This is a genomic window from Streptomyces sp. MspMP-M5, assembly GCF_000373585.1.
GTDB lineage: Bacteria > Actinomycetota > Actinomycetes > Streptomycetales > Streptomycetaceae > Streptomyces.
Genome location: NZ_KB891878.1, coordinates 56,452 through 114,122 on the forward strand (window position 1 = coordinate 56,452; position 57,671 = coordinate 114,122).

Sequence of the window (57,671 nt, forward strand, 5' to 3'; positions counted from 1 at the left end):
CACCTGCGGGAGACGGGACTTGGCCCCGGCCCGGACGAGGGTGGCGACGAGGATCGAAACGATGAGTCCGGCTTCCAGCCCTTCTCTCAAGCCGATCAAGAAGCTCGGAAACGCGTCGTCCCACATAGTCGTCCTCTCCGGCCCGCGCACCCGCGCCGGTATGCCTTACCTCAGTTAGCGAAGGCATACCTTAGTCAGCCGGCCGGAAGATGTCTACATTGCTGTAGTCACATCGTCACGGGGCGATAACGACCCCTGGTACGGACCCCGCACCCCCCCTGGGCCGGACAAACAAAAAGGCCCGGGAGAACCCGGGCCGGGACAACACAGTCCCCGGGAGTCCACATCGCCACCATCTACCTCAGTCGTCGCCGAGGCTCCGGTTCGCGGGGCTTCCGGGGGCCTAGCCAGAGCCATGCTAAGGGTCTCCTGTCAACAAACGTCTTTGCTGACGGTGCGGCTCTCCGGTTGTCTGGTTACACACCAGTTTCCTCCCGTTTTATCCAGAGTCAAGGGGTATGCGGAGAGAGCGCCGAAAGAGGACGGCAAGCCGTCGGCGGGCGGCGGCGCAAGAAGCCGGAAGCGAGCCGTCGCCGCAGGTCGGGGGCGTGGTGCTGCACATCAAGAGCGCGTAAAGATTGCCGGGATGCGGCAATGTGCGGCGGCCCGACCGCATGTGACGATCGTCCTCGTTCGAGCGGAATGAGCGAGTGCGGGAGGGCTGCGCATGGCCTGGTTTCTTGGTCTCGGCATCGGCGGGATCGCCGTTCTCGTACTGTCGCTGATCTTCGACGGAGTGCTGGAGGGGCTGTTCGGCGGGGTGCTGGACGGGCTCTTCGACGGACTGTTGTCCCTGCCGGTCATCGCCGGGTTCCTGTCGATGTTCGGGTTCGCCGGCGCGATCGTGTGGGGCGGCACCGGGCTCGGCCTCGGGCCGGCCGTCGTCGCCGGGCTGGCCGCGGGCGCCGCGGCCGGGGGCGCCACCTGGCGTTTCAGCCGGGCGCTGATGCGCGACCGGAGCGCCCCGGCACCGCGCCGCGAAGACCTGGTGGGCACCGCCGGATCGGTGGTCACCGCGATCCCCGCCGACGGTTACGGCGAGGTGCTGCTGCGGCAGGCCGGGCACCCCGTGAAGCTGGCGGCCAGGAGCGCGGTCCCGGTGGCCCGGGGTGCCGAGGTCTGGGTCGAGTCCTCGCTCTCGTCCACCTCGGTGGCGGTCCGTCCCGTCGAACGCTGAACGGGGGCGGCCGGGCCCGTCCACCGATACGGGCCCGCACCCGCCCCCGTACTCCCGGACCCGGCGCGCCCCGCCGCCGGGCCGATCACCCACACCATCACCTTGAGCTGCCTACCCCCAGGAAGGCAGGGGGGATTTGTTATGAGTTCAGTCATTGTCGCCGTCGTAGGCGCCGTCGTCCTCGTCGTGCTGCTCGCCCTGGTGGTGATCACGCGCTACAAGGTCGCCGGGCCCAACGAGGCGTTCATCATCACCGGCCGCCGCGGCCAGAAGTCCACCGACCCGGAGACCGGCCGGGTCAGCGTCGACAACAGCGGGCAGAAAGTCGTCGTCGGGGGCGGCGTCTTCGTGATCCCGTTCGTCCAACAGCGCTTCTCCCTGGACCTGTCCAGCCGGCATCTGCCGGTGGCGGTGCGCGGCGCGGTGACCCTGCGCGGGGTGAAGGCCAACCTCGACGGCGTCGCGATCGTGAAGGTCGGCGGCAGCGAGGACGCCATACGGGCCGCGGCGCAGCGCTTCCTCCAACAGCAGGACGGCATCGTCGGGTTCACCCAGGAGGTGCTGTCGGGCGCACTGCGGGCGATCGTCGGCCGGATGGCGGTCGAGGACATCATCCGCGACCGGGCCGCGTTCGCCGGCCAGGTCGCCGAGGAGGCGGAGGCCAGCCTGTCCGGGCAGGGCCTGATCCTGGACGCGTTCCAGATCCAGGACATCACCACCGAGGGCTCGTACCTGGAGGACCTGGGCCGGCCGGAGGCCGCGCGGGCCCGCCAGGAGGCGGACATCGCGGAGGCGAACGCCAAGCGGGTCTCGGAGCAGGCCCGGCTGAAGGCCGCCGAGGAGATCGCGGTCGCGGAGCGGACGCTCTACCTCAGGCAGGCCGAGATCCGCGTCGAGACCGAGGCCGCGTCCGCCAAGGCGAACGCCGCGGGTCCGCTCGCCGAGGCCGCACGCCGGCAGGAGGTGCTCTCCGAGCAGGAGAAGGTCGCCGAGCGGCAGGCGGCGCTCACCGACCGGGAGTTGGACACCAAGGTCCGCAAGCCCGCGGACGCCGCCCGCTACCAGGCCGAGCAGGAGGCCGAGGCCCGTCGGATCGCCCAGGTCAAGGAGGCCGAGGCGGCCGCCGAACGGGCCCGGCTGACCGGTGAGGGCGAGAAGCTCCGCCGGGCCGCACTCGCCGAGGCCGTGCGACTGGAGGGCGAGTCGGAGGCCGCCGCACTCGCCTCCAAGGGCACCGCGGAGGCCGCCGCGATGCACAAGAAAGCCGACGCCTTCGCCCGCTACGGCGATGCGGCCGTGCTCCAGATGCTGGTCGAGATCCTCCCGCAGGTCGTCGCCAAGGCATCCGAACCGCTGGGCGCCGTGGACAAGCTGACCGTGATCTCCACCGACGGTGCGGGACAGCTGCCCCGTACGGTCGCCAACAACGTCGCCCAAGGGGTGGAACTCCTCGGATCGGTCTCCGGGGTCGATCTGGCCGGCCTCCTGAAGCGGGTGACCGGCGGCGACGCGAAGGGGACAGCGGGGTCGGGCGCGGGTGCCGGCTCGGATGCGGGCTCGGTAGCGGTCCCGGTGTCGGCGTCGGCGCCGGGGTCACCGGCGGCGGCCAACGGCCGGATTGACGTCACCGACTGAACCGACTGGCCGACTGGCCGACTGGCCGCCTTCGTAAGGAAGTTGAGGATCGAGGGGGGTGGTGTCACGGAGGCGCCGGGCGAGGGGAGCCCGGACTCTGTGCCGCCTTCCCCCCAACTTCCCGATCCCATCGGTCCCCTGGTCCCGATCCGCTACGGCAGTAGTGAGACCTGGCGTCTGGACACTCACCGGGGCCGCTACTTCGTCAAACGCCTGGTCATCGGTGACTGGCGCACGCAACTGGAACGCGCGATGGACTTCGAACGCCGGGTCGGCGCCGCCGGCATCCCGGTGCCCGTGCCCGTCGTACCCACCGATCCGGCCTGGGGGTTTGTGGCGGACCTCGGCGACGGGCACGGCCTGGTCCGCGCACATGTCTGGCTCGACGGCGAGCCGCCGGCTCCCTCGACCTGCAGACGGCCGAGCAGCGCGTCACCCACCGCCTCACCGCCCTGCCGGAGTTCTCCTCCCGACTGCTCGACTGGTCGCAACGGATGGCCTGAAGTGCGTCCCGTACGGAGAGGTGACCGGGCGCTATGGGGTGCCACCGCGGCCGGCCGCCGCGCCTCGGGACACGAGTGGGATCTCGGGCCATTCGACGGGCGTGGCGGGTCGGCCTGCCTGGACGGCCCAGGCATGGCCGGTGCGCTCGTCGGCGAGGACGGTCTCGATGGCGGCGGCGACCTCGTCGGGAGCGGCGAGCAGCAGCCCGTGGGAGAGCAGGGCGGTGCGCCTGGAGGTGAAGGCGGGGGTGTCCACCAGTCCGGGACAGACCACGTTGAGGCGGATGCGGTCGCGTCGCAGCAGCGGCGCGGCCGAGCGGACCAGCCCGACCAGGGCGTGTTTGGCGGTGGCGTAGAAGACGTCGGGCGAGCCGGTCAGCCCCGCGAGGCTGCCGGTGACGACCAGGTGCCCGCCGCCCTGCCGGCGCAGCCTGGGCAGAGCGGCGTGCAGGCCGTACGCGACGCCGTCCAGATCGGTGCGCAGGGTGTCCCGGTAGCGCTGCGGTGTGAAGTCGTCCAGTCCGCAGCGGCCCGGGATCGCGGCGTTGAGCACGACCGCGTCCAGTCGGCCGAACTCCTCGACGGTGCGCGCCACCGCGCGCTCGTTGTCGTCGGCCGAGGCGACGTCGGTGCGGACGAAGAGCCCACCGCACTCCTCGGCGACGGCCGTGGCACCGCGGGTGTCGACGTCCGCGACGGCCACCCGCCGCCCGTGACCGGCCAGCCGTCGGGCGGTGGCGGCCCCGATACCCGAGGCGCCACCGGTGATCAGCACGACCTCGCCGCCGAACTGACGTCCCGTCATGCCGACGACCCCGTGGTGGCGGCCAGCGGTGTGACCTCCAGGCCGCGGCTGCGCAGCCCGTTGCGGCGCAGATACGCGCGCCCGAAGAACCGCTGAAAGGCCAGGATCGCCAGCACCGTCACGCCCAGCACTACATCGTCGAGAACCGGCACCAGGTCCACCGGCAGACTCATCGCCATCACGACCCGCGCCGCGCTGTCGACCAGACAGGCAGCACCCCAGAACGCGCTGCAGATCCATAGCATCCTGCGGAACGCCGGATGGCGCTCCCAGTTGGCCGCCAGCGTCCGTTGCCTGTCCTCGTCCACGACGATCCTGGTCGCCTCGTAGAGGAACGGCCTCCGGAACGGCAAGGTGCACAGCATCCACACGCCGATCGCGGCCATGCCCCAGCCGTTGCGGATCAGCAGCAGCCGCGGGCTGCCGGTGACGAACGACATCGCGACGGTCAGCCCCATCGTGCCGAGCATGAAGAGCTGCAACCCGCCGATCCGGCGTTCGGCGACGAGGCCGCGGACGGCACCGGCCACCGGGATCAAGGCACCTGCCAGCAGCGCGAGGAACTGGTTCGCTCCCAGCCAGCGCAGACCGTAGAAGAGCGCGAGCGGAACGACCACATGGACCAGCAGTACCCGACGTAAGCCGGCACCGCTGCCGGCGGTCTGTGACCTGTCTGAACTCGCTGACCTGTCTGAACTCACTGACCTGTCTGAACTCTGCGATCCGTCTGAACCGACTGTCACCGCACAACCTTCCTGAGTGTGTTGGCCGTTGGGGGATGTCCGACGGATGAGGGGCTCGGGGCTCGGGGCTCTGCGTTCGGGACTCATCCGGAGGACCGGGTGGCCAGCGTGAACGCGGTGGCCACCTCGCGGGCATAGGCGTCGAAGTCCAGGCCCGGCTCGCCGCGCAGCCGTTGGGCGGCGGCGTCGACGGCACCGCGGATCATCACGGCCATGGAGCGGACGTCGAAGTCCCGGAACTCCCCGCTGCGTTGCCCTGCCGACAGCAACTCCTCCAGCCCCCGCACGCTCGGTTCCTGGGTGCTCTGCGACGTGTACGGCTGTCCGCCGGTGTCCCGCACATGCGGTCCGATCTCGGTGAGCGCCGCCATCTCCTGCGGATGTTCGCGCAGGAACTGCAGGTTGGCCGCCACGTAGGCACGCAGTCGGCCGGCCATCGTCTCCTCGGCCGCCATGCGGGCACCGATGAACTCCGCCCCGGCCGTGAACACCTCCCGCACGATCTGGTGCATCAGATCGTCCTTGTCGGCGAAGTGGTACGAGATCATGCGCGGGCTGCTCAGCCCGGCCCGCTCGGTAATCCTGGCGAACGACGCCTTGGCGTAGCCGAGTTCGGCGATCGTCTCGATCGCCGCCGCCACGATCTGGGCCCTGCGCGCCGCATTGGTGAACGTCCGCTCCGTCTGCATCGTGATCCTCACCCCCCGGAAGAGATTTTATCTATGCAGATAAATATCACCTCGACCGAATCAATTCCACCCACCGGCTCCGGTCTCCAGCCGCCGCGCTCCTACCGGCCGTAAATCACTCCCCGGCCCCGGGCAACGGCTATATCGACGCCCTCCTCACCGAGGGCACCCGCGTGCTCGCCGCAGTGGACGTGTCCCGCATACGGGCCTCCACCGACCTCGGCAACGTCCCCATGGCGAACGCCTTCCAACGCGCCGGATACGTCAACTTCCAACGCGAGATCAACATGACCTGGGACTGACACCTGTCGGTGCCTGTGCTGGTGCCTTGCCATGCCTGGCGCGCCCCTCGTGTGTTAAGAAAGCGTCAAGAGGAAGTCAAGAGGGACACACCGAGGAGTGGGGAAGCGTGACGGGGCGGGAGCTGCCCGAGGAATTCGTGGCCGGGTATGCGGGGGTCCTCGCAGATGTCGCGCACACCGGGCGGCGACTCAGTCGTGCGGAGCTCCGGGCCCGGCGCGACGCGGGGGAACGGGCCGCCGAGGCGGGGCACAGTCTGCGGGCCCTGGTCAACGCGCATCTCACGGTCACCCGGGAGTCCTGGCCGCGGTCCGCCTCGGCGCCGGCCGACAGTGTGCTGGCGGCGCTGTCCCAGGCGGTGGACGCGCTGGCCGGCGGCTACGAACGGGCCCAGCACCTCGCGGTGCGGCAGGAGGAGGCCGCGCGCCGGGAGTTCATCGACGACTTGCTGTACGGGGGCAGTGACCTGGGCCGGCTGGCGGAGCGGGCGGAACGCTTCGGGCTGCGGCTGTCCCATGCGTACGCGGTCGCGGTGGCCGAGGGGCCGGTGGCGTACGCGGAGGCCGATCCGGTGGCCCGGCGGGTGCAGCAGGCGCTGGTGGGGCGGTTCGGGGACCGGCAGATGCTGCTGACCACGAAGGAGGGCCGGCTGATCTGCATCGCCCCGGGCGGTCCGGCGGAGGTGCTGGCGTACTTCGCGCGGGAGGCGCACACCGCGACCGGCGGCCGGGTGGCGGTGGGCCGGACGCACGGTGGGGCCGGGGGCATCGTCCAGTCCTACGAGGAGGCGCTGAACGCGTTGGAGCTGGCCGAGCGGATGGGGCTGGCCGGGCCCGTGCTGCACGCCGCCGACCTGCTGGTCTATCCCGTGCTGACCCGGGACCGGCAGGCGATGGCCGATCTGGTGCGCAGCACGCTGGGGCCGCTGCGGGAGGCCCGGGGCGGGGCCGGACCGCTGCTGGAGACGCTGGCGGTGTACTTCGACGCGGGCTGTGTGGCGGCGGAGGCGGCCCGGCGGCTGTCGCTGAGCGTCCGGGCGCTGACCTACCGGCTGGCGCGGGTGCACCAGCTCACCGGCGCCGATCCGGCCGATCCGGTGCACCGGTACACGCTGCACACCGCCGTGATCGGCGCCCGGCTGCTGGACTGGCCCGCACAGGAGTTGTGACCCGCACAGGAGTTGTGACCGGCACAGGAGTTGTGACCCGCACAGGAGTTGTGACCCGCACAGGAGTTGTGACCCGCACAGGAGTGGTGAGCGGCAGGCGGCTGAAGGAGCGGTGGGCCGCCGAGGTCAGTGGAGGAGGCCGAGGACGAGGAGGGCCACGCCGGCCAGGGCGGCGAGGCCGGGGAGCGCGCCGTCCCGGTGCGGGCGGGCCTGACCGACCACCTCGCAGCGGTAGCGGAAGTGGCCCGGGCCGGCGGCCGCCGCGGCCGCCTCGTGCAGCGCCCGGAGTTCCTGGACGGGGAGGGTTTCGGTGCGTTCCATCGCGCGGGCCCGGGCGTGGGCCGCACGCGCCAGGAACGCACAGCACGCCGCCACGACCAGACCGGCCGAACCTATCCAGATCACCACATCACGCTCCACGCTCCGTCCGGTTCCTCCCTCGACCGCGCGACCCTACCCGGGACGTCCGGTGGCGGGGCACCGCGGGGTGGCGTGCGCGGAGCGGCCCGGACAGGGCCGCGCCCGGCCGGGCCGCCGCGGTGCGCGGTGGTCCGGCCGGGCGCGGTGGGCGCGGGACCAGGGTGGTTCGGCCGGTTCAGGCCGTGCCCTGCTCCTTGCGGCGCCGGAGGGCGAAGAAGGTGCCGGTGGCGCCGGCCGCGACGGCGGCCGCCGCGATGCCGACGGGCAGGACGGGGAAGCCCGAGCCGTCGTCGACGGCGGCGGTGTTCTCCATCGCGGGGCCCGGGGTGATGCTGGTCCGGACCGGCGCGACCGGGCGGATCGGGCCGACGGACTTGACCGAGCCGTCGGCGTTCAGCAGCACCTGCTTGTTGTTGGGGTGCCGGAAGTCGAACATCCCGCGCAGCGAGCCGGCCCGGGCGTCGAAGGAGGCGTCACCGATCCGGCCGAGGTGCCAGTTGTCCTCGACGAACTTGATCACCGAGGTCTGCTCGGTGGCGGTGTGGTCGATGTGGTTGGTCCTGCTGTACGGGGAGATGACCAGCAGCGGCTGACGGGTGCCCGGACCGCAGCGGTCCTGGTAGCCGCCGGCGGCCGCGGGGCCGGACTGGCAGGCGGGGCCGTCGGTGGACTTGCCGTCGGAGCCGGCGGCGGTGTCCTTGGAGCCGTTGCGCGGCTTGGCGTAGGCGTGGTCGTACCAGCCGTCGGAGTCGTCGTAAGCGACGACGACGGCGGTGTCCTTCCACTGGGGCGCCTGCTGGATGCGGTTGATCTGCTCGACGAGGAAGTGCTGTTCGTCGATCGGGTCGGAGTTGCCGGCGTGGCCGTCCTGGTAGGCGGGGGCCTTCAGGAAGCTGACGGCGGGCAGCTTGCCGGCGCGCAGTGCGGCGTCGAAGTCGGTCAGGTCGTAGTTGTGGTTGGCCTGGCCGGCGTGGCCGATCTCGTCGACGCTCTTGGGCGGCAGGTGGTGCGGGTTGGCCGTGGACTTGTAGTACTGGAACGGGGCGTGGTGCGGGTTGTAGTCGACGACCGACGCGCCGCCGACGTTGGCGTGCGTGGTGCCGCGGCACTGGGCGTAGTGGCCCTGCTTCCCGTCCCAGGCGGTGCTCGGCCGGAAGCCGCCCTGGAACCAGCCCCAGCTGACGTTGCGGGTGTTGAGCAGGTCGCCGATGTTGCGGCCCTGCATCGCGGCGAGCGCGCTCTTGCCGCTGTGGTCCTTGTTGGAGCAGTCGTCGTACGCCGGGTCCGGGTCGCTGATCATCGTGCCGACGCCCTTGGCGTCGGGCGACTGGACGACGGAGGTGTCCGGCTTGTCGGTCTGCTTGGGGTTCTCGGTGCCCGAGGCGGGGTCGGTGGAGATCACGCCGTGGGTCTGGCCGGAGGCCAGGTTGATCGCGCCCGGGCTGGAGGGGCCGTACACCGAGCCGAAGGAGCGGTCGTTGAGGGCGTAGTGCTGGGCGTAGTTCCACAGGCCGGTGACGGTGTTGCCGTCGTAGTAGTCCATCACCAGGCCGGGCTCGCCGAAGAGGCCGCCGGAGCACTTGCCGGAGTCGGTGTTCTGGACGAACTTGTCGGCCTTGCCGGCGTTGTAGGCGTACTGCTCGGGGCCGTACTCGTGGTTCTGGTCGCAGGTCATGGCCTGCTGCGGGGTGAGCCGCTTGGGGAGGTACTGGTTCGGGTTGTGCTTGAGCAACCCGGCCGTGCGCAGGTTGTCGATGTCGCGCGGGGTCTTCGGGGACGGGGTGAACTTCGTCCCGTCGGTGTTCGCGGCCTTGGGGTAGGTGGCGAAGTAGTGGTCGAACGAGATGTTCTCGTCGAAGATGACGACCACGTGCTTGACCGGGGTGGCCGTGCCCGAGTGGCCGGCCTGCGGCCCGCCGGCGGCCAGAGCGGGTGCGCCGCCGCCCAGTGCGGCAAGCGCAACGGCTCCGGTGACGGCCCCCAAGGTCCGTATCACGTGGGTCTTTCCCCTGTTGGCCATCTGGTTCTCATCCTCCGGGCGGGTCGGTTGCTCCGTACGGCCGGATGCTCTGCCGGACGGACGGCGGCGGGGCAGAGCCATGATGGCGCGTAGGTGAACACCGGGTCAGGTATCCCAGGGCAAAGCTTGACCGCCTGTTGACTCTTGGGGCCGACGGCGGCCTGGTGTCCTTCCGTTGTACGCGAGGAGCCGGTGGCCTGTCAGGCGGCGGGGCCGCTCTACCGCGCCAGGAGGGCCCGGCCGTACCAGTCGGAGCGGTCCCGTACGCCCGGCAGCGCGAAGAAGTAGCCGCCGCCGAAGGGTTTGACGTAGTCGGTCAGCGGCTCGCCCGCCAGCCGGCGCTGGACGGTCTCGAACTGCCGGGCCAGGTCCTGCTGGTAGCAGCAGAAGAGCAGGCCCATGTCGAGGTTGCCGTTGGCGTCCATACCGCGGTCGTAGTTGTAGGCGCGGCGCAGCAGGCGCTGGTCGGCGGTGTCCGGGGTGCGCGGATTGGCCTTGCGGATGTGGCTGTCCAGGGGGATGACATCGCCCTTGGGGTCGTCGGGGTAGACGGGGGTGTCGTGCTCGTCGTTGCCGTCGAGCGGGGCGCCGGTCTCCCGGGCGCGGCCGAACATCCGCTCCTGCTCGGTCAGTGAGACCCGGTCCCAGAACTCCACCAGCATCCGGATCAGCCGGACGACCTGGTAGCTGCCGCCGACCGCCCAGTCCGGTTCGCCCGCGCCCCTGCCGACCCAGACCAGGTCCCGCATCTCGCGGGCCGAGCCGGGGTCGGGGTTGGCGGTGCCGTCCTTGAAGCCGAAGAGGTTGCGGGGGGTGCCGGTGGGGCGCGGCGGGCTGGCGAAGCCGTCCAGCCGCCAGCGGACCTGCAACCCGCCGCGGGTGTGGCGGGTGAGGTCGCGCAGCGCGTGCAGCACGGTGTCGGTGTCGTCGGCGCAGAGTTGGAGGCTCAGGTCACCGTGGCACCAGTCGGCCTGGAGGTCGTCGTCGGGGAAGGCGGGCATGGTGGTCAGGCGGCGGGGCGCGCGGGCGCGCAGCCCGAACCGGTCGTCGAAGAGCGCCGCGCCGACGCCGACGGTGACCGACAGGGCGCCGGGCGGGAGTTGGGGGCCGAGGATGCCGGAGTCGGCGGGCGGGCCGGTGATGCCGAGCGGGTCGGGGACGCCGCCGCCGGTGAGGAAGCGGGCCCGTTCGGTGAGGGTGCGCAGCAGGTCGGCGAGGTCCTGGCGGCCCTCGGCGGTGATGTCGCACGCGACGAACGCGGTGACCCGGCGGGGCGCGGTGAGGACGGCGGCCTGGTGCGGGCCGTGGAAGGGCACCGCGGGCGCGGGGGCGTCGAGCGGGCCGGTGCCGGGCGCCGGGGGTTGCCGGCCGGTGCCGTCGGCGTAGGGGGTCCGGAGGGGGGCGGCTCCGCCGGCCACCAGTCCGCCGGCGCCGGCCAGTGCCGCGCCGCGCAGGAAACCGCGCCGGGCGACGCCGCTCCGCCGGGTGCCCTCGGCGCCCGCACCGCCGCTGCCCCTTCCCCTGCCGCTGCCCTTGCCGCTGCCGCCGTGCATGGCGTCGTTCACACCGTCCTCCGCGGATCGCACAGGGTGGCCACCGAGGCCAGCCGCTCCACCAGGTCGCCCACCGCCGCGTCGGTCCGCTCCCGTTCGGTGCGGCTCAGGGCGTCGAGCGGGGTCCAGCGGCCGTTCCGCCGGAAGCCGTCGAGGAGTGTCCCGGTACGATCCAACGCGCTGTCGAGCCGCGGGAGTTCGGGGTAGCGGGTGGCGAGCAGGGGGCGCAGGCGGGCGAGTACCGCGCGGGTGCCGTCGAGGTTGGCGCGGGCGGTGGCGAGGTTGCTGCCGCTGCCGTAGTCGGTGCGGCCGGTCAGCTCGAACTGCGCGGTGTTCTCCAGGATCTCGTGCGCCCGCAGGCCGAGCGCCGCCGGGTCCATCCGGGCCTGGGCCCATGCGTCGCGCAGGGCGTGCACCGCCGCGGCGAGCGCGCCGGCCGGGGCGCGCAGCGCGGCCGCGGACTCGTCGTGCCACAGGCCGTACTCGACGCGGTGGAAACCGGTGAACCCGGGGTCGTGGACGCCGCCCGCGAGCCCGGCCGTGGTCCCGTTGATCTTCTGGTCCGCGTCGCCGAACTCGCCGTAGGCGGCGCCCAGTCGCTCGTAGGTCAGATGGGCGGGCAGCCAGGCGTCGCGGGCGGCGGAGAGGTCGCCGTCGGCGATGTCCGCGCGCAGGGCGTCGGTCCGGCGGACGAGGTCGTCGAGGCCGCCGGCGACCCACTTCTGGTAGTCGATCGCCGGGCCGATCAGGTCGTGCTGGGTGATCGGCGCGGCGGCCGGTCCGCCGCGGCCGCCGCCGGCGATGCGGACGGTGGGCCCGGTGGTCGCGTCGGCGTCGTCGGGCAGGCAGGTGAAGGCGTACGCGCCGGGGCCGAGGCGGACCCGCAACTGGCGGGTGGTGCCGGGGCCGATGCCCTCCACCTCACCGTAGACCGGTCCGCCGCCGGCGCCGCGGAGAGAGACCTCGGCGGGGCCGCTGGAGCTGTTGCGGAGGTCGAAGACCTGGAGGCCGGCGCGCGGGTGCTGCCAGCCGCGGCCGCAGGCACCCGGGGAGATCTCGACGGTGGTGTGCGGGAGGCCGTCCGCGGTGGCGTCGGAATCGGGTCCGGCGCCGGCGGTCAGCGCGACCGCGGCGACGGCTCCGGCCGCGAACACGGCGCCGCCGGGACCCCAGACGCGCGGCGACCGCAGCCTTTGCAGGCCGGCTCGTGGCACGGGTCCTCCTGGGGCGCATGGAACGGTGGTGGCAGGCGGGAAGGACCCGCGGCCCCTCCCGCCGCACATGCTAGGCAGACCCCGCGCCCCCGAACATCCTTCCGGCGGCCTGGATACCAAGAGTTTCCCGTGCCTTCACCGTCCCGTCGGGCGGCGGCCGCGGCCGGCCCGGCCACCCTCCGAGATCCGCGACCGGGAGGGGTGAACCTCCGGCCCGCAATGACCGTCTACAGTCCTGTAGACATTCGTGGGTTCACCACGTGGGTCACCTGGGCAACGAGCGAGCGCCATCGTGCGCCGGAAGGGCGGAACATGTCGATCGGACAGCCGGACAGCACGGCGGTGGCGGCACCCCGGGCCCGGGAGCGGCATCCCGGCGCCGCTCCGGCCCGGAGCAAGGTGCCCCAGGTCACGGCGCTGTTCTGGGTGGTGAAGATCCTCACCACCGGCATGGGCGAGACCGCCTCGGACTACCTGGGCCGGACGCTGGGGCCGATACCCGCGGGCGCCCTGGGATTCGCCGGGTTCGCGATCCTGCTGACGGCACAGTTCCGTTCGCCCCGCTACCGGGCCGGGATCTACTGGTCGGCGATCGTCATGGTGAGCGTCTTCGGGACGATGGCCGCCGACGTCGTCCACGTCATCGTCGGGGTCCCCTACGTGGTCTCCACCGTCGCCTTCGCAGTGGCACTGGCCGCCGTCCTGATCGCCTGGTACGTCTCCGAGGGCACGCTCTCCCTGCACACCGTCCGCACCCGCCGCCGGGAGACCTTCTACTGGGCCACGGTGCTCACCACCTTCGCCCTGGGCACCGCGGCCGGCGACCTCACCGCGGGCACCCTGCGCCTGGGGTATCTGACCTCGGGCCTCGTCTTCGGCGCGCTCATCCTGGTGCCCCCGCTCGCGGGGCGGTTCCTCGGGCTCAACGCGGTCGCCGCGTTCTGGGGCGCCTACATCCTGACCCGGCCGCTCGGGGCCTCGTTCGCCGACTGGATGGGCGTCCCGGCCACCCGCGGCGGCCTCGACTGGGGCACCGGCCCGGTCACCCTCGCGCTGACCGTGCCCATCGCCCTGCTCATCGGCTACCTCGCGACGACCGGCAAGGACACCCCCGGGGACGACCCGACCGACGGCTGACGGTGCGCGGCTAACGGATCGCGACCAGTACGCAGCTGTCGCCGAACTGCCACACCGGGACGACCTGCGCGAAGCCGGTGGTGTGCAGCAGGGCGGTGTGGTCGGCGACGGACAGGCCGTTGTCCGCGCAGACGGCGGGGCCGCCGAGCCGGCGGCTGCGCTCGGCGAGCGGCTCGGCCAGCTCCGGCTCCGACGCCACCGCCGCCCACCAGGACTCCCAGTCCTCGTGGTCGCCGTCCCGCTGCCGCTCGGCGCGCCGGCGCCCGACATGGGCGGCGAGCGCGCCGGGGAAGGCCCCGGGCTGCGGGAGGTGGTCGCCGTTGACGAGCACGCCGCCGGGCCGCAGCAGCGCGGCGAGTTGGGCGTAGGTGCGCCGCAGCACCGACTCGGGGAGGCAGTGCAGCGCGGTGGTGGAGACCGCGGCGTCGAGCGGGCGGCCCAGCGCCAGCGCCTCGGTCCAGCCGTCCGCGCCGATCGTCGCGTCCACATAGCGGGCGGCCGACGCATGGTGGGTGCGGGCCAGTTCGAGCAGCAGCGGGTCCATGTCCACCCCGATGACCTCGGCGCGCGGCAGCCGGTCCGCGAGCCGGGCGGCGAGCGAGCCCGGGCCGCAGCCGAGATCGACCACCAGCGGCCGCCGCTGACCGGCCGTCACATACTCGACGACATCGGCGATCACCGTGAACCGCTCCTCGCGGTCGACGGCATAGCGCCGCTGCTGCCGCTCCCAGCGCTCCACCCACCACTCCGCGACGGCCATGCTGAGCCCCATCTGGTCGCACCACCCCTGCCGTTTCCGTCTGTGCCGCACGTCGCCCACGAGGCTACAGGTGGAAACGGTTTCCATTACCCATAGGGCCCTCCTTTCACTCCGGAGGGGCACGACCCGGCAGGGAACGAGCACACCGCGGCACGGAACGGACGCGGAACGGCACTCATGTCAGGGAAGCGAGCACGGCAAGCAACCGATCGATCTCCTCGGGGGTGTTGTAGACGTGCAGACTGACCCGCACCGAACTGCTCCGCTCCCCCGCACCCGCCTGGCAGTGGCCGTCCGTGCGCACCATGAAGCCGTGACTGAACAGGATGAAGCCGAGGTCGCTCGCGCCGATGCCGCGGTGGCGGAAGGTGACGATCCCGCAGCGCTGCTGGACCCGCGCGTCGAGGGCCAGGCTGCGCTGGCAGCCCAGGATCTCGTAGGCGTCGAGCCGGCGCAGCCCGTCCGACAGGCGGGCGGCCAGCGCGACCGTCCAGCGGCCGATCCGCTCGGTGCCGGCGGCCTCCAGCCAGTCCAGCGCGGCCGAAAGGCTGGCGATCCCGGTGGTGTTGGGGCTGCCCCGCCAGCCGCCGGGCCGCAGCTCCGGGCCGCGCGCCTGGCGGGCCCAGACCGCCCCGGAGCCGGGCAGCGCCAGCGCCTTGTGGCCGGAGAACGCCACGAAGTCCACGTCGAGTTCGGCGACCGAGACCGGCAGATGGCCCACGCTCTGCGCGGCGTCCAGGCAGATCGGCACGTCGGGCCCCACCGCCTGTCGGACGAGGTGGACGTTCATGTTGCCGCCGTAGACGTGGTGGACGTGGGTGGCGGCCACGAACCGGGTGCGCGGGCCGACGAGCCGGGCCAGTGCCGCGGTGTCGTAGTCGCCGGACGAGTCCTGGTACGGCATCTCGCGCACCCGGATACGCACGCCCTGCCGCTCCAGCAGCCGCTGCGCCTCCAGCCACGGGGCCAGATTGGCCTCGTGGTCGGCGAACGGGACCACGATCTCGTCCCCGTCGGTGAGGAGTTCCGGCAGCCAGTCCCGGGCGACCAGCCGCAGGCCCTCGGTCGTCCCGCTGGTGAAGTGGACCGCCGAGCGCTCCGGCTCCGGGTCGTCGAGGAAGGTCCTGATCCGGTCGCGGACACCGGCCACCAGGGCGGTGGAGGCGTTGGCCCAGGGGTAGGAGCCGCGGCCGGCGTTGGCGTGCGCGGTGGTCAACTGGTCCTGGACGGCGTCCAGTACGGCCCGCGGCTTCTGTCCGGTGGCGGCGCTGTCCAGATACGCCAGCTCCGGGTTGGCCGTGACGATCGGGAACTGGGCGCGCAGTGCGCGCTGCCACGGCCCCAGCTCCGCGAAGAGCGCGGCGGCCTGGCCGGGCGCGGTGATCGGGGCCATCGCGGTCAGTCCCGGACCAGCGGCGCGCCGGCGTCCCGCCAGGCGATGACGCCCCCGCTGAGGCTGCGGACCTCGGGATGGCCCATCCGGGTCAGCAGCGCGGCGTAGCGGGCGGACTGCTCGCCCACGGGACAGACCAGCAGCACCGGCTGCCGGGTGCTGAACGGCAGCCCGCCCCGGACCAGTTCGTCGAAGAGCTGGTCCACGATGTTGATCGCCCCCTCGATGTGCAGCGCGGCGTACGCGAACGGGCTGCGCAGGTCGACCACGAGCGGCCGGTCCCGCTCGATCCACTTCCGGGCGTCCGGGACGTCGACGGCGGGGGCGGCGGCGACCTCGGCGTCCGTCAGGTCGGCGGGGTCGTTCCGGCGGGGCGGCTGACGGAACAGGTCGGGGCGGCGGCGCTTGGTGTAGCTGAGATAGCTCTCGATCCGGTCGCAGACGATGAACACCGCCGACCTGCGGGGCCCGGCGTCCCCGGTCTCCCCGTCACTCTCGACGGACTGACTGTACGTCAACTCCTCATCTATGGACCGAAGATGGCGCACCGTGCCGTAGTAGGCGGCGCCTCCGGTCGGTCCGGCCAGGATGCCGCAGCGCCGGGCCAGGGTCAGCATGCCCTCGATGGCCTCGTCGGAGCCGACCGACTCCACCGTGTCGTAGGTCGCCGGGTCGAAGAGGCCGACCTCGTGGACCTCGTCCAGGGTGCGGATGCCGGGGATGAAGTCGGACTTGGCGGCGACCAGTCCGACCACCCGCACCCGGGGGTCGTGCTCGCGCAGCACCCGGGCCACGCCGGTGGACGAACCGGCCGTGCCGACACAGGCGACGAACCAGTCGGGGGCCCGCCCGTCCAGGTCCTTGACGATCTCCGGACCGGTGCCGGTGGCGTGCGCCTCGGTGTTGCGGGGGTTGAAGTACTGGTCGGTGTGGAGGTAGCTGCTGCCCGGCTCGGACAGCTCGCGGTGGAAGAGGGTGAGCGGGTCCTCGGTGTTGGTCGGGTCCAGGCACTCGCTCTGGCCGGGGAGTTCCTCGATGTCGGCGCCCAGCAGCAGGAGCAGGTCCTTGATCTCGGGGATGCGCATCCGGTTCGTCACACTCTTGAACGGGAGCCCGTGCATGCCCGCGATGACCGCCAGTGCCTTGGCGGTGTTGCCGCTGGAGAGTTCCACGACCTGGCTGCCGTGCTCGGCGGCGGCCGCCAGGCCCGGCCGGGCCATGTTCCAGGCGGCCCGGTCCTTCACCGACCCGAAGGGGTTGAGCAGTTCCAGCTTGGCGTACAGGTCGATGTGGCGCAGACCGTGCACCGCCGGATCGATCCGTACCAGCGGGGTGTTCCCGATGGCCTCGGTGATGCTCTCGTACCTCATGGCTCTCCCCCTGGACGTGTGATCGGCCAGTACTGCTCGTCGAGGCACCAGCGCCAGGAACCGTCCTCCTGCCAGGCGGCGACCTTGCGCGCGACGGGCTGGTGCTGCGCGCGGCTGGTCTGGAAGTCCATGCAGTAGCCGGCGGTGTTGACGAACGCCAGCAGCTCACCGGGGCGGGGCAGCCGGGGCAGGAAGACCATCCGACGGGTGATCAGATCCGCCTCCAGGCAGAGGCTGCCCGCGAGGTAGACGCCCGCCGCCGGGCCGTCGCCCGGGACCGCGCGGGTGCCGTCCCGCCCGAGCAGGACCGGGTCCATCAGCACCCCGTGCTCCTCCAGCCCCGCGTCGTCGGCCTTCATCGCCAGCCGCACCAGCGGCTCCCCGCTGTCGGTGCGGCGCACCTCCAGCACCCGGGCGAGCACCAGGCCGCACTGGTCGACCAGCGCCCGGCCCGGCTCGGTGTAGAGGTCGTAGAGGTTCTCCAGCAGGAGGGTCGCCAGGGTGCGGCCGCCGAACGAGGGGGCGGGCAGCGCCAGCAGTTCGTCGAGGTAGCGGGCGCCGGCGACCGGGCGGTGGGCGGGGTAGAGGCCGAGCGCACCGCGCAGGGTGCCGGCGTCGTTGCGGAGCCCGTAGCCGTGGCCGCGCCAGGTGAGCGGGGGGCGGCGGCCGAGCACGGCGGCGGCCAGTTCGGAGGTGTAGTGCTCCCATTCCTCCGCGTGGGCGAGGTAGTTGACGCCGAAGCCGCCGCCGATGTCCACCGCCCGCGGCCGCAGGCCCCGGCTGCGGCAGGCGTCCATGGCCCGGACGCAGCCCTCCAGGGCGCGGGCCTTCTCCTCGGGGCTGGTGGTGTCGAGGTGGTAGCCGACGCCGGTCAGCTCCAGGACGTCGGCGTGCCGCTCGACGGTCTTCAGCAGGGCGTCCAGCTCCCCGGCCGGGGTGCCGAAGCGGCTGGGCCGGGTCAGCACCCTGACCCCCGGCCCGTCGAAGGCGGACAGCCGCAGCAACACGCGTATGCGGGCGAGTCGGTGGGCGCGGATCAGGGCCGCCAGTTCGTCGAGTTCGGCGGCGGAGTCGGCGTTGACGGTGGCCCCGACCCGGGCGGCGAGCCACAGGAACTCGCGGCTCTTCGGGCCGGTCGCCATGATCCGGTCCGGGGTGAAGCCGGCGCCGAGGGCGTGTTGCAGTTCGCCCAGGGAGGCGACGTCGACGGCCGTCTCCGTCGCCGCGAGCCGCCGTAGCAGGGCGCTGGAGCGGTTGGCCTTGTGGGCGAAGAAGACCCGGCCGCCGAGCCGGTGGGTGCCGTACGCGGCGCGGAACCGCGCGGCGTTCTCGGCGATCTGGTCGGGCAGCAGCACGTTCAGCGGCGAGCCCAGGGCGTCGACGAGCGACGGGAGGAGGGCTCCCGTGCCCAGCAGCGACGCGAGCCGCGCGTCCAGGCGCGGTGCCAGGGACAGCGGCTCCGGAGACGATGGCACAGCAGCCGCCAAGAGACCCCCTTCGACGTGAGTGCGAACGCGACCCGCACGGTTCGCCGTTAACCACTTCCCGCTCCCGGCGGCCTTTACGCGCGCCCGCCGCCGGCGGTGCGTCAGAGGCGCACCAGGGCGTCCGGGACGAGGGAGTCCCGGGTCGGGTAGCCGTCGACGGCCATCAGCAGGTCGGCCTCGGCCAGCAGCGAGCGCAGTACGTGCGCCACGCCGTCGGTGCCGCCGAGCGCCAGCCCGTAGGCGTAGGGGCGGCCGACGCCGACCGCGGTGGCGCCGAGGGCGAGCGCCTTGACCACGTCGGTGCCGGTGCGCACCCCGGAGTCGAAGAGCACCGGCAGGCCGTCGGCGGCGGACACCACGCCGGGCAGCGCGTCGAGCGCGGGCAGGCCGCCGTTGGCCTGCCGGCCGCCGTGGTTGGAGCAGTAGACGCCGTCCACGCCGCCGTCCCGGGCCCGGCGGACGTCCTCGGGGTGGCAGAGGCCCTTGAGGAGCAGCGGCAGCTCGGTCAGCGACCGCAGCCAGGGCAGGTCGTCCCAGGTCAGCGGGTTGTCGAAGACACTGGCGTAGAGGGCGACGGCGGCGGCCGGGTCCTCCTCCGGCGGCTTGCGGAGCCGGGAGCGGAAGACCGGGTCGGAGGTGTAGTTGGCCAGGCAGTGGCCGTGCAGCTGGGGGGAGTTGGCCAGGGCGAGGTCGCGGGGGCGCCAGCCGAGGGTCCAGGTGTCCAGGGTGACGACGATGCCCTGGAAGCCGGCCGCCTCGGCGCGGCGGACCAGGCTCTCGGCGAGTTCCCGGTCGGTCGGGGTGTAGAGCTGGAAGTAGCCGGGGGTGTCGCCGAGTTCGGCGGCGACCGCCTCCAGCGGGTCGGCGGAGAAGGTCGAGGCGATCATCGGGACGCCGGTGCGGGCCGCGGCCCGCGCGGCGGCCAGATCGCCGTGTCCGTCCCGGGTGCACAGGCCGAGCACCCCGACCGGCGCCATCATCAGCGGCGACGGCAGTGTCCGGCCGAACATCTGGACCGACAGGTCCCGTTGGGCGGCGCCGACCATCATCCGCGGCATCAGCCCCCAGCGTGCGAAGGCGGCGGCGTTGGCCCGCTGGGTGTGCTCGTCCCCCGCGCCGCCGGCGACGTACGACCAGACGGTCGCCGGGAGGACCGCTTCGGCGCGCGCCTCCAGGTCGGCGAAGGTCACCGGCAGCTCGGGCAGTTCACCGCGCAGGCCGCCGGCGTAGATGTGCTGCTGGAAGTCGCCGAAGTGCTGGGGCGTGGACGGCATCGGCTGCGTCTCCGTTCTTGTCGCTGGTCCGCGCGTGCGCACGGCTCCTCGGGCCCGCGGAGTCAGGGCGCGTCTGGTGGATCTCCGCGGGTTCCCAAGGATTCCTATCGCGTTCCGGCGCCGGGCGACATGGGCGGACGCGCCAAGATGCGGCCGGCCACCGGCCGGACCGGGCAGCGGGGGTTCCGGGCGACCGCTCCCGCTACGCGGCGTTTGCGACCCTCCGTCAGGGTCGTTTTGGAGTCGGGCCGATTTACTCCATACGATCCGGCGATGATCACCACGACGATCACCAGACGGATCACCAGAAAAAGGCTGGCGGCCGGGGTGTGCGGGCTGCTCGCCGCGATGGCGATGGCGCTGTCACCCACGCCGGCGTCGGCCGGCGAACCCACCGCACCGGCCGCCCCCAAGGTGGAGCTGACCCTCGACGTCAGCGGTTCGATGCGGGCCCGGGACATCGACGGGCAGAGCCGGATGGCCGCGGCGAAGCAGGCGTTCAACGAGGTGCTGGACGCCGTGCCGAAGGACGTCCAGCTCGGCATACGGACGCTCGGCGCCACCTACCCCGGCAACGACCGCAAGGTCGGCTGCACGGACACCAAGCTGCTCTACCCGGTCGGGCCGCTCGACCGGACCGAGGCCAAGACCGCGGTGGCCACGCTCGTGCCCACCGGCTGGACGCCGATCGGCCCGGCGCTGCAGGCCGCCGCCCAGGACCTCAAGGGCGGCGACGGACAGCGCCGGATCGTCCTGATCACCGACGGTGAGGACACCTGCCAGCCGCTGGACCCCTGCCAGGTCGCCCGGGACATCGCCGCCCAGGGCATCCACCTCACCGTGGACACCCTCGGCCTGCTCCCGGACGCCAAGACCCGCCGCCAGCTGAGCTGCATCGCCGAGGCCACCGGCGGCACGTACACCTCGGTGCAGCACACCGCCCAACTGCGGGACCGGGTACACCAGTTGGTGAACCGCACGGCACGGAAGACGGCCACTCCGGTGGCGACGCAGGGCGCCGCGCAGTGCGCCACCGCGCCGGTGCTCAAGCCGGGTCTCTACAGCGACCGGGAGAAGTTCGCCGAGCACCGCTGGTACCGGGTCGACGTCAAGCCGGGCCAGGAGCTGCGCGCCGCGGTGAGCATCGGCGCGGACCGCGCGGTCGACAACGACTACGGGGTGCTGCTGCGAGCCTCGACCGTGCACGGCCGGGAGATCGTCCGCGGCGCGGAGGCCGGTGACGGACGAACCGACGTCATCTCCACCGGGCTGCGCTACGCCAAGGCCAAGGGCGGTGCCTCGGACGAGGCGCCCGAGACGGTCTGCCTCCAGGTCAGCAACTCCTTCTCGGCGGTCCCCTCGGTCAAGACCGAGCCCGGCCTGCCGGTGGAGCTGGCCGTCGACGTCGTCGACGGTCCGCACGACGCCTCCGACGTGGCCTCCTTCGGCCTCGGCCGGGGCTGGTGGCTGCTGGGCGCTCTGGTGCTCGCCGGCCTGCTGGGCGGCCTGGTGTGGGGCTGGATCTCCCGTTGGCGCATCACCGTCTGGAGGACCAACTGATGTGGAACGTACGCGACATGACGGCCCGGGCGGCGCGGGCGGCGGGGCTGCTGGCGAGCGCGGCGGCGCTGGCGTTCGCCGGCGGTGTGGCGGGGGCCGGCGCGGCCGTCGCCGACAGCCCGAGCCCCAGCGCCAGTACCGGTGACGGGGACACCGCCAAGGGCCCGACGGAGGCCGGTACGTCCTTCCGTACCGCCACCCCGATCGCCCTGGACCAGCGGGCCACCGCCGGCGCCTCCACCGGCGACTACCTGTACTGGGTGCTGCCGGCCGACGCCGGACAGCAGGTCACCGTCAACGCCAAGGTGACGCTGCCGCAGTCCGCGCGGCACGGCACCGCCACCTGGCAGCTGGACGTCTACGACGGGCTGCGGCGCCGGCAGGCGTGCCGCTACGGCGCGACGACCAGGACGGCCGCGCAGGACGCCGGGTCGGTCGAACTGTCCTGTGCGCTGCGCACCGTGCGCGGCTGGGCCGAGCAGTGGTCGAACGACCCGCTGCCGGGCAACTACTACGTCCGGCTGACCGTCGTCGACCTGCCGCAGGAGGACCTGGGCCAGCCCGTCCAGGCGGAGGTCAAGGCGTCCGCGACCGACGCGGGCGGGGCCCGGGCGGTGGACGGCAGGCTGTCGGCTCCGCTGGTGGCCGGCGCGGGTACGGCCTCGCCCGCGCCGCGGCCGAGCAGCTCGGCGGAGCAGCCGGCCGCGGACGGCGCGCCGGACGGCGGCTGGTCCTCGGGCTGGTGGTCGGACCGCTGGGTGTGGACCGCGGTGGGCGGTGTACTGGCGGCGCTGGCGGGCATCGGCGGCTACCGCATGACGCGCGGATCGGGCCGGCCGGCGCATCTGCCGCGCGCCTGAACGGGTCGGCGGCCGGGCGGTCGCGGTGGGGCTTCCCCGCCCCACCGGGGCCGCCCGGCCGCCGGAACCCGACCTTCCGGAACCTGCCGGGCCCAACCGGCAACCTCACCGCGCGAATTGCCCTCACTCCGGACGACAGGCAAACCGTCCGCGCACCCCGAACGGGCGCGCACCACACACGTGGAGAGAACCACAGTGAAGCCCAACCGTCCCGTCCGCCGGGTCGCCGGCACCGCCGCCACGGCCCTGCTGCTCGCCGCCGGCGCCGTCGGGGCCCTGGCCTCCCCGGCCTTCGCCAAGGCCAACTCGGTGGCCGTCGGCAAGGTCGCGCTCGGCGCCGGGCGCCCCGCGGCCGTCACCGCCGAGATCGCCTACTCCTGCGACCCGGGGTCGACCGTGCACCTGGCCGCGACCGCCACCAGTCGGCCCGCCAAGGGCCACCGCCCGGCCGTGGCCACCGGCACCGTCGCCAACAAGAAGCTGGTGTGCGACGCGGACGTCCACCGGGTGCGCCTGGTCCTGCACCCGAAGCGCGGTTCCGCGTTCGACAAGAAGGACCGGGTGACCGTCGCGGCGGCCGTCGTCACCCCGCGCGGTGCCCACTACGCCGACGCCCGCCGTACCGTCACGCTCTGAGCCGGGGCGGCGGCCCTGCGGGCGCACGGGCCGCCGCAGGTGTAAAGAGGAGGTATGCGCGTCCGGCGCGGTCCCTCCCGCAGTGGCCGGCCCTGGCGGCTGAGCCGCGGGCTGATCGCCGTTCCGCTCGCGCTGATCGCGGCGGTCACCGCGCTGGACATCAACTCGCCCACCACCATCCACCTGGGCCCGTTCCTGGTGGCCGCCCCGGCGCTCACCGCCTCGTTCGCCGGGGCCCGCCTCACGGCGGCGGTCGGCGCCCTGGCGGTGGCCGCCCAGGTCCTCATCGGCCATCTGCACGGCGGGCTGACGACCCCGAACCACGAGGCGCAGATCGCCGCGCTGTTCGTGCTCTCCGTGCTGGTCACGGTCTTCCGCTACGCCCGGGACCGGCACCAGCGGCAGCTGAGTCAGGTGCGGTCGGTGGCGGTGGCGGCGCAGCAGGTGCTGCTGTGGCCGCTGCCGCGCCGGATCGGGCGGCTGCGGATCGAGTCGGCGTACATCTCGGCGGAGGCGGAGGCCGAGATCGGCGGCGACCTGTACGGGGCGGTGCCGCTGCCCGGCGGGGTCCGGCTGGTGATCGGGGACGTCCGCGGCAAGGGCCTGGCCGCGATCGGGGAGGCGGCGGCGCTGGTCGGGGCGTTCCGGGGCTCGGCTTACCAGCACCTGCCGCTGCCGGCGGCCGTCGCGCACCTGGGCAACTCGGTGTACTGGAACCAGGCGCACGCCCCCGAGGAGGACCCGGAGTCCTTCATCACCGCCCTCGTCATGGACGTCCACGACACCGGCCCGAACATCGAGCTGGTCAACTGCGGGCACCCGCCGCCGCTGCTGCTGCGCGAGGGGCGGGTCCGGTCGCTGGAGGTCGCCGAGCCGGCGGTGCCGCTCGGGCTGACCGCCCCGGCGGAGGGCGACTACAAGGTCGAGACCTTCGCCTTCGCCCCGGGCGAGGTGCTGCTGCTCTACACCGACGGCGTGATCGAGACCCGGGACCGCTCGGGGACGTTCTATCCGCTGACCGACCGGCTGACGCACTGGAACGAGCCGGACCCGGCCGCGCTGGTCCGGCGCCTGCACGACGATCTGCTGCGGTTCGCAGACGGCAACCTGGGCGACGACGTCGCGATGATCGCGATCACCCGGCCGCCGGAGCCCGGCCCGGACGCCCCGGCCCCGTAGCGCTCCCGTGACGGGGTGGCGCTGCCGGCTCAGCGGCGGCGGATGCGCGCCGCCAGCACCGCCACATCGTCCTCGGCCGGCCGTCCGCCCAGGTGCCGCAGCACCTCGTCGAGGGCCTCGGCCACACCGGCGCCGGCCGGCAGCCGCATCCAGGCGAGCCGGGCCAGGGAGGCGTCGATGTCCTCGCCGCGCCGCTCGACCAGGCCGTCGGTGAACATCAGCAGGGTGTCGTCGGGGGTGAGGGTGCGGGTGACCGGTTCGTAGCCGCCGGCGCCGGTGCCCAGCGGGGGTCCGGCGGTCACCGGCAGCAGCCGGGCGGTGCCGTCGGCGCCGAAGACCACCGGCGGGAGGTGGCCGGCGCTGGCGAACGAGGCGATCCCGCGGGCCGGGTCGATCTGGGCCAGCAGGCAGGTCGCCGGACGGCGCCGGTCGTCGCGGGCCACCACGGTGTCGAGCTGGCGCAGCACCCGGTGGGGCGGCAGCTCCGCGGCGGCGACATAGCGCAGACCGGAGCGGTAGGCGTTCATCTCGACCGCCGCCTCCAGGCCGTGACCCATCACATCGCCCATGACCAGCAGCGTCCGCCCGAAGTGCAGCCGTACCGACTCGCACCAGTCGCCGCCGACCAGGGCGCCGCTCTCGGCCGGCAGGTAGCGGGTGGCGAGCTCCAGGTTGGGGTGCGGCCGGCCGGGCTCGGCGAGGAGGGCGCGCTGGAGGTCCAGAGCGGTGCGCCGGGCGGCGGCGTGCCGGCGGGCGTGGGCGAGGTGGACGGCCGCCAGCCGCGCCGCGTGGTGGAGGGTGGCGGTCTCGTGCGCGGTGAAGCCGCCGCCGGCGCGGGCCGCGCGCAGGACGCCGTGCAGCCGGCCGTGCGCCAGCAGCGGGATCGACACCGGGGCCGAGGCGGTGGCGCCGCGCGGTTCCAGGAGGCGAGTGCGGCCCTCCGCGGCGACCCGCCGGAGTGCGCCGGGGTAGGCCCCCGTGCCGTCGGGGTCCGCGTCGGCCCCGCCCGGCGCCGCGTCGACGGCCTCGTGCGGCAGGAGTTCCACCGCGGCCGCGTCGCACAGCGCACCGCAGACGAAGCGGGCGAGTTCGGCACAGGTGGTGTGGGCGTCCAGGGTGGTGCCGATCCGCTCGGCGGCGTCCTCGGCGGCGCGCAGCCGCCGCGCACGCTCGGCGTGGCCGGTGCTGATCGCGCTCATGGGCCCACTTCCGGAACTGCTGCTGATGGGGAGAGCCGACGCGGTGGGTGGTGGGGGCTCCCCCATATGTCGATCCCGTATGTCGATCAAACACGCCGCGGAAGCCCGCGGTCCTTACCGGTGGGCGGAGAGCGGATGAATTCCGGGTGGACGGGCGTTCGCCGGCATACGCGGCGGGGTCACCGGACGGCCGGTGCCGGGGCAGCGGTCCGCGGGGCGGGCGAGAGATAGGCCCGGTAGCCGCGGAAGGTGCCGGTGCCGGCCAGGGCCACGGGCCGCCAGCCGCGGGCGAGGGCCGGCGGGGCGGCGGACGGCGGGACGAGCACCGCCACCGGGCGCCGGCCGACCTCGGCGCGCAGCTGCGCCGGGGTGGCGGCGGCATCGGGGCCGGCGGTCTGCCGGGAGAAGCAGCCCGCGTAGTAGGCGAGTTGGACGGCGTGGCCGCCGGTGAGCACGCAGGGGGGCCGCACGCCGAGCGCGTGCAGGGCGCCGGCGGCGGCCGTGAAGTCCCGGCGCATATGGCGGTTGCGGGCGGTGTCCCCGGTCAGCACCGCGCACTGGACGGCGAGGTGGGCGGCGAGTGCCGCGGCGAGCAGGGCGGTGGTGCGCGGGCGCGGCCGGCCCCGGGGAGCGGCCGTCCGGCACAGGCCGTCGGCCACGGGGAGGGCCAGCAGCGCGTAGGCGGGGAGCAGGAAGCGGGGCGCGGCGTAGTCGATGAGGAAGAGGTACGGCGCCGCGGTCGCCACCGCGACGGCGGCCGGCAGCAGCGCGGTGGCCGGGCGTCCGGCGCGGACCGCGGCCCGGACGCCGAGGGCGGTCAGCAGCGGCAGCGCGAGGAACCACGCGGCGGTGACGGGATGGGTCCAGGGCACGTCGCAGGGCCGGCACAGCCCGCGTCCGTCCAGGCTGCGGATCTGGTCGTCCAGGGCCGGGTGCCAGCCGATGCCGCCCTGGATCTCGGCGGCCCGGTGCAGCCGCGCGGACAGTCCCCCGTAGCGGGTGTACGCCTCGACGATCCAGTCCGCGGCGCCGAGCAGGAACCCGCCGGCCATCAGCGGGACCAGGGCGGGTCGCCGCCACCGGGGCACCAGCAGGGCCGCGGTGGCCGGCACCAGCACCAGCCACCCGGCGTCCGGCGGGCGCATCAGCGCCACCACGGCGACGGCCGTCGGCAGCCCGGCGAGTGCCCGGCGGTCCGCGCGGTCCCGGACGGCGCGCAGGAAGCAGCCGGTGGCGGCGAGCGCCCCGTAGGCGGCCCAGAGGTTGGGCATCGCCTGGGAGCCGTAGTAGAGGGTGATCCACAAGGTGGCGAAGAGGGCGCCGGCCAGGGCCAGCACCCGGGTGGGGAGGAGGGGGCGCCAGACCCGCAGCGCAACCCAGAGGCCGGCGCCGGAGAGGACCGCGAGGGCGATCCGCAGGGCGGTGGTGGAGGAAGTCAGGGCGGTGACGGGGGCGATGAGGTAGGTGATGCCGCGGGCCCGGGGCGCGCTGAAGAAGGCGGCCGGCACGTCGCGGGCGACCTGGCTGACGTAGACGGTCTCGTCCCATCCGAGGCCCGTGCCGGGGACGACCAGGAGCAGTTGGAGGAGGGTGAACGCCCCGCCGGTGGCGGCCAGCCAGGGCAGCGGGCGCACGGCCCGGCGCCTCCCGGTGGGCGGGCGGAGGCGGGCGGGGGCGGTTGCCGGGGCCGTCCGCACCGCCCGGCTGTCCGGCAGGGACCGGCTCTCTTCCATGAGCAGACCTCGCGGGGTGGAGTGGGCGCCCGTGGGGGTCGGGGCCGCGTCGGGACCCGGCGCCCATCATGCGGGCCGCGGGTCGGCCCGGCACTCCGCGCTCGCCGGTTCGGTACGCGGTTTCGACCTGCCGGCGGATCGGGTCAGGGGCCCTCGGACACACCCTAGACTGGGCGTTCCGGGGCAACGGGCTCCCCGGGGGACGGAGTGCGGCAGTGGTGAGGGGCATCGAGGGGAAGGCCGTGGTCGCCGACCCGTCCGCCGAGGTGCTGGCCGATGCGGCCGCGCTGTTCGGACTGCTGGCCTCGCCCCCACGGCTGCACATCGTCTGGGCCCTGGCCCAGGGCGAGAGCGACGTCAGCGGACTCGCCGAACGCGTCGGCGGCGCCCTGCCCGCCATCAGCCAGCACCTGTCCAAACTCAAGCTCGCCGGCCTGGTCCGCGCCCGCCGCGAGGGCCGCCGCGTGGTCTATTTCGTCGACGACCCGGACACCGTCGCGATGGTGCGGACCCTCGTCGTCCATCTCGCCGCCCACGGCGAGGGCGTGGCGCCGGCCCGCCTGCGTGAGCTCGGTGCCTGAGATCACCGCGGCGCCGGGGCCCGGAGCGGTGCCCCCGGACGCCGGAGCGGTGCGCGCGGACGCGACGGGGCCGGCGGACGGGCCCGGGGCGGTGGACCCGGCGGCACTGACGGCCCTGACGGCGATGCAGCTGATGCGGCGGCTGGACAGCGGGCCGCGCGGGCTGACGGAGGCGGAGGCCGAGGAGCGGCTGGCCCGCTTCGGTGAGAACACCGTGCCGTCGTGGCGTCCGGTGTCCTGGCCGCGGCGCTTCCTGGGCGCTCTGCGCGATCCGTTCACGACGGTACTGCTGTGCCTGGGACTGGTGTCGGCGGCGGTCGCGTCGTGGGGCACGGCGTTGGTGATCATGACGTTGGTGCTGGTCAGCTGTGCGCTGCGGTCCGGCGGTGAACACCAGGCCGGTAGGGCGATGGCGGCGCTGCGGGAGCTGGTGGCCACCACCGCGACGGTGCAGCGCCGGGCCGGCGCGGACGCGCGGCCGCGGCTGCGGGAGCTGCCGATCGACCAGTTGGTGGTCGGCGACGTGGTGCGGCTGGGCCCGGGGGACCTGGTCCCGGCCGATGTCCGGCTGTTGCGCGCCACCGGACTGACGGTGCATCAGGCGGCGTTGACCGGAGAGTCCGCGCCGGTGCCCAAGCAGGCGCTGGACGCCCCGCCCGGCGCGGCCCCGGACGCGTCCGAGCCGCCGCACCTGTGCTTCCAGGGCAGCAGCGTGGCGACCGGGAGCGGCACCGGCCTGGTGGTGGCGACCGGCGCGGACACCCGCTTCGCCGCCGCGTACCGCGGGCGGGCCCGGCGGCGCGGCGAGACCGCCTTCGACCGGTCGGTGCACGGCATCGCCTGGACGCTGATCCGCTTCATGCTGCTGACGCCGCCGCTGGTGCTGATGGCCAATGCCGCGCTGCGCGGACGGGGGCTGGAGACGCTGCCGTTCGCGGTGGCCGTGGCGGTGGGGCTGACGCCGGAGATGCTGCCGGTGATCGTGACCACCGCGCTGGCCCGGGGCGCCGCGCTGCTGGCCCGGACCAGCGGGGTGATCGTCAAGCGGCTGCCCGCGCTGCACGACCTCGGCGCGATCGACGTGCTGTGCCTGGACAAGACGGGCACCCTGACCCAGGACCGGCCGGTGGTGGTGCGGTCCACGGGACCGGACGGCGCACCCGACCCGGAAGTGCTGCACTGGGCGGCGGTGAACGCCTTCTGGACGATCGAGCTGGCCGAACTGCCGGTGCCGGACGCGCTGGACGAGGCGGTGCTGGCGGCCGCGGACGAGCAGGACACCGACCCGCTGGAGCACGAGGGGATCGCGGCGCTGCCGTTCGACCCGGCGGTGCGGATGTCCACGGCGGTGATCCGCCGCCCGGGGCGGCACGGCACCCACACCCTCGTCGTCAAAGGTGCGGTGGAGGACGTGCTGGCCCGGTGCGGGCGGCTGCGGTCCGGCGGGCACGAGAGCGTGCTGGACGAGGCGGCCAGGGAGCGGCTGCTGCGGTACGCCGCCGGGGAGGCGGACGGCGGTGTGCGGCTGCTGGCGGTGGCCCGCGGCGACCGCCGGCCCCGGCTCGGCGAGCACACCGACGCGGACGTGCGGGGCCTGACCTTCCTCGGCTTCGTGGCGCTCGGCGACGCGCTGGCGCCGTCGGCGGCGGACGCCCTGCGGGCGCTGGCCGAGCGCGAGGTGGCGGTGAAGGTGCTCACCGGCGACCACCCGGGCACCGCGGCGCGGGCCTGCCGGGACCTGGGGCTGGCGCCGGGCGAGGTGCTGACCGCCGACCGGCTGGCGGGGCTGGACGGGCCGGCGCTGGCCGAGGCGGTCGCCGGGGCGACGGTCGTGGCGCGCTGCACCGCGCAGGACAAGGCGCGGATCGTCGCGGCGCTGCGGGCGGCCGGGCACACCACCGGGTTCCTGGGCGACGGGGTCAACGACCTGCCGGCGCTGCACGCGGCGGACGTCGGGATCTGCCCGCGCGGCGCGGTGCCGGTGGCCCGGGAGGGCGCCGACGTGGTGCTGGCCGACAAGGACCTGACCGCCATCGAGCGGGCGATCACCACCGGCCGGAACGCCAGCGGCAGCATCGCCGCCTATCTGCGGATCACGCTGTCGTCCAACCTCGGCAATGTGATCGCGATGCTGGCGGCCGGGCTGCTGCTGCCGTTCCTGCCGATGCTTCCGGCGCAGGTCCTGGTGCAGAACCTCTGCTTCGACGCGGCGCAGCTCTCGCTCGCCCACGACCGGCCGGCCCGGGGCGCCGCGCGCCGGCCGGCGGTGCTGCGGCCGCGGGTCTTCCTGCGCTTCATCACTGCCTTCGGCCTGATCAACGCCGCGGCGGACCTGGCGACCTTCGGGGTGCTGGCGTTCGTCGCCCATGCCACGCCGGGGACGGACGTGCCGACGATGTTCCACGCCGGGTGGTTCACCGAGAACCTGCTCACCCAGGGGCTGGTGATGCTGCTGCTGCGTACGGGGCGGCGAACCGCGGAGGGGCGCGGGCTGGGGCCGGTCCCGCTGGCGGTGACCGGGCTGGCGGTGGTCGGTCTGCTGCTGCCGGTGTCGCCGCTGGCGCCGCTGCTGGCCATGTCGGCCCCGCCGGCGCTGTACTACCTGCTGCTCACGGTGGTGCTGACGCTCTACGGGGCGGCGCTGGCGTTCGCGCGGGCGCGGTACGCACGCCGGGAGAGCGGCGAGGGCGTGCCCCGCGGAGCGTCGGAACGCTCCGCGGAACACGCCCTCGTGGGTGGTCAGGACCGCTGACCGGGCGGGCGGCTCACCAGTCGCCGCCGTCGAACCCTCCGCCGTCGAAGCCGCCGCCGTCGCCGAAACCGCCGCCGAAGTCCGTGGGGTTGAAGTCGGCACCGGACTCGGTGCCGCCCTCGGGGCCGTTGAAGAACGACGGGGAGTCGGCGTACGCGGACGGGGCGCTGAGCACCGAGCCGAGCAGGGTCCCGGCGACCATGGCGGTGAGCACGCTGCCGCCGCCGAAGTAGCCGCCGGCCCACGGGGAGTAGGCCGGTCCGGCGTTCCAGTAGGGCTGCGGGCCGCCCGCGGTCCGGACGGTGCGGGTCATCGGCTCCAGGCCGTCGGCCACGCGGGTGGCGTCGGCGGCGCACGCCGGGACCGGGCGCGGGGCGCCGCCGGGCGGGGCCCACTGCACGTCGGTGGTGGAGGGGCCGTGCCGCGGGTCGAAGAAGCAGGGCAGCCGGCGCTCGGGGAGCGGGGCGCCGGTGCGGCGGGCGGCCAGGGTGGCCAGCGCGAACCGGCCGTCCTGAAGGGCCTCGGTCACCGGGCGGACGTCCTCGGGGCGGCGGGCCTCGGCCATCCGCGTCTTGGCGAGGTCGTAGGAGTCCAGGGCGCTGGTGTAGTCGGTGCGCATGGCGTCGGTGGCGCCGGGCTCGGACGGGCGGAAGTCGAGCCGGTCGAGTTCCTCGCCGAAGGCGGTGATGTCCTCGTCGACGACCACCCGCAGCGCCTCCAGCTCGGCGCGCTCGCGCTCCTCGCGCTGCTTCTTGGCCCGGCGGAAGAGGGCGTAGCCGCCCACGCCGCCGGCCACCACCACGGCGCCGCCGATCAGCAGCCCGGTGGCGGAGCCGCCGCCGTCGCCACCGCCGTCGGCCCAGGAGGCGGGGGCCTCACCGCGGGCCTGCGCGGCGGCCTGCCGGGCGAAGTCGGTGACCATGCCCTTGGCGTCGCCGGGGTGGGAGTCCTTGGCGGCGGTTTTGAGGTTGATGACGGCGTTGTGGGCGAGGACCTGTCGGTCGGCGCCGGCGTTGAAGCCGTTGGCGCCGAGGTGGACGACGTAGACGCCGGTGATGCCGACCTTGGCGCGCAGGACGCGCATCAGGGTTGCCTGGGGGAATTCGGGGGTGTCCGGCAGGACGGCGACGAAGACCGGCTTGTCGGCGTCGCGTATCTTCCGCGCCAGGGCGTCGCGGTCGGCGTCCGGGAGCTGGTCGCGGACCCGCGGGTCGACGTACACCGGGCTCTTCTTGAGTGCCTCGGCGACGGTGTCCAGGCCGCTGCCGGCGGCGTGCGCGGGCTGCGGCAGGACGGCCGCCCCGACGAGCAGCACCACGGCCGCCAGCAGGAAGCCGGTCAGCAGTCGGGGCAGAGCGCCGGGGAGAACTCTCGGCAGTGCGCCGGGCGAGGGCCGGCGAAGGGCTGACATGGGACTGGTCTCCTCAACTTCATGGTGATATGCGGGACATGGCGGAAAAGTGACGCATCGGTGCCGGTGACCGCCGCGGAGGCGCTGCGCCGGGCTCTGACCCATTTGGCACGCCCTTAACCGTACGAGAGATCGGAGCAGGGGTCGTCGGCGGCGGAGCGTGCGGCACCGGCCGGGCGGTCCGCCGGGGCGCCGGCGCCGAGCGCGGGCCCGTCGGCGTAGTCCCGGCCGATGATGAGCGTGACGCCGGGGGCGGCGGCCTGCTGGAGGACCGCGCCGGGGAAGTAGCGGGCGACCGTCCGGGCCGGGGCCTGCTGCCCGGCGCCGTAGGCGATGACGGTGGCGGTGTGCTGCTGGGCGGCGGCGGTGTCGGTGCGGGTGACGTGGAAGCCGGCCGCCCGCAGTTCGGCGGCGGCGTGTGCGGCGAGCCCGGGGACGGTGGTGCCGTTGTAGACCGCGATGCCGACGCCGCCGGTGGACGGCGGGGCCTGCGGCGCCGGGGCGGGGAGCCCGGCCTTGCCCTCGTCCGCCGCGCCGGGCCGGGCGGCGGCGCCGTCCACGGGGCGGTCGGCGCGCAGTTCGGTCCACAGCCGGTCGGCGTCCGGGTGGACGACCGCGACCCGGGCGCCCTGGTAGCGCCAGGGCAGGGTCAGGAACTTGGTGTTGTGCAGATCGACGTCCTTCATCGACAGCGCGAAGGCGAGGAGGCGGTCCGCCGAGCCCAGTCCGGGGTCGACGGTCATCGCGGCGGTGGCCGCCCGGGCCAGCGGGAGCAGCGCGGAGGGGTTCATGCCCCGGGCCCTGACCTTCTTGATGAGCGCGGCGGTGAACGCCTGCTGGCGCTTGATCCGGCCGATGTCCGAACCGTCCCCGAGGCCGTGCCGCAGGCGGACGTAGTCCAGCGCCCGCTGCCCGGAGACGGTCTGCGGGCCCCGGGGGAAGACCAGGCGGCCGCGGGCTCCCCGGTGCGGGTCGAGGTCGCCTTCGTAGATGTCCTGCGGCAGGCAGACGGGCACCCCGCCGACCGCGGTGGTGAGCGTGGCGAAGCCGGCGAAGTCGACGACGACGGTGTGGTCCACCCGCAGTCCGGTCAGCCGCTCCACGGTGTTCTGGGTGCAGGCGGGGTTGCCGCCGGCCGTGCGGCCCACGGTGAAGGCGGAGTTGAACATGGCGGCGGGCTGCCGCGGGGTCCACCGGCCGTCGGGCAGCCGGCAGGGCGGGATCTCCACGAGGGCGTCCCGGGGGAAGGAGACCGCGAGGGCGTGCCGGCCGTCGCCGTGGACGTGCAGCAGGAAGGCGGTGTCGGAGCGGCCCACGTCGCCCTCGCCGCCGCCGAGCCGGCGGTTGCCGCCGGCGCGCGAGTCGGAGCCGATGACCAGGACGTTGGTGCCGCCGCCGGCGGCGGGCCGGTCGTGGCTGAGGCCGTCCTCGCCGAAGGTGGTGATGTCGCCGTTGAGCCGGAGGTAGAGCCAGCCGGCCCCGGCGACCAGCAGCACCAGGGCCGAGACGAGTGCCGCGGCCGTCGCCCGGACCCCGCCGGCCCGGCGCGCCCCTTCCTCGGCGGGTCCGTCCCCGCCGTCGTGTGCGGCGCCTGCGGTGTCGCTGCGTGTCACGTGTGCACCCTCGTCCGTGCGCTCCCCTGACGGCGGAGGGATCTCCCGCGCACAGGGTTATACAGTTGCGCAATGTAGCAAGTGATATTCACGGCCCGGTCTCCGCGACCGCGGCCGTGAATTCCGACCGTGGTGACAACGAGAGAAGGGTGGCAGCGATGCTGCGCAACGGACTGGAACCCTGGCATCTGCTGATCGTGGCACTCGTGGTGATTCTCCTGTTCGGCTCCAAGAAGCTGCCGGACACCGCCCGCGCGCTGGGCAAGTCGCTGCGCATCCTCAAGAGCGAGGCCAAGGCGATGAAGGGCGACGACGCAACGCCGCCCACCACCACCTACACCGCGGGGCAGCAGGAGCCGGCGCAGGCACCGGCGGAGCCGCCGCGCACGATCCACGCGGCACCCGGCGGCGTCAACTCCGGACATCCGTCCGCAGTCCGTACGGACCAGGAGACCGGCCCGGGCGCCGCGCACTGAGCCGCCCGCGCGTCCGGGCGGCGCGCCACGCCCGGACTGCACCGCGCCCACCCCACCCATGAACAACACTTTAGGGATTGCGCAATAAGGGAACCATCAAGAAGCGCGCGGCGTTGCCCGGAGGGCGGCCCGATCCGGCCACCGTCCGACGGCGCGGCCGCGCACCGGGCCGTCGGGCAACCTTGACTCTCAACCCATCGGGGAAGACACGTGCACCAGAACGACCGCTTACAGGCACCGGACACCGCCGCCTTCGAGCGCACCGTGGACCAGGCCCTGAGCTCCCCGGAGATCAGGGCGGCGCTGGCGCGGACGGCCGGGCCGTTCACCGCCGAGCAGTTGCGCAGCGCGGCGCTTCGGGCACGCGACGCCCTCGCCGCCACGGCGGCCGCCGAACACCGCGAACTGGCCCGGCTGCGCGCCGCCGCGGCCGACGGCACACTGCCGGTGCCCCGGCGCGCCGGGACGGCGTCCCGCAGCGGCGGGGTGCTGCCCGCGCTGGGCGTGCTGGTGCCGGGCCTGGCCGCCATCGCGGCGACCGTCTTCCTCGTCATCGGCTTCGGATTGCGGGCGGTGGCCGAGCCGTCCCGGCTGGCGGACGAGCTGGTCACGGCGGGCTGGACGTCCGCCGCGGTCGCCTGCATCGCCGGCCTGGCGGGGCTGGGCTGGCTGCTGGTGGCGGCCTCGCGCAACCGCGCGGCCGGCGCCGGCTCCCCCGCCGAGGCCGCCCCGGAGGTCGTGCGGGCCCACGAAGCCTGGCAACTGGCCCTGCTGGAGCGGGGGATCATGCCGTTCCTGCTGGGCCGGCTCGATGCCGCGGCGGACGCGGAGGACACCGTGCGGCCCGCGCTGCCCCGGCCGGCCGGGGCCGGGGCGGCCGGCGGCACGGGCCCGGCCCGTCCGGCACCCGACGACGATCCCGGCTTCGGCTCCCCGGACTTCAGCAGCCCGGACTTCGGCCGGCCGGGCTTCTCCGGGCCGACGGCACCCGGTGCGCCCTGACCCGCGCCGCCAGGAGAGGACTCCCCCGGCGGCGCGGGCGGCGCCGGCTCACAGATGCGCGGCGATGGCCGGCATCAGGTCCTCGAACGTGCGGCCCTGGGTGGGCGTACCGAGGGCCGCCATCTCCCAACCGCCGCCCGACCGGAAGACCTTGGCCATGATCTGGGCGGTGTGCGAACCGCCGGCGGAGAGGGTGTAGCGGGCCAGCTCCTGGCCGTTGGTCTCGTCCAGCAGGCGGCAGAAGGCGTTCTCCACCTCCTGGAAGGTCTGCCCGGTGAAGGAGTTGACGGTGAAGAAGATCTGGTCGACGTGGACCGGCACCCGCGACAGGTCGACCAGGATCGACTCGTCGTCACCGCCCTGACCCGCGCCGCCGACGAGATTGTCGCCGGTGTGCCGCACCGAGCCGTCGTCGCTGACCAGGTGGTTGAAGAAGACGACGTCGACGGGCTGCTGGCCGGCGAAGAGCACCGCCGAGGCGTCGAGGTCGATCTCCCGGGCGGTGAGCCGGGCGAGAAAGCCCTTGCGGCGCGCGGCCTGCCAGCCCAGGCCCATCCGGACCACGCTCAGTGCGCCGCCGTCGGCCTTGCTCAGGCTGACCTTCTGGCCCTTGCTCAAATTCACACTCATCTGATTCCCCATATGTCGGTCTCCACTGGAAACGGATGCGCCGGCACGGCAGTTCCGGCTTCGGCCGGCAAATCCCGCGCCGCCTCGCGGACAGAGCCGACATACCGGGACGGACGTCGCTGCCGGGCGCCCGCTCAGTCCCGGGAGTTGCCGAACAGCAGCCGGTAGACGATGAGCAGGACCAGGGCGCCGGCGACGGCCGAGACCCAGGTGGCGAGGTCGAAGAAGTTGTGCGCGATCGGGCGGTGCAGGAACTTCGCCGACAGCCAGCCGCCGATGAACGACCCGGCGATACCGATGAGCGTGGTGCCCACCAGTCCGCCCGGATCGCGCCCGGGAAGCAGGAACTTGGCTATCGCCCCGGCCAGGAGCCCGAGCACGATCCAGCTGATGATGCCCACGGGACATCCTTTCCTCGGTCGTTGGGTACGGCTGTCGTCGCCCACGGCGGCCGCCGTGCGGGACCTCGTCCTCCAAGGACGCGCCGGTGACGACCACCGTTGCGTACGGACCGAAAATCTACATCACTGTAGAAGTTGATGGTCCGCGCACCAGCCAGGCCGGCCGGGGCAGCGTTTGCCCCGGTGACGGGCGGGCGGGACGCTGGGGACATGGCACGCGCCGGGCACCCGGAGACGCTCTCCGGGTGGGCCGTCGAGCGGCCGGGGCCGGTCGCCTCGGGGCCGCTCGCGGCGGTGCGCCGGCCCGTTCCGGAGCCGGGCCCCGGGGACCTGCTGGTGAGTGTGGAGGCTTGCGGTGTCTGTCGTACGGATCTGCATCTCGCTGAGGGTGATCTTCCACCGCACCGGCCGGCGACCGTACCGGGACACGAGATCGTGGGCCGGGTGGCTGCCGCGGGTGCGGCGGTGACGGAGTTCCGGACCGGCGACCGGGTCGGCGGGGCCTGGCTGCGGGCCACCTGCGGGGAGTGCCGGTACTGCCGGGCCGGGGCCGAGAACCTCTGCCCCGCCTCGCGGTACACCGGATGGGACGCGGACGGCGGGTTCGCGGACCTGACGCTGCTGCCGGCGGACTACGCCTATCCCCTGCCGGAAGAGGCGGACCCGGAGACGCTGGCCCCCCTGCTGTGCGCCGGGATCATCGGCTACCGGGCGCTGCGCCGGTGCGCCCTGCCCCCGGGCGGGCGGCTCGGCCTCTACGGCTTCGGGGGTTCGGCACATCTGGCGGCGCAGGTCGCGGTGGCCGAAGGGGCCCGGGTGCATGTGCTGACCCGGTCCGCGCGGGCCCGTGAACTGGCGCGCGAGCTGGGCGCGGTGTCCGCCGGCGGCGCCCACGACCGCCCGCCGGAACCGCTCGACTCCGCGATCCTCTTCGCGCCGGTGGGCGAGCTGGTGCCGGTGGCGCTGGCGGCGCTGGACCGGTCGGGGACGCTCGCCGTCGCCGGCATCCACCTCACCGACATCCCGCCGCTCACCTACGAGGAGCACCTCTTCTACGAACGGAGCCTGTGCAGCGTGACGGCGAACACCCGGCGCGACGGACGGGAGTTCCTGGCGGCCGCGGCACGGATCGGTATCCGGGTCACGACCACGCCGTATCCGCTCGGCCGGGCGCCCGAGGCGCTCGCCGACCTGGCGGGCGACCGGGTCCGGGGGGCGGCCGTGCTGCTGCCCGACCCGGACTTCAGCCCGTCGTGAGATAGGCCGCGACGAGGTCGGCGGGGGCCGCCTGCTTCCAGGAGTCGAGCAGGATGTCGCGCAGCTCGTCGACGTCGTCCAGGGCGGCCAGGCGCACCCGGACCCAGTTCGAACCGGCCTCGTGGGGCGGCACCCAGAACTTCTCCGGCTCCGCCGCGATCAGCTCGCCGCGCTCGTGCATGGGGCACCGCACGGCGAACGAGGTCTCGTCGTCGGGCACGGTGAGGAACATCTTCCCGGCGACCCGGAAGGTGGGCATGCCCCACGCCTGCTTCTCCGCGGTCTGCGGGAGGGCGAGCGCGATACGGCGGACGTCGTCGGAGTCCGGCACCGGGCCGGAGCCGGAAGGGGTCGTGGTCACGTCACCAGGGTACGGCGCGGACGATCATCTCCCGATCGCCGCCCGGACGGCCCCGGCCACCGGGCTCCGGCACAGGCCGCCGCGGCTCACCACGGGGACGGGGCGTAGTCCTTGAGGAAGCAGCCGTAGAGGTCCTCGCCCTGTTCGCCGCGGACGATCGGGTCGTAGACCCGGGCCGCGCCGTCCACCAGGTCGAGCGGGGCGTGGAAGCCCTCGTCGGCCAGCCGCATCTTCTCCGGGTGCGGGCGCTCGTCGGTGATCCAGCCGGTGTCGACCGCGGTCATCAGGATGCCGTCGGTCTCCAGCATCTCCCGGGCGCTGGTGCGGGTGAGCATGTTGAGCGCGGCCTTGGCCATGTTGGTGTGCGGGTGGCCGGGGCCCTTGTAGCCGCGGCTGAACTGGCCCTCCATCGCGGAGACGTTGACCACGTACTTGCGCCGGGCCGGTGAGCCGGCCAGTGCCGGGCGCAACTTGCTGACCAGCAGGAACGGCGCGGTCATATTGCAGAGCTGGACCTCCAGCAGCTCGACCGGGTCGACCTCGTCCACCTTGTGGATCCAGCTGTTGGTCGCGTGCAGATCGGGCACCAGCCCGCCGGCGTCGATCGCGGTACCCGCCTCGATCCGGGCGGGCGAGGCGGAGCCGCTGGTCAGGGCCAGGGCGGTGAGGTGCTCGGCGGTCAGCCCGGCCGGCCCGCCGGGCACCGCGGCGGGCAGCGCGGGCGTGCCGCTGCCGAAGTGGCCGAGGACGACGGACGCGGGCAGCTCACCGGCCGGCAGCGGCGCGGACTCGGCCTCCACCAGCTTGGCGTACGCCTCGGGCGAGCGGCGGACGGTCTGCGCGGCGTTGTTGATCAGGATGTCCAGCGGGCCCTCGGCGCTGACCGTCTCGGCGAGCGAGAGGACCTGCGCGGGGTCGCGGAGGTCGATCCCGACGATCTTCAGCCGGTGCAGCCACTCCGCGCTGTCCGGCATCGCCGTGAAGCGCCGGATCGCGTCGTTGGGAAAGCGGGTGGTGATGGTGGTGTGCGCGCCGTCCCGCAGCAGCCGGAGCGCGATGTACATGCCGATCTTGGCGCGGCCGCCGGTGAGCAGCGCCCGCCGCCCCGTGAGGTCGGTGCGGGCCTCCCGGCGCGCCCGGTTCTCCGCGGCGCAGGAGGGGCACAGCTGGTGGTAGAACGCGTCGACCTCGACGTAGCGGTCCTTGCAGACGTAGCAGGAGCGGGGCCGCTCCAGGATGCCGGCGACCTCGCCGGTCACCGAAGTGGTCAGGGCGCGGCCCATGGTCTCGTCGTCGATCCGGTCGGCGGCACCGGTGGCGGTGGCCTCGGTGACGGCCTTGTCGTGGGCGGTCTTGGCGGCCCGGCGCTCCTGCCGGCGGCGGCGCTTGACCTCACGGAAGATGCCGGCGGTGGCCCGACGTATGGTGATCGCGTCGGGGTGGTCCACCGGCAGCTCGTCCAGCTCTTCGAGGACGCTCAGGCAGATCGCCATCCGCCGGGCGTCGATTCCGGCGCCCTCGGCCCGGCCTTCTTCGGTCACCGTCATCGCCGCTGCCGCTTTCCTGGATCGTTCGGTCTCTCCAGGCCGGGCGTTCCGCTGTCGGGACCCTCGGGACTGCCTGTTCGAGCTTCGGCGGAACTGTACGTAGCGGCGGGCGGCTACGCCAAACCGGCGACGGCGACGGGGCGGTGACCGGACGGGCGGGGTGGGTCGGCCGGGCGCTCCGGCACCCACGGAACCGTCGCGGACGGTAGTGCGCCGACTGCGCAGTGCTCCCGCCGCGGGGCGCGCGATGCGATCGGCGATCCGGCCGTTCCGCTGTCATGATCGCCCCCGGTCGGCACAATGGGTGCGTGCCGAATCACTCTGAACTCACGCTCGCCGACGGGACATCCGTCCGTCTGGAGCTCGCTCCGGCGCACGGCGCACCGCAGCAGGTCGCGCCGGCGGACACCCCCGCACCCGCGCCGGACGGCGGCGCCGCGGCCGACCTGCCGGACGGGATGGGGCCGGCGGTGCCGGTGGCCCGCGGCGGCGAGCGGGCCGCGGCGACCGCGGTGGCGGCGCTGCGCACCACGCTCCGGCCGCTCGGCCCGCTGCTCCAGGAGATCCATGACGCGGTCACCGCCTCCGAGCAGCCGCCGGACGAGATGTCGGTGCAGTTCGGGGTGCAGGTCGGCCAGGACCTGAAGCTGGGCATCGTCGGCGCCAACGGGCAGGCGTCCTTGACGATCACGGCTACCTGGCGGCCGCAGCGGGCCCGGTGATGGGCTGGTTCCGTGATCCGGGGCCGGGCGGCGGGGCCGACGCCGGCGGCCCGGCGGACCCCCGCTACCGCGTGGTCTCCGTCCTGAGCGCGGCCGACGGCCGGTCCGCCGGGGCCGGTGTGGTGCTGGCCCGGGACCACCTGCTGACCTGCGCCCATGTCGTCAACGACGCCCTGGGCAAGGGGGCGTTCGAGGCCGCGTGGCCGGACGGCGCGGTGCTGGGGGTGCGGCTGCGCGGCCCCTCCGGGCAGGTGGGCGGCGAGGCGCGGGTGGTCCACTGGCTGCCGCCCCGGCGGCTCGACGGCGGCGAAGGGCCGCCCGGCCCGGGCGAGTTGGAGTGGGCGGGCGACCTCGCGGTGCTCAGGTTCAGCCTGGCGGAGCCCTCCCCCGCGCAGCGGCCGGTGGGGGCGCCGGTGCCGGAGTTCCGGGCAATGTGCGTCGGGCAGGCGGTCCGCGCCTGGCACGGCAGCGCGCACGGAGGGACGTTCGCAGAGGTCCGGGTGCGGTCCTGCGACGGGCGGGTGGGCTATCTGGACGGGGCGCTGTCCGGGATGGCGATCGGGCCCGGCTACAGCGGCGGGCCGCTGTGGTCGGACGCCGACGACGCGGTGGTGGGGCTGGTCGCGGCCGCCCTGATGCCGCCGCTCGACCCGGTGACGGGCCGTCCGCTGCCCTACGAGGCGGGGCACCTGACCCGGCGCAGCTGGGGCATCCCGTGGCAGCGGATCGCGGACGAGCTGCGGGCCGCCGGCGCCGGGGCGCTGCTCGGCCGGGCGGAGCCGGACGACGATCCGGCCGCGGGGGTGCTGGCGGATCTGCTCGCCGACGTCTTCCCCACCCCGGTCTCCCGGGGCGAGTTCGCCCGGGCGGTCGCCGAGCGCTGCGGGCTGGGCTACCCGACGCGTCCGGCGGCGCCGACGACGGAGGAGTTCGCGCGGGTGCTGGTGACCGAGGAGCGGGCGTTGGCGGCGCTCACCGAGGCGCTGCGCTCCCGGGACCCGGCGGCGGTCGGGTCGCTGCTGGCCGCGGGCCGGCTGTCCCCGGTGCCGCGGCTGCTGTCGCCGCGGGAGCACGAGCGGCTGCGGTTGCTGCTGGACGCGGTGCCCCGCCCGGTCGCCGAGCAGGTGCCGGAGGCCGTGCGGGCCGCGCTGCCGATGGCCACCGGCCTGCCGCACGGGACGGTCCCGGCCGGTGAACTGCTGGGCCCCTTGGAGGAGTTCACCGGTGACAGCCGTTCCGGCCCGTCGGAGCAGCGGGTGCCGGGCCTGCTGCGGGCGGTGGAGTTCGTCGCGGTGCTGTGCCCGGCACCGGAGCGGGCCCGGCTGCGGCTGTGGGCGGACGGGGTGGCCGCCCGGCTCGCGATCCCCACGGGTTCGCTGCGGGAGCGCCGGGCGGACGCCGAGGAGTGGGCGCGCGGCCGGGCGCGCCGTAGCGCCCCGCCGCGACTGCTGGTGCATCTGGCCACCGTGGGCGCGGACGCCTTCCGGCTGCGACTGTGGTGCGACGACGGGATGGGGAGCGGGCTGCACCGTACGGACACCGGGCCCGACCGCGACCGCACCGCGGCTCAGGCCGCGAAGGAGGTGCTGCGGGAGCTGGCGCGGCTGTGCCGGACGGATCCGGACGCCGGCCGTCCGGTCGTCGAGGTGCTGGTGGACCGCGACGGACTGGAGATACCGGTGGACGAGTGGGAGTTCACCGAGCCGGGCGGGCTGGTCCCCGGCGTCCTCGGCGCGGAGTACGCGCTGGTGGTGCACTGTCCGGAACTCCTGCGCCGCAACGAGCGTTTCCTCTCCGACTGGCGCCACCGCTGGGAGCGCCTGGAGTCCGCCGACCCGCTGCGGCTGACCGGTGCGACCCAGGTGCGCGAGGTCTACGGCATGCTGCTGGAGCGCCGCGATGCCGCCCGGGTGTCGGTGGAGGTGCCGGCACCGGTGCGGCGGGAGGTGGTCCAGGTATGCCTGGCGATGGGGGTGCCGGTGGTGCTGTGGGACCGTGCGGCGGCGCAGGACGCCTCACCGGCCGTCCGGCAGGTGGCCGGCGCGCCGGCCCGGGCGCTGCCCGAGCAGGTCCGCTCCTACCGCGCCAAGACCCTGCACCAGCCCTCCGACCACACCGGCAGACCGGTCCTCGCCTGGGCCGACCCGGACCGCGCCCTGCCCGAACTCCAGCTGTCCGAACCGACGGAGGCACCGTGAATCCCGAACCCCCCGCCGACTGGCGGCTGTTCAAGGGCGACGGCACCCGGCACCGGGCCGTCCTGCCGCCCGCCCCGCCCTGGCGCCGGTTCGGCCCCCCGCGCGGCGGCGCCGGCCCGCTGCCGTATCTGATCGCCCCCGAGCACGCCGACGTGGTCAACGCCGCGCTGCACCTGCGGCGGCCGCTGCTGGTCACCGGGCCGGCCGGCACCGGCAAGTCGTCGCTGGCCCGGGCCGTCGCGCACGAGCTGGATCTCGGCGAGGTGCTGCGCTGGCCGGTGAACAGCCGGGCCGGCGTGCAGGACGCGCTGTACCGCTACGACGCCATCGGCCGGCTGCGGGAGACCACCCTCAGCCGCGACCGGGGCGAGGCCGAGCCGTCCATCGGGAGCTTCGTCCGCCTCGGGCCGCTGGGCACCGCCCTGGTGCCGGGCCCCCGCCCGCGGGTGCTGCTCGTCGACGAGCTGGACAAGGGCGACGTCGATCTGCCCAACGACCTGCTGACGGTGTTCGAGGAGGGCGTCTTCGAGATCCCGGAGCTGGCCCGGCTGCCGGAGGCGCAGTCGGTGGTGGAGGTGCTGCCGGCGGACTCCAACGACCCGGTGCGGGTGGAGCGCGGCAAGGTGCTGTGCACCGAGTTCCCGGTGGTGGTGATCACCAGCAACGGGGAGCGGGACTTCCCGCCGGCCTTCCTGCGCCGCTGTGTCCGGCTGGACCTGCCCACCCCCGACGAGGAGCGGCTGCGGGCCATCGTGGCGGCGCACCTCGGGGACGCGTCGCTCACGGGGGTCGACGATGTGCTGCGGGAGTTCCTCCAGCGCCGCGGCCGCGACGAGCTCGCCACCGACCAGCTGCTGAACGCGGTGTTCCTGCGCACCGGCGGCGTCGACCTCAATGCCGAGGGGCTGTTGGACGCGGTGCTGCATCAACTCGGCGGGACCGTCTGAGCGATGGCGACGGACGGGGGCGGAACGCGGGCCGGGGACGGGGCCGGCGACGGCAGGCGGACCGCGCGCATCGGTGCGGCGCGGGCGGTGTTCGCCGCGGCCGGCGTCGAGCTGGACCGGCATGCGCTGCTCGACGCGCTGTGGCTGGCCACCCGGCTGCCCGCCGGGCAGGACACCGCGCCGGTCGCCCGCGCCCTGGGCCTGACCGCGCCCCCGGCCGCTGCGGGGACACCCGGCGAACCCCCGCCGCCCACGGCCCAGTTGGCGCCGCCGCGGGCCGCAGACGCCCCGGAGGGCGCCCCGCGCGACATCCTCCCGCTGGACCGCCTGGGCGGTGACCTGCACGCCGCGCCGGCACCCCCCGCGCCCCGCCGCGCGACGATCGGCACGGCGCCGCCGCCCCCGCCGAGCGGTGCCGCGCTGCCGGTGCGCGCCCCGGAGGCCAAGGCGCTCCCCGGTGAGCTGCGCATCGGCCGGGCGCTGCGCCCGCTGCGGCAGCGCCGGGCCACCACGCGCTTCCAGGAGTTCGACGAGGCCGCGACCGCCGCGGCACTGGCCGAGAGCGGGCTGCCGGACGTGGTGCTGCGCCCCGGCCAGGAGCGCTGGCTCGACCTGGTGCTGCTGGTGGACGACGGGATGTCGATGCTGCTGTGGCGCCGGCTGGCGGTCGAGTGGCGGGTGATGATGCAGCGGGTCGGCGCGTTCCGCACGGTCCGGGTACACGGGCTGGACACCCGCGGCCCGGACGCCCCGGTGCTGCGGGGCCGCCCGTTCGACCCGGATGCCGGCACGCTGTCGCCGTCGGTGCTCGCCGACCCGTCGGGCCGGACCCTGGTGCTGCTGCTCAGCGACGGGATGGGCGCGGCCTGGCGGGACGGCCGGCTGCACCGGCTGCTGGCACGCTGGTCGGCCCAGGGCCCGGTGGCGGTGCTGCACGCACTGCCGCCGCGACTGTGGCGGGGCTCCGGCATCCAGGCCGGCCGCTGGCGGGTGACGACCCGCCGGCGCGGCGCCGCCGGGGCGTCGTGGAGCGTCAACGACCCGGTGCTGCCCGCCGAGTTGGCGCCGTTCCGGGGGCTGCCGGTGCCGGTGCTGGAGAGCTCGGCGGGCGCGGTCGCGGCCTGGGCGCGGCTGCTGGCCTCGGCCGGCGGGACGGTGGAACTGCCGCTACTGGACGGCCCGGTCGGCCGGGCGCCCGGCCCGCCGGCGGAGGACGGCACGGACGGTGTCCGCCGGTTCCGGGCCGCGGCCTCCCCGGAGGCGTACCGCCTCGCCGCCCACCTCGCGGCGGTCGCCCCGGCCTCGGTGCCGGTGATGCGGCTGGTGCAGCGCGCGGTGGAGGTGGACACCGCCCATCTGGCGGAGGTGTTCCTCGGCGGGCTGATGCGGCCGGTGGCCGCGCCGGTGGCCGGTCCGCTGCGGGACCAGCACCGGATCTTCGACTTCCCCGACGCGGTCAGATCCGCGCTGCTGGACGCCGTCGCCACCCCGGAACTCCTGCGCACCGGGCGGGAGATCGGCCGCCGGCTGAACCAACTCGCCGGCCGCTCCCCCGACTTCCCCGCCTGGCTCGCCCACCCCGACGGGATGGACCGGCTGCCGGCCGGCTCGCGGGCGTTCTCCTCGGTGGAGCGGCGGCTGCTGGCCCGGCTGGGCGCCTCGTTCGCCGCGGTGCCCGAGGAGGACGACGGCATGCAGCCGGTGGGCTCGGACGGCTGGCGGCCGCTCTCCGCCCGCGATCCGCGCCGGCTCGGCCGCTACACCCTGCACGGCCGCCGGCTCGGCACCCGCTCGCTCGTCTACCTGGGGCGGGACGCCCGCGGCGAGGAGGCCGCGCTCCGCGTCGTCCGGCCCGATGTGCCGCCCGACGAGGCACGGGCGCTGCTGGCCACGGAGGCCGTCGCGCTGCGCCGCCTGGGCGGGCAGTACGCGCCGCGGCTGCTGGAGGCCGACCCGGACGGCGAGCCGCCCTATCTCGCGATGCGGGTCTACGCCCCGTCCGACGACCCGGACGCCGGGCCGCCGCCGCAGTTGAGCGCGCTGCTGCGGCCGGAGCACGGCTCCCGGCTGCGGCGCGACACCCTGCTGTCGATCGCGTACGGCTGGCATCTGGCGGCCGCGGTGCGCCTGTGCCATCTGCAGGGCCTGGTGCTGCCGGAGTTGACGGAGCGGTCGGTGCATGTCGTCGGGCGCTCGCTGATGCTGACCGGCCTGGGGCGGTGCGTGGTGGACGGGGAGTTCCGGGCCAGGGGCGCCGAGGCGGTGCCCACAACGGCGGACAACGTCCGGTCCCTGGGGGAGATCCTGCGCCGGCTCGGCGACAAGCACCGCGCGCCGCTCGCGGCGGGCGGCGGGGACATGGCGCTGTGGCAGGGCGACACCTGGCGCCCGCTGCGGGAGATCGTCCTCGCCTGCCTGGCCGAGGACCCGGCCGCCCGGCCGACGGCCGGCCAGGTCGCCGACTGCTTCGCCCGGTACGTGCCGATGGCGGCGGAACTACGGGACGACGGCGCCACCGGCGCTCCCCCGGCGCCCGCCACGGAGGGCACCGCGGCCGGCGCGCCCGACAGCACGGGGCCGAGCCCGCTGGACCCGCGGTCCGAGGCGCGGTGGGCCGAGGCGCTGCGTTCGGCGCGGCCGGTCGTCCGCCGCCGGTTCCTGCTCGGCGCCACGGGCCGGGACGCCAACGAGCGGAAGCTGGCGGCGATCCGCACACCGCTCCCGTCCAGTCACCGCACCACGCTCGTCGGTGTGGACGCCGGGGTCGGCCGGCCCACCGTCACCGTCGCCCTGGGGACGGTGCTGGCGGACGCCCGCGGCGGCGGGGTGATCGCGCTGGACGCGGGCCAGGGCGTCGGCAGCCCCCTGGCCCGCCGGCTGCATCTCGACGGCCACCCGGGGGCACGTTCGGACCTGCTGCCCGCGCTGCCCACGCTCCGGGAGTACGAGGAGGTGCTGCCGTTCACCGTCAACGGCCCTTCGGGGCTGCGGGCGCTGCTCCGCCCCTTCGGCGGGACCGCCTCCGCCCCGGTCCACGACGCGGAGTACCGCCGGACGCTGGAGCTGCTGGGCCGGCACTTCCCGGTCGTCCTCGCGGACCGGGCGGCGCTGCGCAGCGAGCCGCTGCGGGACACCGTGCTCGGGCTGACCGACCGGCTGGTCGTGGTGGCGCGGCAGGCATGGCCGGACCTCCACCGGGCCGAGCGGCTGCTGGCGGACCTGCGGGCCCGCGGGTACGAGGCGCTCGCGGACCGGGCGATCCTGGTCGTCACCGATCTCGCCGGCCCGGAGCGCGCGTTGCGGGACGGCTGGGTCCTGGAGCGGTTCGGCGGCCATCCGGGCGGGCTGGTCCTCGTCCCCTACGACGCGCGCCTGGACGACCAGGGGTACGACGGCCTCTCGCCCAAGCCGGGGTACCACGAAAACGGCTTCGACCTCTCCCGGCTGCGGTCCCGGACGTACCAGGCGTTCCTGGATCTCGCCGCGCTGGTGGCGGAGGACTTCGCCGCGCCCGGCGACGGGGAGACGGAGGGCCCGGAGTGAGGGTGCGCAGGCCCTGACGAACGTGCTCACGCGGGCGGTTCGCCCGTCCCACGGACGCAGGCTTCCTGGACGGTCCGGACCCAGTGGTTCCCGGCGGCAGGGGTGCTGCGCCGCCGCGCGACCCCCTGAGCCCGCGGCCGCCCCACCGCACCGGGTGGCGGCGACGACCGGGACTGCCGCCGGCGGCCCGGCGGCGTAACGTCAGCACTGTGCCGCGGCTGTGGGCAGGTGCGCCATGACGACCGGTGGGACCGGGCAGGCTCCGCTGGGTCAGGAACTGCTGCGGACGATGGCGGAGACCGGCGCCTCCTCGATCGTGGTGTACGAGCTGGCGCCCGACGCGCCGGTCCTGCGGCTGACGGCGCTGAGCGGCATCCCTACCCCGGTGCTGGACCCCTGGCAGCGGATCGCGCTGGCCGCCCCCCTCCCGGTCGCGGTGGCGGCCCGCCGGCAGCGCCTGGTGTGGGCGGCCGGTCACGGCCAGCTGGCCCGGGACTTTCCCCGGACCGCGGTGGCGCTGCCCTACGACTTCGCACTGGGTGCGGCACCGCTGAACGACGGGACCCGCTGCCGGGGCGCGGTGGTGTTGCTGTGGCCGGCCGGGCACCCGGCGGAGCTGTCGGAGGCCGAGCGCGCCGCGTTCGAGAGCGCCCGCCGGCGGCTGGCGGCGCTGCTGCCCGCGCCGGGCACGCCGGATGCGCCGCTGGTGGTGCACGCGCCCCCGGCGCGGGCCGTCGACCCGGCCGAGGCGCTGGCCACCGTCGACTACGTCGAACGGCTCCCGGGCGGCGGCTGCGGGCTCGACCTGGAGGGGCGGGTCACCATGCTCAGCACCGGCGCGGCGGCGCTGCTGGGCGTGGACGCGGCCGCGCTGCTCGGCGCCCGCCCCTGGGAGGTGCTGCCGTGGCTGTCCGGCCCGGTCTTCGAGGACCGCTGCCGGGCCGCGGTGATGAGCCGCCGCCCGGCCGCGTTCACCGCCTGCCGTGCGCCGGGGCAGTGGCTGACGTTCCGGCTGTTCCCGGACGGCCGCGGGGTGAGCGTGTGGATCAGCGACGCGGGCGAGGAGCCGGACCCGGAGGCGCGCCGGCCCACGGAGGCCATGCCGCTGCGGGCCGCGCAGATGTACCACGTGCTGCACCTCGCGGCGGCGCTCACCGAGGCGGTGGGCGTCAAGGACGTCACCGACCTGTTCGCCGAGCAGATCGTGCCGGCCTTCGGTGCCCAGGCCATGCTGATGTACGCCGCGGAGGCGGGCCGGCTGCGGACCATCGGCCAGCACGGCTATGCACCGGAGGTCGTGGAGGCGTTCGAGGGCCTCCCGCTGACCAGTGCGAACTCCCCCACCGTGGACGCCCTGGCCACCGGCGAGCCGAGCTTCCTCGGCTCCGTGGAGGAGACCGAGGCCCGCTTCCCGGGGCTGGCGGCGCTGACCGGGATGGCGGCCCGGGCGGTGCTGCCGCTGATCGTCTCCGGCCGCCCGGTCGGCTGCTGTGTGCTGGCCTACCGGCAGCCGCGGACCTTCAGCCCCCAGGAGCGGCAGGTGCTGACCTCGCTGGCCGGGCTGATGGCCCAGGCACTGGACCGGGCCAGCCTCTACGACACCAAGCAGCAGCTGGCGCACGACCTGCAGGCGGGACTGCTGCCGCACCGGCTGCCACCGGTCCCGGGCCTGTCGGTCGCCGCCCGCTACCTGCCCTCCACCCGCGGGATGGACATCGGCGGCGACTTCTACGACCTGATCCGGCTCGACGCGCACCGGGTGGCCGCGGTGATCGGCGACGTACAGGGCCACAACGCGGCGGCCGCCGCCCTGATGGGCCAGGCCCGCACCGCCGTGCACGCCTTCGCGGCGGCCGGGGCGGCCCCCGACGAGGTACTGAACCGCACCAACCGGCTGCTCGCCGACCTGGACCCGGAGCTGTTCACCAGCTGCCTCTACGTCCACCTCGACCTGCGCACCCACCAGGCGTGCCTGGCCAGCGCCGGGCATCCACCGCCGGTGCTGCGCCACCCGGACGGGCACACCGAGGTACTGCGGGTGCCGCCCGGACTGCTGCTGGGCGTCGCGCCCGACACCCGTTTCGCGGCCACGCCCGTCCCGCTGCCGCCCGGAGCGGTGCTGGCGCTGTACACCGACGGGCTGGTCGAGCGGCCCGGCGGCGATCTGGAAGAGGGGGTGGCGGCCCTGGCCGCCGATCTGGCCGCGGCGCGGTGCCCGGACCCCGGCGGTCTCGCCGACGCCGTCCTCACCCGGCGCGGCACCGGTACGGAACGGCTGGACGACGTGGCACTGCTGCTGCTCGCGCCGACGGACGACGGACCGGGCGGTACGGCATGACCCGCCGTACCGGGTCGCGGGGCAGGCGGGACTTCCGACACCCGCCCTAGGAGGGTCCGAAACCCCCGGGGCCAGTACCCTCAGATGGGGTAAACACCACACATAAGGCATTGGCCCAGATCGTCCGGCAGAGACGGAACGGCTGAGATGGTGGACTTCGAGGAGCACGGCCACGGCGGGCGGCCGGCGGCGCCGCTCGACATCGCCGACGCCGCCCTGGTGCTGTGCGACGCCCGGGGACGCGTGGAGAGCTGGCCGGACGGTGCGGTGCGGCTCCTCGGCCACCCGGCCGCCGACGTGGTGGGGCGGGCCGCCGCCGGGCTTCTGGTGCCGGGCGACGCCGCGCGGCTGTCCGGGCTCGCCGCCGAGTGCCGGGCGCACGGCGGCTGGAGCGGCACGCTCACCGCCCGGCGCAAGGACGGCGCCCCCCTCGACGTCATGGTGCAGCTGGCCCGGGTGACCGACGGCGAGGGCACCGCGCACTGGCTGGTGGTGGCCGCCGAGGCGTCCTCGTTCCCGGGCTGGGAGATGAGCCGGGCGGTACTGGAGAAGCTGCTGATGCAGACGCCGGTCGGGATGGCCGTGGTCGACACCGATCTGCGGTTCGTCTGGTCCAACCTCGCGCTGGAGCGCTTCGGCGGCGGCCCGGCGCGGGACCGGATCGGGCGGCGGCTGGCCGACATCCAGCCGGGCCTGGACGCCGAGGCGCTGGAGGCGCAGATGCGGCGCGTCCTGGAGAGCGGCGAACCGATCCTGGGCTACGAGCACATCGGCCGCCCGCGGTCCGAACCCCACCACGAACGCGCCCACGCGATGTCCTTCGTCCGGCTCGACAACGGCAACGGCCGCCCCCTCGGCGTGTGTTACACCGTCATCGACATCACCGAGCGGTACCGCAGCCGCCAGCGGCTGACCCTGCTGGACCGGGCCGGCACCGCCATCGGCCAGTCCCTCGACGTGCTGCACACCGCGCAGGAGCTGGCGGACGTCGCGGTGCCGGACCTCGCCGACTTCGTCACCGTGGACCTGCTGGACTCGGTGATCCGGGGCGGCGACCCGCTCACCGGCCCGCCCGGCGACGCGGACCGGGTCGCACTGCGCCGCGGCGGCCAGCAGTCCGCCCGGGCCGGCCTGCCCGAAGCGGTCGTCGCGGTCGGCGACCTGGCGTCGTACCACTCCTGGTCCCCGCCCATACGGGCACTGGTCGACGGCAGGTCGTGGCGGGTGGAATGGCTGGACCCGAAGGGGGTGGAGTGGGCCGCGGACGTCCCCGGCGGCCGCCGGCGCGCCCTGCGGGAACAGGGCCTGCACACCGCGATGGTGGTGCCGATCCGGGCGCGCGGCACGACGATGGGCGTCACCAGCTTCTTCCGCGGGCAGCGCCGCGAGCCGTTCGGCCCGGACGACCAGCGGCTGGCCGAGGAGTTCGTGGCCCGGGCCGCGATCTGCCTGGACAACGCCCGCCGCTACACCCGGGAACGCGAGGCGGCGCTCACCCTCCAGCGCAGCCTGCTGCCCCAGGGCGTCGCTGAGCACAGCGCGCTGTCCCTGGCCACCAGTTACCGGCCCGCCGACGAGCTGGCCGGGGTGGGCGGCGACTGGTTCGACGTGATCCCGCTGTCCGGGGCCCGGCTGGCGCTGGTGGTCGGCGAGGTCCGCGGGCACGGTATCGGCGCGATCGCCACGATGGGGCGGCTGCGCACCGCGGTACAGACCCTCGCCGCCCTGGACCTGCGCCCGGAGGAACTCCTCGCCCACCTCGACGACCTGGTCGGCCGGGTGTCGGAGGAGGGCGGCCAGGCCGACGCCGGGGCGGTGGGCACCAGCTGCCTGTACGCGGTCTACGACCCGGTCGGCCGCTGCTTCACCATGGCCAGCGCCGGGCACCCGCCGCCGGTCATCGTCGCCCCCGACGGCACCGCCGCCTTCGCCGAGCTTCCGGTCGGCCCCCAACTGGGCGTCAGCGGGCTGCCGTTCGAGGCCCTGGAGGTGACGGTGAAGGAGGACAGCCTGCTCGCGCTCTACACCGACGGGCTGCTGGCCGACGCGGGCGCACCGGCCAAGGAGCGGCTGCTGCGCGCGCTGGCCGCGCCGGGGGACTCCCTCGACGCGCTGGGCCAGTCGGTGCTCGGCGCGCTGGTGCCGCCGCGTCAGCACGACGACGTCACGCTGCTGCTGGCCCGGACCCGCGGCCTGGCCCGGGACCGCGTCGCCTCCTGGGAACTGGCCGCCGACCCGGCCGTGGTGGGCCGGGCCCGCGAGATGGCCACCCGGCAGCTCACCGAATGGCGCCTGCCGGGCCTGGAGTTCACCACCGAGCTGGTGGTCAGCGAACTGGTCACCAACGCGATCCGGTACGGGTCGGGGCCGATCCTGCTGCGGCTGATCCTGGAGCACACCCTGATCTGCGAGGTGTGCGACGGCTCCAGCACCTCCCCGTACCTGCGGCATCCGCGGACGACCGACGAGGGCGGCCGGGGGCTGTTCCTGATCTCCCAGTTCACCCACCGCTGGGGCACCCGCTACACCACCGACGGCAAGATCATCTGGGCGGAGCAGCTGCTGAGCTGAGCCGCCCGGCCCGGCTCACCCGGCGAGCGCGGCGCCCGCCGCCTGCGCCGCGGCCCGCGCCCGGGCCGCCGCCGCCCGCTCCGGTGCCCCCGCCTGCTCCTCCAGACGGGCCTTGGCCGACCAGTTGTAGGGGCAGACCGGCCGCAGCCGGCTGCGTTCGCTGAGCAGGGTGCGGGCCAGGTCGTGGTGGCCGGCCCGCAGCGCGGCCTCGACCAGGGTGCGCTGGACGGCGTCGCGCTGGGCATGGCTGCCGCCGAAGTCGTTCAGGCGGTGGCGGACCGGCAGCAGCAGCGCGGTGGCGCCGGCGAAGTCCTTGCGGCCGTAGGCGAGCAGCGCCCGGCAGACGGGCAGGCCGATGTCGGCGGTCATCGCGCGGTTGGCGGGCGCCGGGCCGGCCGGGGTCCGCGCCAGCCACCGCTCGCGGTCCCGGACGAGCCGCTCGGCCCGTTCCAAGCGGCCCGCGCCGACGTACGCCATCACCGCGTGGGCGTCGTTGAAGGCGTAGTGCGGGCCGTCGTCGCGGCGCTCCCAGGCGTCGGCGACCGCGGCCCAGCGCTCACCCTGGTCGTCCCCGGCGAGGTACAGACGCCACAACAGCGCGGCCGCGTCGATGAGTTCCATGGCGACGTCCGGGGAGTCGCCGTTGTGCACCGCGGCGTCGTAGATCTCCAGGACGCGGGCGGTGTCGCCGGCCTCCATGGCGAAGAGGGCGTAGTGCCACCAGTTGTGGACGGTGAGCAGGGTGCCGTCGGACCAGGCGTCGGTGCGGGCGTCCAGGAAACGGGTGCCGTCGCCGAAGCGGCCGCGCATCTCGTAGGTGTGCGCCACGGCGTGGATGCCCCAGACGTCCCGCGGGCGCCGCTCCAGGGCGGCCAGGCCGGTCTGTTCGGCGTGTTCGTAGTGGCCGTTCTCCTCCAGGCCGAAGGTGTACATGCCGAGCAGTGGGCCGTAGTGCGGGTCGTCCTCGTCCCAGGCGTCCAGCGCGCCGCCGACCCGGTCGCGCAGCCGCAGCGCGTCGCCGGTGAGGAAGTCGTGGTGATGGCCGGCGAAGAGGGCCAGCACATCGCGCGGGTGAGCGACGGTGATCTCGCCGAGAATCCGGCCGGCGGTGCGGAAGTCGCCGTCCAGCCACGCCTCCCCGGCGGCCAGGTGCATCCGCTCGCGCGGGGTGAGGCGGTCGGTGTCCAGGCCGGCGCGGAAGGCGGTGAAGACGTCGCGGGCGGCCGCCGCGTACGCCTCCTCGGTGCCCAGCACGCCCAGATACGCGACGAGGGCGTGGCCCATCGGGGAGCGCGGCGCGGCGGTCAGCAGCGAGCGCGCGGTCTCCTCGATCCGGGGACGGAAGAACAGCAGGTCGTCCAGGGCCTGTTCGTAGTGGCCGAGGGCCTCGGTGCCGGTGTCGGTCATGGCGTGCCCGTGCCGGTCGGCTGTCATGGTGACTCCTGCGGGTCGTGGGGGTGCCGCGGGATCCTGCCGGATCCGTGGATCCCTCGGTACGGATCCACGGGCACATAGGTACCCCTCTCGCCCGGCTCCGCCCCGCCTCTTCTGGAAAGGTCCGCATATGCTCCTCCCTCTGGACGGCATCACCGTGGTCGCGCTCGAACAGGCGGTCGCGGCACCCTTCGCCACCCGCCAACTCGCCGACCTGGGCGCCCGGGTCATCAAGGTGGAGCGCCCCGGGACCGGCGACTTCGCCCGCGGCTACGACGAGACGGTGCGCGGGATGTCCAGCCACTTCGTCTGGCTCAACCGCAACAAGGAGTCGATCGCGCTGGACGTCAAGCGCGCCGACGACGCCGCGGTGCTGCGCCGGCTGCTCGCCCGTGCCGACGTCTTCGTGCAGAACCTCGCGCCCGGGGCCGCCGAGCGGCTGGGCCTGGACGCCGGGGCGCTGCTGGCGGCCCACCCCCGGCTCGTGGTGTGCGGCATCTCCGGCTACGGCACCGGCGGCCCGTACGCGCACGCCAAGGCGTACGACCTGCTGGTGCAGTGCGAGGCCGGGGCGATGTCGCTGACCGGGACCCCGCCGGAACCGGCCAAGATCGGAATCCCGGTGGCCGACATCGCCGCCGGGATGTACGCCTACACCGGCATCCTCACCGCCCTCTACGAGCGCGAGCGCACCGGCCGGGGCGGCGCCTTAGAGGTGTCGATGCTGGAGGCACTGGGCGAATGGATGGGCTACCCGGCCTACTTCACCCGCTACGGCGGCACCACCCCGCCCCGCTCCGGCGCCGAGCACGCCGCCATCGCCCCGTACGGGCCCTACCGCGCGGCGGACGGCGGGCGGGTCTTCCTCGGCGTCCAGAACGAGCGGGAGTGGGCCGCGTTCTGCGCGCAGGTGCTGGAACTCCCGGCACTGGCGGCCGATCCGCGCTTCGACCGGAACTCCGCCCGGGTCGCGCACCGCGAGGAGCTGCGGCAGCGGATCGAGGAGCGGTTCGCACGGCTGCCGGCCGAGGAGATCGAACGGCGGCTGGCCGGCGCCCGGATCGCGCACGCCCGGCTGCGGGACGTCGCGGAGTTCACCGCGCACCCGCAGCTCGCCGCCCGGGACCGCTGGCGCACCGTGGACTCCCCCGTCGGCCCGCTGGACGCCCTGCTGCCGCCGGTGACCGTCGCCGGCCGGGAGCCCCGGATGGACCGGATCCCGGCCCTGGACGAGGACCGGGAGCACATTCTGGCGGAACTCGACGCCACGGAACGGAAAACGGACGGCAACCGCTGACGCTCCTCTGGCCAGCCGCCTTCCGCCGTACGACCATGTCGGCGCCGGCCCGCTCGTCCGGCTCCGGACGAGCGGGCCTCTCCTCCTCCGAAAGGAAGCCGTCCATGGGCAGACCCCTCGCCGCTCGCGGCAGATCGACCGCCGCGCCGCTGGCCGTACTGCTGGTGCTCGTCCTGGCCCTGCTCGCGGTGCCCGAGCCGCCCGCCCACGCCGCCGCGGCGCCGGGCGGCCCGGCCTCCGGCGTCGACGCGTACTGGACCGCGCGGCGCATGGAGGCCGCCGAACCCGTAGTGGAAAAGGGGGCGAAGACCGCGAAGGCACGGCCGGCGGCCGCGCCGGTCCCGCCCAGCCACCCCTTCCAGGGCCTGCCCCAGGTGGGGACGTTCTTCTGGACGGACGGCAGCAACACCGGCCGGTTCTGCGGCGGCACGGTGATCCGCAGCCCGCACCGGAACCTCGTCCTCACCGCGGGCCACTGCCTGCTCTCCCCCGACCCGAAGAAGTACCTCTCGTTCGTGCCTCAGTACCACGACGGGCTCAAGCCGCACGGCATCTACCCCGTCGAGCGGATCTACCTCGACCAGCACTACTACGACCTCGGGACGGACGGCGGCGCCCGCTGGGACTACGCGGTCGTCCGGGTCGGCCCGCGCAAGGACGGCGCCCAAGTCCAGCGGATCACCGGCGGCTTCGACCTCCGCCCCTACCCCGGGTACGACCACCCCGACGTCCGCCTCATCGGCTACCCCGGCAGCAGCGACGCCCGCTACCCCGAGCCGCTGGACTGCGCCTCCGCCACCCACCGCTACACCAGCACGGACCCGGCCGCCCCCGGGGACTTCCTGGAGATCCCCTGTGCCGGCTACATCGGCGGCACCTCCGGAGGCCCCTTCCTCGTACGGGACTTCGGCGGCTACGCCGTCATCGGCGTGATCGGCGGCTACCACACCGGCGGCGACACCCCGGACATCTCCTACAGCGCGTACTTCACCCTCGACACGCTGCTGTTGTACCTGCACGCGGTACACGGCGACACCCCGGCCGCACCGCGCCCCGCGGCCTGACCCACCCTCACACCCCGGGACCGTTCGTTCGCCTGTTCTTCATCCGGTGGAAGCGGCCGAGTCCATCCGGCCGCTTCTAGGGTTACCGCGCCCCTCCCCCCATCCGCTCGTGACTCCCGTCCGGAGGACAGTCATGACCGCAGTCAAGGCGCGCAAGCGCACCCGGCGCACCCTCACCGCGCTGGCCGGCGCCGCGGCCCTCGCCACCACCTCGCTCGCGCTGTGGGCCACCACCGGCTCCACCGCGTCCGCGCAGGCGGCCGGGCTCCCCTCCCCCGACCACGTGGTCGTGGTGATGCTGGAGAACCACGCCTACGACCAGGTGATGGACAGCTCCAGCGCGCCCTACCTGAACTCCCTCAAGGACGGCGGCGCCGTCCTCACCCAGTCGTTCGCCCTCACCCACCCCAGCGAACCGAACTACTACATGGTGTTCTCCGGCTCCAACCAGGGGCGCACCGACGACAGTTGCGTACCGGTCGGCTCGATGTCCGCGCCCAACCTCGGCTCCGAGCTGCTCGCCGCCGGCCAGACCTGGGCGAGCTACAACGAGGGCCTGCCGAGCCAGGGTTCGACCAAGTGCAGCAGCGGGGACTACGCACAGAAACACAACCCGTGGTTCGGCTTCTCCAACGTGCCGACGTCCACCGCGAAGACGATGGACCAGTTCCCGTCCGACTACAGCACCCTGCCGAAGGTGTCCTTCGTCATCCCGGACCTCTGCAACGACATGCACGACTGCTCGGTGGGCACCGGCGACACCTGGACGAAGAACAACCTCAGCGGCTACGCGGAGTGGGCCAGGAGCCACAACAGCATCCTCGCCGTCACCTTCGACGAGGACGACCGCCTGTCCGGCAACCGCATCCCGACACTGTTCTACGGCGCCCACGTGGCGCCGGGCAGCTCCAGCGACACCAGCTACAACCACTACAACGTCCTGCGCACCCTGGAGGACCTCGCCGGCCTGACCGGCCACGCCGGCAACGCCGCCGCCGCCTCCGACATCACCGGCATCTGGAACTGACGCCCGTGTACCTCGCGGACTCCCGCAACAGCACGACGCCTTCGGCCGGCGCCACCGGTCCGACCGCCGCCCCGGGCAGCACCCGCCCGGGGCGGCGGTCCGCGGTGCCCGGTACGGTGCTGGCGCTCGGCGCGGTCAGCCTGATCACCGATGTCTCCGCGGAGATGATCACCGCGGTGCTGCCGCTCTACGTCGTCACCGCCCTCGGACTGTCCCCGCTCGGCTTCGGCCTGCTGGACGGCATCAACAACGGCGTGGGGGCGCTGGTCCGGCTCGCCGGCGGCCATCTCGCCGACGGCGGCGGACGCCGGCACAAGGTGGTGGCCGGCATCGGCTACGGCCTGTCGGCCGTGTGCAAGCCGCTGCTGCTGCTCGCCCGGGGACTGCCGGCGATCAGCGCCGTGCTGGCCGCCGACCGCGCCGGCAAGGGCCTGCGCACCGCGCCCCGGGACGCGATGATCTCGCTGGCCACCCGGCCCGAACACCGCGGCCGGGCGTTCGGCGTGCACCGCGCCATGGACACCGCCGGCGCGCTGCTCGGGCCCCTGGTGGCGTTCGCGGTACTGCGGGTCGCGGTCGACGGCTACGACGCGGTGTTCACCGTGAGCGCGTGCGTAGCGGCACTGGGCGTACTGGTGCTGGTCCTCTTCGTCCCGTCAAGCCCCGCCACCACCAACACAGGAACAAGCACAGACACAAACACAGGCACCGGCACAGGCACAGACACAGGCATCGCATCGACGCCCGCTCACCCGCGCCCCACCCTGCGCGACTCCCTCGCCCTGCTGCGCCGCCCCGCACTGCGCCGGCTGACCCTGTGCGCCGCGCTCCTGGGCCTCACCACCGTCAGCGACGCCTTCCTCTTCCTTCTCCTCCAGCGCCAACTGGGCGTCCCCGCCGACCTGTTCCCGCTGCTGCCGCTCGGCACCGCCGCGACCTTCCTGCTGCTCGCCGTGCCACTGGGCGCGCTCGCCGACCGCGTCGGACGCCGCCGGCTCTTCCTGGCCGGCCACGCCGCGCTGCTCCTGGCCTACGCGCTGGTGCTCGCCCCGTTGCACGGCCCGGCCACCGTGGTCCCGGTGCTCGTCCTGCACGGCGCCTTCTACGCGGCCACCGACGGGGTGCTGGCCGCCGCCACCGCCGGCGCGGTCCCGGCGGAGCACCTGGGCGCCGGCCAGGCCCTGGTGGGGACCGGCCAGGCACTGGCCCGGTTCGTCTGCTCGCTGGCGTTCGGCGCGGCCTGGAGCTTCTGGAACGGGCGGGCCGCACTGGCGATGGCCGCCGTGGCACTGGCGTCCGCCGCCCTCGTCGCCGCCCGCCTGCTCAGGACCACCGACACCCCGGACACCGGCCACATCGCCCACGACGATCCCCACATCCCCCACGGAGCACCCCGATGAACCGCAGGACCCGCCTGGCCGTGCTGCTCTTCGCGGTGGTACTGCTGACGGCGGTCGGCGCCGCGGCGGTGCTGCGGGCCGCCGACCGGTCCGCCGTCCGCGACCGGCAGCAGGCCGACGGGCCGCCGGTCCGCACCGGCGACGTCACCCTCCGGCCATCCGGAGCACGGCAGCTGCTGGTGCGCAACCTCGCCTGGGGCCCGCACCGCGACGAGATCGCCGCG

Annotated in this window: 46 protein-coding genes and 1 pseudogene (2 of these 47 only partly in view); 25 read left to right on the forward strand and 22 right to left on the reverse strand. The window is 74.6% G+C overall.

The genetic code is table 11. The annotated features are described in order from the left end of the window. Window positions 1–126: the beginning of an iron uptake transporter permease EfeU gene (gene efeU / locus B073_RS0108465; protein ID WP_018537653.1), read on the reverse strand. Its footprint begins 2,064 nt before the window's first position; only the first 126 of its 2,190 coding nucleotides appear in the window; it begins with the start codon at window positions 124–126; the stop codon falls past the left edge of the window. A gap of 601 nt (window positions 127–727) precedes the next feature. Here efeU and B073_RS0108470 point away from each other — a divergent pair. Beyond that, entirely contained in the window at window positions 728–1,237 is a 510-nt protein-coding gene (locus B073_RS0108470) for a hypothetical protein (protein ID WP_018537654.1), read from the forward strand. A 141-nt stretch (window positions 1,238–1,378) separates the two neighbouring features. After that, window positions 1,379–2,872, forward strand: coding sequence for a flotillin family protein (locus tag B073_RS0108475; protein ID WP_018537655.1), 1,494 nt, complete (start codon window positions 1,379–1,381; stop codon window positions 2,870–2,872). 534 nt (window positions 2,873–3,406) lie between these two features. Here B073_RS0108475 and B073_RS0108480 read toward each other — a convergent pair. The 3 genes from B073_RS0108480 to B073_RS0108490 form a co-directional block, all read right to left on the reverse strand. Beyond that, complete coding sequence (locus B073_RS0108480; protein WP_018537656.1) at window positions 3,407–4,180, reverse strand: SDR family NAD(P)-dependent oxidoreductase; 774 nt, start codon at window positions 4,178–4,180, stop codon at window positions 3,407–3,409. After that, window positions 4,177–4,797 (reverse strand): VC0807 family protein, encoded by a 621-nt coding sequence (locus B073_RS0108485; RefSeq protein ID WP_018537657.1) that lies wholly within the window; start codon window positions 4,795–4,797, stop codon window positions 4,177–4,179. Before B073_RS0108485 ends, B073_RS0108480 begins: the two co-directional genes overlap by 4 nt. 209 nt (window positions 4,798–5,006) lie before the next feature. Next, complete coding sequence (locus B073_RS0108490) at window positions 5,007–5,624, reverse strand: TetR/AcrR family transcriptional regulator (RefSeq protein ID WP_234025024.1); 618 nt, start codon at window positions 5,622–5,624, stop codon at window positions 5,007–5,009. A 119-nt stretch (window positions 5,625–5,743) separates the two neighbouring features. On the opposite strand from B073_RS0108490, the pseudogene B073_RS43710 reads away from it, so the two are divergent. Then, window positions 5,744–5,914 (forward strand): annotated as a pseudogene (locus B073_RS43710) (GNAT family N-acetyltransferase); the annotation flags it as partial. Between the two features lie 107 nt (window positions 5,915–6,021). Continuing rightward, window positions 6,022–7,080: a PucR family transcriptional regulator gene (locus tag B073_RS0108500; protein WP_018537660.1), complete on the forward strand. Its 1,059-nt coding sequence runs from the start codon at window positions 6,022–6,024 to the stop codon at window positions 7,078–7,080. A 126-nt stretch (window positions 7,081–7,206) separates the two neighbouring features. On the opposite strand, the gene B073_RS0108505 is transcribed toward B073_RS0108500, so the two are convergent. From B073_RS0108505 to B073_RS0108520, 4 genes are all read right to left on the reverse strand, one after another. Beyond that, window positions 7,207–7,488 (reverse strand): hypothetical protein, encoded by a 282-nt coding sequence (locus tag B073_RS0108505; protein ID WP_199788117.1) that lies wholly within the window; start codon window positions 7,486–7,488, stop codon window positions 7,207–7,209. Between the two features lie 187 nt (window positions 7,489–7,675). Further along, window positions 7,676–9,520, reverse strand: coding sequence for a phospholipase C (locus B073_RS0108510; RefSeq protein WP_018537662.1), 1,845 nt, complete (start codon window positions 9,518–9,520; stop codon window positions 7,676–7,678). Window positions 9,521–9,738: 218 nt separating this feature from the next. Next, window positions 9,739–11,085 (reverse strand): iron uptake transporter deferrochelatase/peroxidase subunit, encoded by a 1,347-nt coding sequence (gene efeB / locus B073_RS0108515; protein WP_018537663.1) that lies wholly within the window; start codon window positions 11,083–11,085, stop codon window positions 9,739–9,741. Beyond that, window positions 11,082–12,287, reverse strand: coding sequence for an EfeM/EfeO family lipoprotein (locus B073_RS0108520; RefSeq protein WP_018537664.1), 1,206 nt, complete (start codon window positions 12,285–12,287; stop codon window positions 11,082–11,084). The genes efeB and B073_RS0108520 overlap by 4 nt, the downstream gene beginning before the upstream one ends. Window positions 12,288–12,599: 312 nt before the next feature. Here B073_RS0108520 and B073_RS0108525 point away from each other — a divergent pair, with 312 nt between their 5' ends. Further along, entirely contained in the window at window positions 12,600–13,424 is an 825-nt protein-coding gene (locus tag B073_RS0108525) for a hypothetical protein (RefSeq protein ID WP_018537665.1), read from the forward strand. Between the two features lie 10 nt (window positions 13,425–13,434). Here the strand turns inward: B073_RS0108525 and B073_RS0108530 are convergent, their stop codons facing one another. The 5 genes from B073_RS0108530 to B073_RS0108550 form a co-directional block, all read right to left on the reverse strand. Continuing rightward, window positions 13,435–14,196 (reverse strand): class I SAM-dependent methyltransferase, encoded by a 762-nt coding sequence (locus B073_RS0108530; RefSeq protein WP_018537666.1) that lies wholly within the window; start codon window positions 14,194–14,196, stop codon window positions 13,435–13,437. A 163-nt stretch (window positions 14,197–14,359) separates the two neighbouring features. Further along, window positions 14,360–15,577 (reverse strand): aminotransferase class V-fold PLP-dependent enzyme, encoded by a 1,218-nt coding sequence (locus tag B073_RS0108535; RefSeq protein WP_018537667.1) that lies wholly within the window; start codon window positions 15,575–15,577, stop codon window positions 14,360–14,362. A gap of 5 nt (window positions 15,578–15,582) precedes the next feature. Next, window positions 15,583–16,947, reverse strand: a complete 1,365-nt coding sequence (locus tag B073_RS0108540) for a pyridoxal-phosphate dependent enzyme (RefSeq protein ID WP_018537668.1) — start codon at window positions 16,945–16,947, stop codon at window positions 15,583–15,585. Beyond that, entirely contained in the window at window positions 16,944–18,422 is a 1,479-nt protein-coding gene (locus tag B073_RS0108545) for a Y4yA family PLP-dependent enzyme (protein ID WP_018537669.1), read from the reverse strand. Before B073_RS0108545 ends, B073_RS0108540 begins: the two co-directional genes overlap by 4 nt. A 113-nt stretch (window positions 18,423–18,535) precedes the next feature. Beyond that, entirely contained in the window at window positions 18,536–19,708 is a 1,173-nt protein-coding gene (locus tag B073_RS0108550; RefSeq protein WP_018537670.1) for an alpha-hydroxy-acid oxidizing protein, read from the reverse strand. A 273-nt stretch (window positions 19,709–19,981) separates the two neighbouring features. On the opposite strand from B073_RS0108550, the gene B073_RS0108555 reads away from it, so the two are divergent. From B073_RS0108555 to B073_RS0108570, 4 genes are all read left to right on the forward strand, one after another. Continuing rightward, window positions 19,982–21,268, forward strand: a complete 1,287-nt coding sequence (locus tag B073_RS0108555; RefSeq protein ID WP_018537671.1) for a VWA domain-containing protein — start codon at window positions 19,982–19,984, stop codon at window positions 21,266–21,268. Further along, window positions 21,268–22,128 (forward strand): hypothetical protein, encoded by an 861-nt coding sequence (locus B073_RS0108560; protein ID WP_018537672.1) that lies wholly within the window; start codon window positions 21,268–21,270, stop codon window positions 22,126–22,128. The genes B073_RS0108555 and B073_RS0108560 overlap by 1 nt, the downstream gene beginning before the upstream one ends. 195 nt (window positions 22,129–22,323) lie before the next feature. Next, on the forward strand, window positions 22,324–22,764 hold the full coding sequence (locus B073_RS39435; RefSeq protein ID WP_018537673.1) for a hypothetical protein: 441 nt from the start codon (window positions 22,324–22,326) through the stop codon (window positions 22,762–22,764). Between the two features lie 54 nt (window positions 22,765–22,818). After that, entirely contained in the window at window positions 22,819–23,943 is a 1,125-nt protein-coding gene (locus B073_RS0108570; RefSeq protein ID WP_018537674.1) for a PP2C family protein-serine/threonine phosphatase, read from the forward strand. Between the two features lie 29 nt (window positions 23,944–23,972). Here the strand turns inward: B073_RS0108570 and B073_RS0108575 are convergent, their stop codons facing one another. After that, window positions 23,973–25,142, reverse strand: a complete 1,170-nt coding sequence (locus B073_RS0108575) for a PP2C family protein-serine/threonine phosphatase (RefSeq protein ID WP_018537675.1) — start codon at window positions 25,140–25,142, stop codon at window positions 23,973–23,975. Window positions 25,143–25,321: 179 nt separating this feature from the next. After that, window positions 25,322–26,875: a hypothetical protein gene (locus B073_RS0108580; protein ID WP_018537676.1), complete on the reverse strand. Its 1,554-nt coding sequence runs from the start codon at window positions 26,873–26,875 to the stop codon at window positions 25,322–25,324. Between the two features lie 215 nt (window positions 26,876–27,090). On the opposite strand from B073_RS0108580, the gene B073_RS46290 reads away from it, so the two are divergent. Both B073_RS46290 and mgtA read left to right on the forward strand, forming a co-directional pair. Beyond that, on the forward strand, window positions 27,091–27,456 hold the full coding sequence (locus B073_RS46290) for a metalloregulator ArsR/SmtB family transcription factor (RefSeq protein ID WP_018537677.1): 366 nt from the start codon (window positions 27,091–27,093) through the stop codon (window positions 27,454–27,456). Beyond that, window positions 27,440–30,208, forward strand: coding sequence for a magnesium-translocating P-type ATPase (gene mgtA, locus B073_RS39440; RefSeq protein WP_234025025.1), 2,769 nt, complete (start codon window positions 27,440–27,442; stop codon window positions 30,206–30,208). The genes B073_RS46290 and mgtA overlap by 17 nt, the downstream gene beginning before the upstream one ends. Before the next feature lie 13 nt (window positions 30,209–30,221). On the opposite strand, the gene B073_RS0108595 is transcribed toward mgtA, so the two are convergent. Both B073_RS0108595 and B073_RS0108600 read right to left on the reverse strand, forming a co-directional pair. After that, window positions 30,222–31,619 carry a hypothetical protein gene (locus tag B073_RS0108595; RefSeq protein WP_018537679.1) on the reverse strand — a complete coding sequence of 466 codons (1,398 nt, stop codon included), beginning with the start codon at window positions 31,617–31,619 and terminating at the stop codon, window positions 30,222–30,224. Between the two features lie 116 nt (window positions 31,620–31,735). Then, window positions 31,736–33,232 (reverse strand): LCP family protein, encoded by a 1,497-nt coding sequence (locus B073_RS0108600; RefSeq protein WP_018537680.1) that lies wholly within the window; start codon window positions 33,230–33,232, stop codon window positions 31,736–31,738. A 158-nt stretch (window positions 33,233–33,390) separates the two neighbouring features. On the opposite strand from B073_RS0108600, the gene tatA reads away from it, so the two are divergent. Both tatA and B073_RS0108610 read left to right on the forward strand, forming a co-directional pair. Next, entirely contained in the window at window positions 33,391–33,708 is a 318-nt protein-coding gene (tatA, locus tag B073_RS0108605; RefSeq protein WP_018537681.1) for a Sec-independent protein translocase subunit TatA, read from the forward strand. A gap of 210 nt (window positions 33,709–33,918) precedes the next feature. Continuing rightward, window positions 33,919–34,710, forward strand: a complete 792-nt coding sequence (locus B073_RS0108610; protein ID WP_018537682.1) for a hypothetical protein — start codon at window positions 33,919–33,921, stop codon at window positions 34,708–34,710. A gap of 48 nt (window positions 34,711–34,758) precedes the next feature. Here B073_RS0108610 and B073_RS0108615 read toward each other — a convergent pair whose 3' ends face one another. Then, on the reverse strand, window positions 34,759–35,340 hold the full coding sequence (locus B073_RS0108615) for a TerD family protein (protein ID WP_026247198.1): 582 nt from the start codon (window positions 35,338–35,340) through the stop codon (window positions 34,759–34,761). Between the two features lie 134 nt (window positions 35,341–35,474). Continuing rightward, window positions 35,475–35,741 carry a GlsB/YeaQ/YmgE family stress response membrane protein gene (locus B073_RS0108620; protein WP_018537684.1) on the reverse strand — a complete coding sequence of 89 codons (267 nt, stop codon included), beginning with the start codon at window positions 35,739–35,741 and terminating at the stop codon, window positions 35,475–35,477. 210 nt (window positions 35,742–35,951) lie between these two features. Here B073_RS0108620 and B073_RS0108625 point away from each other — a divergent pair, with 210 nt between their 5' ends. Further along, complete coding sequence (locus tag B073_RS0108625) at window positions 35,952–36,998, forward strand: zinc-binding alcohol dehydrogenase family protein (protein ID WP_018537685.1); 1,047 nt, start codon at window positions 35,952–35,954, stop codon at window positions 36,996–36,998. Here the strand turns inward: B073_RS0108625 and B073_RS0108630 are convergent. Both B073_RS0108630 and B073_RS0108635 read right to left on the reverse strand, forming a co-directional pair. Beyond that, window positions 36,985–37,359, reverse strand: a complete 375-nt coding sequence (locus B073_RS0108630) for an MmcQ/YjbR family DNA-binding protein (RefSeq protein ID WP_018537686.1) — start codon at window positions 37,357–37,359, stop codon at window positions 36,985–36,987. The genes B073_RS0108625 and B073_RS0108630 overlap by 14 nt on opposite strands. Window positions 37,360–37,445: 86 nt before the next feature. After that, window positions 37,446–38,906 carry an SDR family oxidoreductase gene (locus B073_RS0108635; protein WP_018537687.1) on the reverse strand — a complete coding sequence of 487 codons (1,461 nt, stop codon included), beginning with the start codon at window positions 38,904–38,906 and terminating at the stop codon, window positions 37,446–37,448. A 308-nt stretch (window positions 38,907–39,214) separates the two neighbouring features. On the opposite strand from B073_RS0108635, the gene B073_RS0108640 reads away from it, so the two are divergent. The 6 genes from B073_RS0108640 to B073_RS0108665 all read left to right on the forward strand — a co-directional run bounded on the left by B073_RS0108640 (window position 39,215) and on the right by B073_RS0108665 (window position 51,225). Then, window positions 39,215–39,628 carry a CU044_2847 family protein gene (locus B073_RS0108640; protein ID WP_018537688.1) on the forward strand — a complete coding sequence of 138 codons (414 nt, stop codon included), beginning with the start codon at window positions 39,215–39,217 and terminating at the stop codon, window positions 39,626–39,628. Then, window positions 39,628–41,826 carry a trypsin-like peptidase domain-containing protein gene (locus B073_RS48720; protein ID WP_018537689.1) on the forward strand — a complete coding sequence of 733 codons (2,199 nt, stop codon included), beginning with the start codon at window positions 39,628–39,630 and terminating at the stop codon, window positions 41,824–41,826. Before B073_RS0108640 ends, B073_RS48720 begins: the two co-directional genes overlap by 1 nt. Next, window positions 41,823–42,773: an AAA family ATPase gene (locus B073_RS0108650; RefSeq protein WP_018537690.1), complete on the forward strand. Its 951-nt coding sequence runs from the start codon at window positions 41,823–41,825 to the stop codon at window positions 42,771–42,773. Before B073_RS48720 ends, B073_RS0108650 begins: the two co-directional genes overlap by 4 nt. A gap of 3 nt (window positions 42,774–42,776) precedes the next feature. Further along, window positions 42,777–46,316 (forward strand): SAV_2336 N-terminal domain-related protein, encoded by a 3,540-nt coding sequence (locus B073_RS39445; RefSeq protein ID WP_051093954.1) that lies wholly within the window; start codon window positions 42,777–42,779, stop codon window positions 46,314–46,316. Window positions 46,317–46,551: 235 nt separating this feature from the next. Further along, window positions 46,552–48,654: a SpoIIE family protein phosphatase gene (locus tag B073_RS0108660; protein WP_018537691.1), complete on the forward strand. Its 2,103-nt coding sequence runs from the start codon at window positions 46,552–46,554 to the stop codon at window positions 48,652–48,654. A gap of 147 nt (window positions 48,655–48,801) precedes the next feature. Further along, window positions 48,802–51,225 (forward strand): SpoIIE family protein phosphatase, encoded by a 2,424-nt coding sequence (locus B073_RS0108665; RefSeq protein ID WP_018537692.1) that lies wholly within the window; start codon window positions 48,802–48,804, stop codon window positions 51,223–51,225. Window positions 51,226–51,240: 15 nt separating this feature from the next. On the opposite strand, the gene B073_RS0108670 is transcribed toward B073_RS0108665, so the two are convergent. Further along, window positions 51,241–52,659, reverse strand: coding sequence for a tetratricopeptide repeat protein (locus B073_RS0108670; protein WP_018537693.1), 1,419 nt, complete (start codon window positions 52,657–52,659; stop codon window positions 51,241–51,243). 130 nt (window positions 52,660–52,789) lie between these two features. On the opposite strand from B073_RS0108670, the gene B073_RS0108675 reads away from it, so the two are divergent. The 5 genes from B073_RS0108675 to B073_RS0108695 form a co-directional block, all read left to right on the forward strand. Then, on the forward strand, window positions 52,790–53,956 hold the full coding sequence (locus B073_RS0108675; RefSeq protein WP_018537694.1) for a CaiB/BaiF CoA transferase family protein: 1,167 nt from the start codon (window positions 52,790–52,792) through the stop codon (window positions 53,954–53,956). A gap of 104 nt (window positions 53,957–54,060) precedes the next feature. Then, complete coding sequence (locus B073_RS0108680) at window positions 54,061–55,020, forward strand: trypsin-like serine peptidase (RefSeq protein ID WP_018537695.1); 960 nt, start codon at window positions 54,061–54,063, stop codon at window positions 55,018–55,020. 133 nt (window positions 55,021–55,153) lie between these two features. Next, window positions 55,154–56,047 carry an alkaline phosphatase family protein gene (locus B073_RS0108685; RefSeq protein ID WP_018537696.1) on the forward strand — a complete coding sequence of 298 codons (894 nt, stop codon included), beginning with the start codon at window positions 55,154–55,156 and terminating at the stop codon, window positions 56,045–56,047. 5 nt (window positions 56,048–56,052) lie between these two features. After that, a complete protein-coding gene (locus tag B073_RS0108690; RefSeq protein WP_018537697.1) occupies window positions 56,053–57,447 on the forward strand; it encodes an MFS transporter in 1,395 nt (464 codons plus the stop codon). After that, a protein-coding gene (locus B073_RS0108695) for a TolB family protein (RefSeq protein ID WP_018537698.1) crosses the window boundary here: on the forward strand, window positions 57,444–57,671 show its 5' end (the start). 795 nt of this gene lie beyond the right edge of the window; only the first 228 of its 1,023 coding nucleotides appear in the window; its start codon is at window positions 57,444–57,446; its stop codon lies off the right edge, out of view. Before B073_RS0108690 ends, B073_RS0108695 begins: the two co-directional genes overlap by 4 nt.

What these genes read in the sequence shown, in the direction of transcription:
- B073_RS0108510 (WP_018537662.1), bottom strand. Translation starts at nt 9,520, where the DNA reads ATGGCCAACAGGGGAAAGACCCACGTGATACGGACCTTGGGGGCCGTC.
- B073_RS0108580 (WP_018537676.1), bottom strand. Translation starts at nt 26,875, where the DNA reads ATGGAAGAGAGCCGGTCCCTGCCGGACAGCCGGGCGGTGCGGACGGCC.
- B073_RS0108665 (WP_018537692.1), top strand. Translation starts at nt 48,802, where the DNA reads ATGGTGGACTTCGAGGAGCACGGCCACGGCGGGCGGCCGGCGGCGCCG.
- B073_RS0108675 (WP_018537694.1), top strand. Translation starts at nt 52,790, where the DNA reads ATGCTCCTCCCTCTGGACGGCATCACCGTGGTCGCGCTCGAACAGGCG.
- B073_RS0108615 (WP_026247198.1), bottom strand. Translation starts at nt 35,340, where the DNA reads ATGAGTGTGAATTTGAGCAAGGGCCAGAAGGTCAGCCTGAGCAAGGCC.
- B073_RS0108555 (WP_018537671.1), top strand. Translation starts at nt 19,982, where the DNA reads ATGATCACCACGACGATCACCAGACGGATCACCAGAAAAAGGCTGGCG.
- B073_RS0108550 (WP_018537670.1), bottom strand. Translation starts at nt 19,708, where the DNA reads ATGCCGTCCACGCCCCAGCACTTCGGCGACTTCCAGCAGCACATCTAC.
- B073_RS0108560 (WP_018537672.1), top strand. Translation starts at nt 21,268, where the DNA reads ATGTGGAACGTACGCGACATGACGGCCCGGGCGGCGCGGGCGGCGGGG.
- B073_RS48720 (WP_018537689.1), top strand. Translation starts at nt 39,628, where the DNA reads ATGGGCTGGTTCCGTGATCCGGGGCCGGGCGGCGGGGCCGACGCCGGC.
- B073_RS0108680 (WP_018537695.1), top strand. Translation starts at nt 54,061, where the DNA reads ATGGGCAGACCCCTCGCCGCTCGCGGCAGATCGACCGCCGCGCCGCTG.
- tatA (WP_018537681.1), top strand. Translation starts at nt 33,391, where the DNA reads ATGCTGCGCAACGGACTGGAACCCTGGCATCTGCTGATCGTGGCACTC.
- B073_RS0108540 (WP_018537668.1), bottom strand. Translation starts at nt 16,947, where the DNA reads ATGAGGTACGAGAGCATCACCGAGGCCATCGGGAACACCCCGCTGGTA.
- B073_RS0108470 (WP_018537654.1), top strand. Translation starts at nt 728, where the DNA reads ATGGCCTGGTTTCTTGGTCTCGGCATCGGCGGGATCGCCGTTCTCGTA.
- B073_RS0108475 (WP_018537655.1), top strand. Translation starts at nt 1,379, where the DNA reads ATGAGTTCAGTCATTGTCGCCGTCGTAGGCGCCGTCGTCCTCGTCGTG.
- B073_RS0108670 (WP_018537693.1), bottom strand. Translation starts at nt 52,659, where the DNA reads ATGACAGCCGACCGGCACGGGCACGCCATGACCGACACCGGCACCGAG.
- B073_RS0108530 (WP_018537666.1), bottom strand. Translation starts at nt 14,196, where the DNA reads ATGGGGCTCAGCATGGCCGTCGCGGAGTGGTGGGTGGAGCGCTGGGAG.
- B073_RS0108635 (WP_018537687.1), bottom strand. Translation starts at nt 38,906, where the DNA reads ATGACGGTGACCGAAGAAGGCCGGGCCGAGGGCGCCGGAATCGACGCC.
- B073_RS0108480 (WP_018537656.1), bottom strand. Translation starts at nt 4,180, where the DNA reads ATGACGGGACGTCAGTTCGGCGGCGAGGTCGTGCTGATCACCGGTGGC.
- B073_RS0108660 (WP_018537691.1), top strand. Translation starts at nt 46,552, where the DNA reads ATGACGACCGGTGGGACCGGGCAGGCTCCGCTGGGTCAGGAACTGCTG.
- B073_RS0108570 (WP_018537674.1), top strand. Translation starts at nt 22,819, where the DNA reads ATGCGCGTCCGGCGCGGTCCCTCCCGCAGTGGCCGGCCCTGGCGGCTG.
- B073_RS39445 (WP_051093954.1), top strand. Translation starts at nt 42,777, where the DNA reads ATGGCGACGGACGGGGGCGGAACGCGGGCCGGGGACGGGGCCGGCGAC.
- B073_RS0108525 (WP_018537665.1), top strand. Translation starts at nt 12,600, where the DNA reads ATGTCGATCGGACAGCCGGACAGCACGGCGGTGGCGGCACCCCGGGCC.
- B073_RS0108685 (WP_018537696.1), top strand. Translation starts at nt 55,154, where the DNA reads ATGACCGCAGTCAAGGCGCGCAAGCGCACCCGGCGCACCCTCACCGCG.
- B073_RS0108535 (WP_018537667.1), bottom strand. Translation starts at nt 15,577, where the DNA reads ATGGCCCCGATCACCGCGCCCGGCCAGGCCGCCGCGCTCTTCGCGGAG.
- B073_RS0108575 (WP_018537675.1), bottom strand. Translation starts at nt 25,142, where the DNA reads ATGAGCGCGATCAGCACCGGCCACGCCGAGCGTGCGCGGCGGCTGCGC.
- B073_RS0108595 (WP_018537679.1), bottom strand. Translation starts at nt 31,619, where the DNA reads ATGTCAGCCCTTCGCCGGCCCTCGCCCGGCGCACTGCCGAGAGTTCTC.
- B073_RS0108625 (WP_018537685.1), top strand. Translation starts at nt 35,952, where the DNA reads ATGGCACGCGCCGGGCACCCGGAGACGCTCTCCGGGTGGGCCGTCGAG.